Annotated in this window: 39 protein-coding genes; 28 read left to right on the top strand and 11 right to left on the bottom strand. The window is 69.7% G+C overall.

The window, feature by feature from the left end:
• Positions 1–143: sodium ion-translocating decarboxylase subunit beta (locus tag EKG36_RS19040; protein WP_148113485.1), on the top strand; the 143-nt coding region annotated here is incomplete at its 5' end.
• A 10-nt stretch (positions 144–153) separates the two neighbouring features.
• Here EKG36_RS19040 and EKG36_RS19035 read toward each other — a convergent pair.
• Positions 154–810: an IMPACT family protein gene (locus EKG36_RS19035; protein WP_126486856.1), complete on the bottom strand. Its 657-nt coding sequence runs from the start codon at positions 808–810 to the stop codon at positions 154–156.
• Positions 810–1,280 carry a transcriptional repressor LexA gene (gene lexA / locus EKG36_RS19030; RefSeq protein ID WP_126486855.1) on the bottom strand — a complete coding sequence of 157 codons (471 nt, stop codon included), beginning with the start codon at positions 1,278–1,280 and terminating at the stop codon, positions 810–812. Before lexA ends, EKG36_RS19035 begins: the two co-directional genes overlap by 1 nt.
• Positions 1,281–1,485: 205 nt before the next feature.
• On the opposite strand from lexA, the gene ccmA reads away from it, so the two are divergent.
• The 13 genes from ccmA to EKG36_RS18965 all read left to right on the top strand — a co-directional run bounded on the left by ccmA (position 1,486) and on the right by EKG36_RS18965 (position 16,205).
• Positions 1,486–2,130, top strand: a complete 645-nt coding sequence (ccmA, locus tag EKG36_RS19025) for a cytochrome c biogenesis heme-transporting ATPase CcmA (protein ID WP_126486854.1) — start codon at positions 1,486–1,488, stop codon at positions 2,128–2,130.
• Between the two features lie 61 nt (positions 2,131–2,191).
• Positions 2,192–2,860, top strand: coding sequence for a heme exporter protein CcmB (ccmB, locus tag EKG36_RS19020; RefSeq protein ID WP_425459613.1), 669 nt, complete (start codon positions 2,192–2,194; stop codon positions 2,858–2,860).
• Between the two features lie 14 nt (positions 2,861–2,874).
• Positions 2,875–3,615, top strand: coding sequence for a heme ABC transporter permease (locus EKG36_RS19015; protein ID WP_126486852.1), 741 nt, complete (start codon positions 2,875–2,877; stop codon positions 3,613–3,615).
• Positions 3,612–3,839, top strand: a complete 228-nt coding sequence (ccmD, locus tag EKG36_RS19010) for a heme exporter protein CcmD (protein WP_342774460.1) — start codon at positions 3,612–3,614, stop codon at positions 3,837–3,839. The genes EKG36_RS19015 and ccmD overlap by 4 nt, the downstream gene beginning before the upstream one ends.
• Positions 3,829–4,335: a cytochrome c maturation protein CcmE gene (ccmE, locus tag EKG36_RS19005; RefSeq protein ID WP_126486851.1), complete on the top strand. Its 507-nt coding sequence runs from the start codon at positions 3,829–3,831 to the stop codon at positions 4,333–4,335. Before ccmD ends, ccmE begins: the two co-directional genes overlap by 11 nt.
• Before the next feature lie 12 nt (positions 4,336–4,347).
• Positions 4,348–6,351: a heme lyase CcmF/NrfE family subunit gene (locus tag EKG36_RS19000; protein WP_126486850.1), complete on the top strand. Its 2,004-nt coding sequence runs from the start codon at positions 4,348–4,350 to the stop codon at positions 6,349–6,351.
• Positions 6,348–6,878, top strand: a complete 531-nt coding sequence (locus tag EKG36_RS18995; protein WP_126486849.1) for a DsbE family thiol:disulfide interchange protein — start codon at positions 6,348–6,350, stop codon at positions 6,876–6,878. The genes EKG36_RS19000 and EKG36_RS18995 overlap by 4 nt, the downstream gene beginning before the upstream one ends.
• Positions 6,866–7,336, top strand: a complete 471-nt coding sequence (locus EKG36_RS18990) for a cytochrome c-type biogenesis protein (RefSeq protein ID WP_126486848.1) — start codon at positions 6,866–6,868, stop codon at positions 7,334–7,336. Before EKG36_RS18995 ends, EKG36_RS18990 begins: the two co-directional genes overlap by 13 nt.
• Positions 7,333–8,580: a c-type cytochrome biogenesis protein CcmI gene (gene ccmI / locus EKG36_RS18985; protein WP_126486847.1), complete on the top strand. Its 1,248-nt coding sequence runs from the start codon at positions 7,333–7,335 to the stop codon at positions 8,578–8,580. The genes EKG36_RS18990 and ccmI overlap by 4 nt, the downstream gene beginning before the upstream one ends.
• A 3-nt stretch (positions 8,581–8,583) precedes the next feature.
• Positions 8,584–12,078: a chromosome segregation protein SMC gene (gene smc / locus EKG36_RS18980; protein ID WP_126486846.1), complete on the top strand. Its 3,495-nt coding sequence runs from the start codon at positions 8,584–8,586 to the stop codon at positions 12,076–12,078.
• Between the two features lie 224 nt (positions 12,079–12,302).
• Complete coding sequence (zipA, locus tag EKG36_RS18975) at positions 12,303–13,751, top strand: cell division protein ZipA (protein ID WP_126486845.1); 1,449 nt, start codon at positions 12,303–12,305, stop codon at positions 13,749–13,751.
• 143 nt (positions 13,752–13,894) lie between these two features.
• Positions 13,895–15,943, top strand: a complete 2,049-nt coding sequence (gene ligA / locus EKG36_RS18970; RefSeq protein WP_126486844.1) for an NAD-dependent DNA ligase LigA — start codon at positions 13,895–13,897, stop codon at positions 15,941–15,943.
• Positions 15,936–16,205, top strand: coding sequence for a YheU family protein (locus EKG36_RS18965; RefSeq protein ID WP_126486843.1), 270 nt, complete (start codon positions 15,936–15,938; stop codon positions 16,203–16,205). Before ligA ends, EKG36_RS18965 begins: the two co-directional genes overlap by 8 nt.
• On the opposite strand, the gene EKG36_RS18960 is transcribed toward EKG36_RS18965, so the two are convergent.
• Both EKG36_RS18960 and EKG36_RS18955 read right to left on the bottom strand, forming a co-directional pair.
• Positions 16,202–16,810 (bottom strand): HD domain-containing protein, encoded by a 609-nt coding sequence (locus EKG36_RS18960; RefSeq protein WP_246007572.1) that lies wholly within the window; start codon positions 16,808–16,810, stop codon positions 16,202–16,204. The two genes, EKG36_RS18965 and EKG36_RS18960, sit on opposite strands and share 4 nt — an antisense overlap.
• Positions 16,811–16,843: 33 nt before the next feature.
• Complete coding sequence (locus tag EKG36_RS18955; RefSeq protein WP_246007571.1) at positions 16,844–17,947, bottom strand: TauD/TfdA family dioxygenase; 1,104 nt, start codon at positions 17,945–17,947, stop codon at positions 16,844–16,846.
• Positions 17,948–18,045: 98 nt separating this feature from the next.
• On the opposite strand from EKG36_RS18955, the gene EKG36_RS18950 reads away from it, so the two are divergent.
• Positions 18,046–18,957 carry a LysR family transcriptional regulator gene (locus EKG36_RS18950; protein ID WP_126486842.1) on the top strand — a complete coding sequence of 304 codons (912 nt, stop codon included), beginning with the start codon at positions 18,046–18,048 and terminating at the stop codon, positions 18,955–18,957.
• A gap of 36 nt (positions 18,958–18,993) precedes the next feature.
• On the opposite strand, the gene mnmC is transcribed toward EKG36_RS18950, so the two are convergent.
• Entirely contained in the window at positions 18,994–21,012 is a 2,019-nt protein-coding gene (gene mnmC / locus EKG36_RS18945) for a bifunctional tRNA (5-methylaminomethyl-2-thiouridine)(34)-methyltransferase MnmC2/FAD-dependent 5-carboxymethylaminomethyl-2-thiouridine(34) oxidoreductase MnmC1 (protein WP_126486841.1), read from the bottom strand.
• A 370-nt stretch (positions 21,013–21,382) separates the two neighbouring features.
• Positions 21,383–21,682, bottom strand: a complete 300-nt coding sequence (locus EKG36_RS18940) for a YciI family protein (RefSeq protein ID WP_126486839.1) — start codon at positions 21,680–21,682, stop codon at positions 21,383–21,385.
• A 116-nt stretch (positions 21,683–21,798) separates the two neighbouring features.
• Here EKG36_RS18940 and EKG36_RS18935 point away from each other — a divergent pair, with 116 nt between their 5' ends.
• On the top strand, positions 21,799–22,707 hold the full coding sequence (locus tag EKG36_RS18935; protein ID WP_126486838.1) for a PHP domain-containing protein: 909 nt from the start codon (positions 21,799–21,801) through the stop codon (positions 22,705–22,707).
• Positions 22,708–22,751: 44 nt separating this feature from the next.
• Entirely contained in the window at positions 22,752–23,375 is a 624-nt protein-coding gene (locus tag EKG36_RS18930; protein ID WP_126486836.1) for an L-threonylcarbamoyladenylate synthase, read from the top strand.
• Positions 23,376–23,394: 19 nt separating this feature from the next.
• On the opposite strand, the gene EKG36_RS18925 is transcribed toward EKG36_RS18930, so the two are convergent.
• Positions 23,395–24,297, bottom strand: coding sequence for an ion transporter (locus EKG36_RS18925; protein ID WP_246007570.1), 903 nt, complete (start codon positions 24,295–24,297; stop codon positions 23,395–23,397).
• A 26-nt stretch (positions 24,298–24,323) separates the two neighbouring features.
• Positions 24,324–25,193: a CYTH domain-containing protein gene (locus EKG36_RS18920; protein WP_126486833.1), complete on the bottom strand. Its 870-nt coding sequence runs from the start codon at positions 25,191–25,193 to the stop codon at positions 24,324–24,326.
• Positions 25,194–25,302: 109 nt separating this feature from the next.
• Between EKG36_RS18920 and EKG36_RS18915 the strand changes: the two genes are divergently transcribed.
• The 6 genes from EKG36_RS18915 to glrR all read left to right on the top strand — a co-directional run bounded on the left by EKG36_RS18915 (position 25,303) and on the right by glrR (position 33,120).
• Positions 25,303–25,983 carry a TIGR00153 family protein gene (locus EKG36_RS18915; RefSeq protein ID WP_126486831.1) on the top strand — a complete coding sequence of 227 codons (681 nt, stop codon included), beginning with the start codon at positions 25,303–25,305 and terminating at the stop codon, positions 25,981–25,983.
• Positions 25,984–26,041: 58 nt separating this feature from the next.
• Positions 26,042–27,307, top strand: coding sequence for an inorganic phosphate transporter (locus tag EKG36_RS18910; RefSeq protein WP_126486829.1), 1,266 nt, complete (start codon positions 26,042–26,044; stop codon positions 27,305–27,307).
• Between the two features lie 229 nt (positions 27,308–27,536).
• Entirely contained in the window at positions 27,537–28,850 is a 1,314-nt protein-coding gene (gene argA / locus EKG36_RS18905; RefSeq protein WP_126486828.1) for an amino-acid N-acetyltransferase, read from the top strand.
• 825 nt (positions 28,851–29,675) lie between these two features.
• Entirely contained in the window at positions 29,676–31,163 is a 1,488-nt protein-coding gene (locus EKG36_RS18900; protein WP_126486826.1) for an ATP-binding protein, read from the top strand.
• Between the two features lies 1 nt (position 31,164).
• Positions 31,165–31,713, top strand: coding sequence for a hypothetical protein (locus EKG36_RS18895; protein WP_126486824.1), 549 nt, complete (start codon positions 31,165–31,167; stop codon positions 31,711–31,713).
• 15 nt (positions 31,714–31,728) lie between these two features.
• Positions 31,729–33,120, top strand: a complete 1,392-nt coding sequence (gene glrR, locus EKG36_RS18890) for a two-component system response regulator GlrR (protein ID WP_126486822.1) — start codon at positions 31,729–31,731, stop codon at positions 33,118–33,120.
• 15 nt (positions 33,121–33,135) lie between these two features.
• Here glrR and xseA read toward each other — a convergent pair whose 3' ends face one another.
• The 3 genes from xseA to EKG36_RS18875 form a co-directional block, all read right to left on the bottom strand.
• Positions 33,136–34,485 (bottom strand): exodeoxyribonuclease VII large subunit, encoded by a 1,350-nt coding sequence (gene xseA / locus EKG36_RS18885; protein ID WP_126486820.1) that lies wholly within the window; start codon positions 34,483–34,485, stop codon positions 33,136–33,138.
• Positions 34,486–34,560: 75 nt separating this feature from the next.
• Positions 34,561–35,628, bottom strand: coding sequence for an AbrB family transcriptional regulator (locus EKG36_RS18880; protein WP_126486819.1), 1,068 nt, complete (start codon positions 35,626–35,628; stop codon positions 34,561–34,563).
• A gap of 65 nt (positions 35,629–35,693) precedes the next feature.
• Positions 35,694–35,864 carry a hypothetical protein gene (locus tag EKG36_RS18875; RefSeq protein WP_246007569.1) on the bottom strand — a complete coding sequence of 57 codons (171 nt, stop codon included), beginning with the start codon at positions 35,862–35,864 and terminating at the stop codon, positions 35,694–35,696.
• Positions 35,865–35,874: 10 nt separating this feature from the next.
• Here EKG36_RS18875 and EKG36_RS18870 point away from each other — a divergent pair, with 10 nt between their 5' ends.
• The 5 genes from EKG36_RS18870 to EKG36_RS20640 form a co-directional block, all read left to right on the top strand.
• Positions 35,875–36,246 carry an ABC transporter substrate-binding protein gene (locus tag EKG36_RS18870; RefSeq protein WP_246007568.1) on the top strand — a complete coding sequence of 124 codons (372 nt, stop codon included), beginning with the start codon at positions 35,875–35,877 and terminating at the stop codon, positions 36,244–36,246.
• A 106-nt stretch (positions 36,247–36,352) separates the two neighbouring features.
• Positions 36,353–37,822, top strand: a complete 1,470-nt coding sequence (guaB, locus tag EKG36_RS18865) for an IMP dehydrogenase (protein ID WP_126486817.1) — start codon at positions 36,353–36,355, stop codon at positions 37,820–37,822.
• A 101-nt stretch (positions 37,823–37,923) separates the two neighbouring features.
• Positions 37,924–39,501, top strand: a complete 1,578-nt coding sequence (guaA, locus tag EKG36_RS18860; protein WP_126486815.1) for a glutamine-hydrolyzing GMP synthase — start codon at positions 37,924–37,926, stop codon at positions 39,499–39,501.
• Positions 39,502–39,629: 128 nt separating this feature from the next.
• Positions 39,630–40,487, top strand: coding sequence for a putative RNA methyltransferase (locus tag EKG36_RS18855; protein ID WP_126486814.1), 858 nt, complete (start codon positions 39,630–39,632; stop codon positions 40,485–40,487).
• A 124-nt stretch (positions 40,488–40,611) separates the two neighbouring features.
• Positions 40,612–40,850, top strand: a 239-nt coding sequence (locus EKG36_RS20640; protein ID WP_221766122.1) for a hypothetical protein, incomplete at its 3' end; no start/stop codon positions are given.

The raw sequence follows: 40,850 nt of genomic DNA, 5'->3' as shown, positions 1-40,850 counted from the left end.
CCATGGCGGCGCGGGTGTCGAACAAGGTGGGGCTGGAGTCCAACCCCCACAACTTCCTGCTGATGCACGCCATGGGGCCCAACGTGGCCGGCGTGATCGGCTCGGCGGTGGCCGCGGGCGTGATGATCAAGTACCTCGGCTGATCGTCCGGCCTCAGCGATCCGAGCACGGCGCCCCTGGGGGGCAGGCCGCGTCGGGGTCGAGTAGCTCGAGCCGGCCCTTGAGGCGGGCCTCGAGGGAGGTGAGGTCCCGGGGGGTATCGCGGGGCCAGCCGAGGGTGAGCACCACGCCGTCGGCCTGGTAGGCGGCGCCTTCCACGGGAATGTCGTGCTCGGCACACCAGGCCCGTGCCTGGGCCTCCCCGGCGAACTCGACCCTCAGCTGCAGGGCGTCGCGCTCGGTGACCTCGCGGCAGGGCAGCGTGTCGAGGGCATCGCTCACCGCCTGGCCATAGGCCCGGGCCAGGCCGCCGGTGCCGAGCTTGGTGCCGCCGAAGTAGCGGGTCACCACGCAGCCCACCTGGCCGAGGCCGGCGCCCTCCAGCACCTGGTACATCGGCCGCCCGGCGGTACCGCCGGGCTCGCCGTCGTCGGAGAAGCCGATGGCCTGCTGCTCGCCGGGCGGGCCGGCGATGAAGGCACTGCAATGGTGGCTGGCATTGGGATGGGCCTGCCGCGCCGCCGCCAGCAGGGCCTCGAAGGCCGCGACATCGGGGGCATGGCAGACCCAGGCCAGGAAGCGGCTCCTCTCCACCTCCAGCACGGTCTCGTGCCAGTCGCCGGGGGCGAGGTCGGGAGCGGGGTAGCGCATCAGGCCGCCAGGACCGGCTGTCGGACCACGCCCATCACCAGGCCCAGCACCTGGATGTCGCTGTTCTTCAGGTAGATGGGGGGCATGGCCTCGTTGGCCGGCTGCAGGCGCACACCGGACTTCTCGATATAGAGCTTCTTCAGGGTGACCTCCTGGTCGTTGATCATCACCACGGCGCTCTCGCCGTTCTCGGCGCTCTCGCGACGCTCGATGATGATCACATCCCCGTCGAAGATGTTGCAATCGATCATGGAGTTGCCACATACCTTGAGCGCATAGGTGTTGCGCCGGACCATGCGGGTCGGCACCTCGATGCTGCCGGCATCCAGGCAGGCCTCGATGGGCATGCCGGCCGAGACCCGGCCGAGCAGGGGGATCGCGACCAGGTCGTCGGCGTCGATGGGCGCCCAGGCCTCGGCCAGGGGCAGGTTGGGTTGGCGGGTCAGGTACTGTGGCGTGAGGCTGGGCATGGCGCGGCGTCCCCTTGTCGGCAATGACTGTCGATACATACAGTACATGGCCAGCATAGCAGGGCCCCGCCATCTGGCAAGTGGCGCCGCCTCACGCCGGCTTGATTCAGGGCAAGTGCAGCCGTCTGACACGTCCCCCCGACTGGCGACACCAGGCCTTTCCGTGTAGAGTTCCGAGCCAAATTACCCATGCCGGGAGTGTGCCTTGAGCCTGCGCCTGCAAGCCCGAAAGCTGGCCTGTGAGCGGGATGACCGTTGGCTGTTTCATGACCTCGATCTGGAGCTTCATGCCGGCGAGATCGTGCGTGTCGAGGGCCCCAACGGCAGTGGCAAGACCACCCTGCTGAAGATCCTGTCGGGCCAACTGGCGGACTATCGGGGCGAGCTTTTCTGGAAGGGGGCGCCGATGCGTCGCGTTCGCCGCGACTTCCTGGCCAACCTGCTCTACCTGGGCCATGCGCCGGGAGTCAAGGCGGCGCTGACCCCGCTGGAGAACCTCGCCTGGTACCAGGCGCTGGCCGGCGGTGCCGGTGACGAGGACGACCGCCTGGCGGCCCTCGCGGCGGTGGGCCTGGCCGGCTTCGAGGACCTGCCGACGGGCCAGCTGTCCGCAGGGCAGCAGCGCCGCGTCGCCCTGGCGCGCCTCGAGCTGATGCCGCGACCGCTGTGGGTGCTGGACGAGCCCTTTACCGCCATCGACCGGGATGGCGTGGCGGCCCTGGAGGCGCGGCTCGAGGCGCACACCCGGCGCGGCGGCTGCGTGCTGGTGACCACGCATCATGTGCTGCGCGCCTCGGCGGGGTTGCGCAGTGTGTGCCTGGGTGAAGGGGGTGGCGGTGTCGAGCGCTGAGTCAGGTCCCGCCCGGCACGACGGGACCATGCCGCTGGCCGGGGAACCCGAAGGGGGCATCATGGTCGCAATTCGGGCGACCCTGAAGCGCGACCTCGTGCTGCTGCTGCGCCGGCGCAGCGAGGTGCTCAACCCGCTGGTGTTCTTCGCCCTGGTGATCACCCTGTTTCCGATCGGCATCTCGCCGGACCCGGAACTGCTGGCGACCATCGCCCCGGGGCTGCTCTGGGTCGCGGCGCTGCTGGCGGCGCTGCTGTCGCTCGACGGCTTGTTCCGCAGCGACTACGAGGATGGCTCCCTGGAGCAGCTGCTGCTGTCGCCCCAGCCGCTGCCGGCCCTGGCGCTGGCCAAGGTGGCGGTGCACTGGCTGCTGACCGGCCTGCCGCTGGCGCTGATGGCCCCGGTGCTCGGCATCATGCTGTCGCTGCCGGCGGGCAGTTACCTGGTGCTGGCATTGTCGCTGGCGCTGGGCAGTGCCAGCCTGAGCCTGATCGGCGCGATCGGGGCGGCACTCACCGTGGGGCTGTCGCGGGGCGGGGTGCTGCTCTCGCTGCTGGTGCTGCCGCTCTACATTCCGGTACTGATCTTCGGTGCCGGGGCCGTCCAGGCGGCCATCATGGGCGCCGGGGTCTCGGCCCACCTGGCCATCCTCGGCGCGCTGCTGGCAGTGGCGCTGATCCTCGCGCCCTGGGCCATCGCGGCGTCATTGCGCATCAGTATCAACGGTTGAGGAATCGACACGTCATGTGGGCCTTTATACACAAGCTCGGCTCCCCCAAGTGGTTCTACGGCATCAGCGCGCGGCTCTCGCCCTGGTGCTGGGCGGCGGCAGTGGCGCTGATCCTGGTCGGTGGCGTCTGGGGGCTGGCCTTCGCCCCGGCCGACTACCAGCAGGGCAACAGCTTCCGCATCATCTATGTCCACGTGCCCGCGGCCTTCCTGGCGCAGTCGGTCTTCGTCGCCATGGCCGCGGCCGGCTTCATCTTCATGGTCTGGAAGATCAAGCTGGCCGACATGGCCGCGGCGGTCATGGCGCCGCTCGGCGCCGGCATGACCTTCGTGGCGCTGTTTTCCGGGGCCGTCTGGGGCGTGCCCACCTGGGGCACCTGGTGGCAGTGGGATGCCCGCCTGACCTCGATGCTGATCCTGTTCTTCCTGTATATCGGCGTGATCGCCCTGCGCGGGGCCTTTTCCAGCCGTGACAGTGCCTCCCGGGCGGCCTCGGTGCTGGCCATGGTGGGCGTGATCAACATCCCGATCATCAAGTACTCGGTGGAGTGGTGGTATACCCTCCACCAGCCGGCCACCTTCTCGGTCACCTCGCAGCCGGCGATGCCCACGGAGATGTGGGTACCGCTGCTGATCATGGTGCTGGGCTTCTACAGCTTCTTCATTGCCGTGACCCTGATGCGCACGCGCAGCGAGATCCTGCGCCGGGAGTCGTCCAAGCGCTGGGTGCGCGACCTGGTCGGGGAGGGGAGATGATGGCCTTCGAGTCGCTTACCGCCTTTCTCGCCATGGGCGGCCATGGTCCCTACGTGTGGGCGGCCTACGGCGCCACCGTCGTGCTGTTGCTGGGAGTGACCCTGCATGCCCGGGCCGAGCGCCGGCGGGTGCTGCGCGACCTGCGCCGGCGGGTGCGTCGCGAGCGGCGCCAGGCCGCACCGACCCCGGTTTCCCCTGACAAGAGGCATGCCCGTGAGAGCTAAACGCAAGCAGAAGCTGTTCGTAATCCTGGGGCTGGTTACCCTGGCCGCCATCGCCGTGGGCCTGACCCTCTACGCCTTGCGCAGCAACATCAACTTGTTCTTCAGCCCGGTGCAGATCGCCGACGGCGAGGCGCCCATCGAGCGCCAGATCCGTGCCGGCGGCATGGTCAAGGAGGGCTCGGTGGCCCGCGACACGGAGAGCCTCGATGTCGAGTTCACCGTCACCGACTACGTGGAAGACGTGCGAGTACGCTACAGCGGCATCCTCCCCGACCTGTTCCGCGAGGGACAGGGCGTGGTGGTGGTGGGCCAGCTGCAGCCCGAAGGCTGGCTGCGCGCCGACCAGGTGCTGGCCAAGCACGACGAGAACTACATGCCCCCCGAGGTGGCCCAGGCCCTGGAGGACGCCGGCTACTCGCCGGAAGACTACCAGGCCAAGGCCGCCGAGGTGGCGGAGCGGCTGGACGCCCAGGCGGCGCCCGCCCGCCAGGACTGACGCGGAGTCACCATGCTGATCCAGATGATCCCCGAGCTCGGCCACTTTGCCCTCATCCTCGCCCTGCTGATGGCGCTGGTGCAGGCGGTCATGCCACTGGCGGGGGCGGCGACCCGGCGCCCGCTGTGGATGGCCTATGCCCGGCCCATGGCCACCGGCCAGTTCCTGTTCCTGGTCATCGCCTACCTCTGCCTGACCGCCAGCTACATGCTGGACGACTTCAGCGTGGCCAACGTGGCCGACAACTCCAACTCGATGCTGCCCTGGTACTACAAGGCCAGCGCCGTGTGGGGCAACCATGAGGGGTCGGTGCTGCTGTGGAGCCTGATCCTCGCCGCCTGGACCTTCGCCGTCAGCCGCTTCTCCCGGGAGCTTCCCCGCGACATGCTGGCCCGGGTGCTGGGCGTGATGGGCCTGGTCAGCGTGGGCTTCTTGGCCTTCGTGCTGATCACCTCCAATCCCTTCGCACGGCTGCTGCCCAACGTGCCCGCCGACGGCGCCGACCTGAACCCGCTGCTCCAGGACTTCGGCCTGATCATCCACCCGCCGATGCTCTACATGGGCTATGTGGGCTTCTCGGTGGTCTTCGCCTTCGCTATCGCCGCGCTGCTGGGCGGGCGCCTGGATGCCGCCTGGACCCGTTGGGCGCGACCCTGGACCAATGTTGCCTGGGCCTTCCTCACGGTGGGCATCGCGCTGGGCAGCTGGTGGGCCTACTACGAGCTGGGCTGGGGCGGCTGGTGGTTCTGGGACCCGGTGGAGAACGCTTCCCTGCTGCCCTGGCTGGCCGGCACCGCCCTGATCCACTCCCTGGCGGTGACCGAGAAGCGCGGCTCCTTCAAGAGCTGGACCGTGCTGCTGGCGATCTCCACCTTCTCGCTGTCGCTGATGGGCACCTTCCTGGTGCGTTCCGGGGTGCTCACCTCGGTGCATGCCTTCGCCAACGACCCGGCCCGGGGGCTGTTCATCCTGGTGCTGCTGGGCATCACCGTGGGGCTGTCGTTGCTGCTGTTCGCCCTGCGTGCGCCCCGCGTCAGCCACCAGGTGGGCTTCAACTGGCTGTCCCGGGATGCCCTGCTGCTGGTCAACAACATCCTGCTGGTGATCATGACGGTCACGGTGCTGCTCGGCACCGTCTACCCGCTGCTGCTCGATGCCATGAACCTGGGCAAGATCAGCGTCGGCCCGCCCTACTTCAATGCGCTGTTCGTGCCGCTGACGGTGGTGCTCTGCCTGTTCATGGGGCTGGGGCCCCTGGCGCGCTGGAAGCGCATGGGCGGAGGCGAGCTGGCGCGCCGGGCCTGGCTGTCCGGCGCCGTGGCCCTGGTCATCGGAGCCGTCGCCCCGCTGCTGTACGGCGGCGAGTGGAACCTCAAGGTCTCGCTGGGACTGGTGGCGGCGCTGTGGGTCGTGCTGCCCCTGGGGCGTGACCTCTGGGACAAGAGCCGCAACGGCGGCTCGCGCCTGGCCGGCCTGAAGAAGCTGTCGCTCGCCCACTGGGGCATGGTCCTTGGCCACCTGGGCCTGGCGGTCACCATCGTCGGCGTCACCGTGGTCTCGAACTACGCCGTGGACCGCAACGTGCGCATGGCGGTGGGCGACAGCGCCTCGCTGGCCGGCTACACCTTCACCATGACCGAGCTCGGCAGCCGTCGCGGGCCCAATTACGTCGCCGATGCGGCGCACCTCGAGGTGCGTCGCGGTGACAGCCAGCGCAGCTTCGTGATGACCCCGGAGAAGCGCCTGTATATTGCCCGCGGCATGCCGATGACCGACGTCGCCCTGCGTCCCGGCCTGTTCCGCGACCTCTATGTCGCCATGGGCGAGGACCTCGAGGACGGCAGCTGGGCCATGCGCCTCCAGTACAAGCCCTTCGTGCGCTGGCTGTGGCTGGGCGCCCTGCTGATGGCGGCCGGCGGCATCCTGGCAGTGGTCGACCGTCGCTACCGGCGCGCGGCCACCGCCCGGGATCCCGAGCGGGCTGCCGCGGCCGGGCACAAGGAGGCCACGGCATGAAGCGTCGCCTCTTGCTGCTGCTGCCGCTGGTCGGCTTCCTGGTGCTGGGGGGCTTCCTCTACCAGGGGCTGTCGATGAACCCCTTCGAGCGGGACTCGGCGCTGATGGCCCGGGAGTTCCCGGCCTTTGAACTGAGCACCCTGGAAGATCCTCAGCGCACCGTCGATGCCTCGCTGCTCGAGGGGCAAGTCACCCTGGTCAATGTCTGGGGCGAGTGGTGCCCGACCTGCAAGCAGGAAATGCCCCAGCTGCTGGATCTCGCCGACCGCGGCGTGCGCCTGGTCGGCGTCGACTACAAGGACACCCGGGAGAAGGGGCTCGAGTTCCTGGCCGAGTTCGGCAACCCCTTCGAGGTCAATGTGTTCGACCCCGAAGGCACCCTGGGCTTTGACCTGGGCGTCTACGGGGCCCCGGAAACCTTCCTGGTCGATGCCAAGGGAGTGATCCGCTACCACCACACCGGCTACATCAAGCCGGAGGACGTTCGTGAGGTGATCCTGCCGGAGGTGGAAAAATGGCGCGAGTGATCCGCATGGTGCTGGCCGCCCTGATCCTGCTGCCGCTGCTGGCTCAGGCCGCCAGCATCGAGATCCGCCAGTTCAACGACCCCGTCACCGAGCGGCGCTACCAGGAGCTCACCGCGACCCTGCGCTGCCCGAAGTGCGAGAACCAGGCGATCGGCGACTCCGACTCGCCGATCGCCGGTGACATGCGAGACCGGGTCTACGAGCAGCTCCAGGACGGCCGCTCGGACAAGGAGATCCTCGATTTCATGGTGCGCCGCTTCGGCGACTACGTGCTCTACAACCCGCGCCTCGAGGGCCGTACCCTGCTGCTGTGGGGGCTGCCCGCGGCCCTGGTGCTGCTCGGCGCCCTGGTGGTGGTGCTGATGGTACGCTCCCGTCGACAGGCTTCGGCCAGTCGTCTCAGCGACGCCGAGCGGGCCCGGCTGGATGCCCTGATCAACCGTGAGAGGAACGAATGACCCTGCTTTGGCTCGCCTTCGCCGTCCTGCTGCTGCCGGCCCTGTGGCTGCTGGTGGCGCCATTGCGCCGGGCCGCCGCCCTGCGCGCCGCCCAGCGCGACTTCGAGGCCAACGATCGTACCGCCGAGCAGAACGTGGCCATCTATCGGCGTCGCCTGGCCTCCCTGGAAGCGGCCCGGGACCGCGGCGACATCGATGCGGCGCGCTTCGAGGAGGACCGCCTGGAGCTGGAGCGCAGCCTGCTCGATGACACCGCGGCGCTCGAGCGGCCGCCGCTCAAGGCGGCCGCCGCCGGCAAGCTGCTGGTGCCCGTCCTGATGGTGGCCCTGGTGGCAGCGAGCGTCGTCTGGTATCGCCTGGAGGGCGCCGAGGGCGACCTGGCGCTGTATGGGGTCCAGCAGGAGCTGGCCGCGGATCCCGAGGCCACGCTGCCGATGCTGGTGCAGCGCCTCGAGGAGCAGGCCGCGCGCCAGCCCGGCAATCCCAACGTCTGGCGCTCGCTGTTCCCGCTCTACCGCGACAGCGGCCGGGCCGCCGAGGCTGATGCCGCCCTCACCCGGCTGCTCGAGCTCGAGGGCCGCCAGCCCTGGCTGCTGGCCGAGCTGGCCCAGCTGCGCTATTTCGCCGCCGACCGCGAGCTGACCGCGGGGGTCCAGGCGCTGGTCGACGAGGCCCTGGCCGCCGATCCGGGCCAGCCCACGGTGCTCGGCATGCTGGGCATCGAGGCCTTCGAGAACGGCGACTACCAGGCCGCCATCGATAACTGGCGGCGGGCTATCGCCGGCATGAACGATCCCGCCTCCGCCGACGCCCTGCGCCAGGGCATCCAGGTCGCCCAGCAGCGCCTGGGCCAGGGCGGCCAGGCGGGCGACCCGGCCGCCGCCGGGGAGGGCCCCGGCATCCGCGTGCGGGTCAGCCTGGCGCCCGAGCTGGCCGCCGGCGTCGCCGACGACACCGCCGTCTTCGTGGTCGCCCGGGATCTCGCCGGGGAGTTGCCGCCGCTGGCCGTGGCGCGGACCACCGTCGGCGAGCTGCCGCAGGTCCTGACCCTCGACGACGGCGATGCCATGGCGCCCATGGCCCGGCTCTCCCAGGTCGAGCAGGCGCGGCTGGTGGTGCGGGTCTCCGAGAGCGGCCAGGCCGGTCCCCGGCCCGGCGACCTCTTCGGCCGGCATGACGCAGTGGCGGTCGGCGAGACAGACGGCGAGCCCGTCGAGGTGGTGGTCGACAAGGTCGTCGAATAAGCCATGCGCCTCAAGTCGATCCGCCTGGTGGGCTTCAAGTCCTTCGTCGATCCGATCAGCGTGCCCTTCGACGGCAACATGACCGCCATCGTCGGGCCCAACGGCTGCGGCAAGTCCAACATCATCGACGCCGTGCGCTGGGTCATGGGGGAGTCCTCCGCCAAGACCCTGCGCGGCGAGTCGATGACCGACGTCATCTTCAACGGCTCCACCGGGCGCAAGCCGGTGGGGCAGGCCTCCATCGAGCTGCTCTTCGACAACCGCGACGGCACCATGGGCGGGCCCTACGCCCAGTATGCCGAGATCTCGGTGAAGCGCCAGGTCACCCGCGAGGCCCAGTCGACCTACTTCTTCAACGGCCAGAAATGCCGGCGCCGTGATATCGCCGACCTCTTCCTGGGCACCGGCCTGGGCCCGCGTTCCTATGCCATCATCGGCCAGGGCATGATCTCGCGGCTGATCGAGTCGCGCCCCGAGGAGCTGCGCGCGACCCTCGAGGAGGCCGCTGGCATCTCCAAGTACAAGGAGCGACGCCGCGAGACCGAGAATCGCATGCGCCGTACCCAGGAGAACCTCGAGCGCCTGGAGGACATCCGCGAGGAGCTCGACAAGCAGCTCGAGCGCCTCAAGCGCCAGGCCGACGCGGCACGTCGCTACCAGACCCTCAAGCAGGAGGAGTACCGGCTCAAGGGCGAGCTGGCGCTGCTGCGGTCGCGGGCCCTGCGGGCCAGCCAGGCCGAGGAAGAGGGACGGGTCCGCGAGCTGGAGACCGCCGTGGAGCGCGAGCTGCTCGGCCTGCGCCAGTGCGAGAGCCGCCTCGAGGAGGCCCGCGCCGACCACGACCGGCTGGCCGGTGAGCTGGAGGGCTACCAGAACCGCTTCCACGAAACCACCACCGCCATCGCCCGCCTGGAGCAGGACCTCGAGCATACCCGCTCGCGGGACCAGCAGCTGGCCCGGGACCTGGAAGCGGCCCGCCAGGAGCTGGCCGACCTGGCGCGGCTCGGCGAGGATGACGGCGAGCGCCTGATGCGCCTCGACGAGCGCCTCGAGACCCTGGGGCCCGAGCAGGAGGAGGTCGCCGAGCGTCTCGCCGAGCTGGAGGCCGCCCTCGAGGAGGCCGAGCCCCTGGCCGAGGAGGCCGATGCCGACTGGGAAGCCTTCGGCGAGACCTGGCAGGCCGACAGCCGCGAGGCCGAACGTTCCCAGGATCGCCTGCGCGAGCAGGAGGCGCGCCTCGAGCGCATCGAGGCCGATGCCCGCAAGCGTCGCCAGCAGCGCGAGGAGTTGCCGGACATCGCCGGGCTCAGTGTCCAGCGCGATGAGGTGGTGGAGCGCCTGGCGGTCCTCGAGGAGCAGTTGGCGGCGAGCGAGACGCGCCGCGAGGCCTGGCAGGCCAGCCGTGACACTGCCCGGGAGGCGGTCCGCGAGGCGGAGGCGGCCCGCGAGGACGACCGTCAGCGGCGCAGCACCCTGCAGGGCGAGCTCGCCTCCCTGGAGGCGCTGATCCAGGCGGCGCTGGCCGACCATGACGAGACCCTCGATGACCACCTGGCCGCGCATGGCCTGGCCGAGGCCCCGCGCCTGGGTGAGTGCCTGGCGGTGACGCCGGGCTGGGAGGACGTCGTCTCCTGGGTGCTGGCGCCCTGGCTGCGGGCCCGCCTGGCGCCCCTGGCCCAGGCCGACCGCCTGCTGGCCCCGGCCCTGGCGCCGGAGCTGGGCCTGCTGGAAGCCGCCGAGCGAAGGACGCCGCCCGACACCCTGGCCGCCAAGGTCTCGGGCGCCGGGGCCGCCGCCCAGTGGCTGGCGGGGGTGCGTTGCGTGGCCAGTCGCGACCAGGCCTGGGCCGAGCGCGATGCCCTGGGCCCCGGCGAGAGCCTGATCACCGCCTGCGGCCTCTGGGTCGGCGACGGCTGGGCGCGCCACCGTGGCCAGGACGAAGGCCCCGATGCGCTACTGGTCAGTCGGCGTCGCGAGGCGGAGGTGCGTAAGGAGCTGGCCATGGTGGAGGCACGCCTCGAGGCCCAGGAGGCCCGGCTCGCCGAGGCCGCCGAGCGCGTCGAGCAGGCCGAGGCGGGCCTCGAGGCGGTGCGCCTCGAGGAACGCGACCTCGAGCAGCAGCGCCAGCAGCTGGCGGTACAGGACAGTGGCCTGGCCAGCCGCCTCGAGCATCTCCAGGGGCGGGCCGGGGAGCTCGCCGAGGAGCTCGAGGGCCTGGCCGAGTCCGCCGAGGAGACGCGCCTGGCCATCGAGGAGACCCGGGAGCACTGGCAGGCCGCCATGTCGCGGCTGGAGGAGGGCGCCGAGACCCGCGAGCGGCTGGAGCGCGCCCGACAGCAGGCCCGAGAACGACTGACCCAGCTCAGGGCCCAGCAGCGGCCGCTGGCCGAGCAGTCTCAGCGCCTGGCCCTCGAGCACCAGCGGCTGACCACCGAGCGGGCCGGCCTGGCCGAGCAGCAGGGACGCGCCGGTGAGGCCCGGGAACGGCTCGAGCAGCGCTGCGCCGAGCTGGAGGAGGCCCGCGAGGGCCTGCACGAGCCCGACGAGGAGCGTCGCGAGCGCCTCGAGGAGCTGCTCCATCGCCGCGAGCGGGAGGAGCGCGAGCTCAACGAAGCCCGCTCCCGGGCCGCCGGTCTGGTCGAGCGGCTGCGCGAGGACGAGCAGGCCCGTCAGGGCCACGAGCGCCAGCTCGAGGGCATCCGCGAACGCCTGCAGGAAGCGCGCATGCAGGTCCAGGCACTGACCCTCAAGGCCGAGACCCAGGACGAGCAGCTCAAGGAGCTTGGCCACGACAGCCAGGCCCTGGCCGAGGCGCTGGACCCCAATGCCACCGAGTCGGCCTGGCAGACCCGGCTCGAGGAGGTGGGCGAGCGTATCCGCCGGCTGGGCGCGATCAACCTGGCGGCCATCGAGGAGTACGACCAGCAGGCCGAGCGGCGTGACTACCTCGAGGCCCAGCATGCCGAGCTGAGCGAGGCCCTGGAGACCCTCGATCGGGCGATCCGGCGCATCGATCAGGAAACCCGCAGCCGATTCCGCGACACCTTCGAACGAGTCAACAGCGGCCTGCAGACACTTTTCCCCAAGGTCTTCGGCGGGGGAACCGCATGGCTGACCCTGACCGGCGAGGATTTGCTGGAGACGGGTGTCGCCATCATGGCACGCCCCCCCGGCAAGAAGAACAGCACCATTCATCTGCTCTCGGGCGGGGAAAAGGCCCTCACGGCGCTGTCGATGGTCTTCGCCATCTTCCAGCTCAATCCGGCCCCGTTCTGCATGCTCGACGAGGTCGATGCTCCGCTGGATGATGCCAACGTGGGGCGCTATGCCAAGCTGGTTAAGGAGATGTCGGACTCGGTTCAGTTCATTTATATCACCCACAACAAGATCGCCATGGAGGCATCGGAACGCCTCATGGGGGTGACCATGCAGGAACCTGGCGTGTCCCGGCTGGTCTCTGTAGGCGTCGAGGAGGCCGCGGCCCTTGCGGAGGCCTGAGGGCTTGAACGGAAACGGCAAAAGGGTTAACAAGGAAGGCAATGATGTTGCATTGCACGTACGCAAAGGGATTCACGAAGGGCGATTGCACAGGGCCTTGTCGAGAGCTGCAATGATTTATGCGGGCTTGACAATCAAAAAAGTGGTCCTTTTTCGGGCAATCGCGCTATGCTGTTCACGGACAACCATCAGGCATGGCGCCTTAGCAAAAGGCATGACGACCCATGGAACTAAGAGAGTGGCTGATCATTCTGGGGCTGGCGCTGGTGACCCTCATCGTCATTGACGGCGTGCGTCGCTTGCAGCGCCAGCGTCGTGTCCCCCGGCTGGATGAGGCCGGACACGACGCCGGAGACGAAACCTCGGACCCCATCGAGGATCCCGAAGCGGTGGCCCGTGAGGCCGAACTCAACTGGGAACTGCCCAATGGAGGGGCGCGTGTCGTCAGGCCTGCGGCAGACGGGGGCGTGCAACCCAAGCCCAAGCTGCAGCGGCAGGAGCATCCCGGCCCGTCCCGGGTGCTGTCGGAGTTTCGCCGCCAGCAGGGGGAGGAACGTCCCGACAGCTTCGCCGACGCCCCCCACCCGGCGTCCACCGCCGCGGCGGAGCGTCCCGCGCCCTCGCCCGAAGCGGCACCGGCCGCCAAGTCCCCGAGGCCTGAGTCGCCCGCTGGGCGCCCCGAGGCAGATCTTCAGGCTTCCGACGCCCAAGCGCGGCCGGCGGCCCGCCAGTCCGAAGCGTCCCGGGACGAGGCCGGACTCGCCGAGCCCCTGGTGGCCGATCCCGCCGATCATGACGGCTACGGCGACGAAGACGACTATCGCCTGGTCGACCTGGAAGGCATGGGCGATTCCCTGAAGAGCGGCTCGAAGCGGGTTGGCTCCTCCGTGCAACGCTTCGGCGCCTCCCTGCAGAAGACCCTCCACGAGCGTCGTGACCACAAGCGTCAGGAGCGTGCGCGCCGCGAGCAGGAGAAGGCCGAACAGGTCGCCCGTGAGGAGGCCCGGCGTCGCCAGCAGGCCGAGGAACAGGCCGCTCGCGAGGCCGAGCGCCGCGAACGGCAAGCCGCCGAGGGCGAGGACCCGCTGTTCGCCGCCCCTCGCGAGCCGGCCGAGCCCACCGCCGACGAGATGCCTCGCGAGGACGGTGTGGTGCGTGCCCATCCGGTGCTCGAGAAGGCGCTGCGCCACGATGTCGCCGCCGAGCATGCTCGGGAGACCCTCGGCCAGGCCGAGGAGATCATCGTCATCAGCGTGATGTCGCGGGACGAGGACGGCTTCTCCGGCACGGCCCTGCTCGACCTGATGCTGGCCTGCGGACTGCGCTACGGTCGCGACATGGGCATCTTCCATCGCTTCGAGACCGAGGACCCCGAGAGCCGCCTGCAGTTCTCCATGGTCAACGTGGTCAAGCCGGGCACCTTCCCCATCCAGTCCATGGACGACTTCCGCACCCCGGGGGTCACCCTGCTGATGCCGCTGCCCGGTGCCACCGATACTTCGGCGGCCTTCGAGGCCATGGTCGAGACCGCCATGGTCATCGTGCGCCACCTCGGCGGCGAGCTGAAGGACGAGCATCTCAGCGTAATGACCGCCCAGACCGTGGAATTCGCCCGCCAACGGGTGCAGGAGTTTGAGCGCCGCAATCGCCTCAACCGCTACCAAGTGAATTAGCCTTGCCGGGCTGCGCCCGGCGCTGTAAGCCTGAAGCTTGAAGCGGCAAGAAAACCACCTCCGTAGCCTTGCTATGGGGGTGGTTTGGTTTAAGCTGCCGTCGAGCTTCGAGGCCCGCGCTATAGATCGAGACACGGATTTCCATGACCCAGCCCGACCCATCCACTCAGGACGAGGCGGCGCGCCTGCGCGCCGAGCTCGAGGACGCCAACTACCGCTACTACGTGCTGGACGAGCCGCGCATGACCGATGCCGACTACGACCGTCGGCTGCGCCGCCTGCAGGAGCTGGAGGCCCAGCATCCCGAGCTCGTCACCCCCGACTCGCCGACCCAGCGGGTCGGCGCCGCCCCCGCCGAGGGCTTCCCCGAGGTCCAGCACGCGGTGCCCATGCTGTCGCTGGACAACGCCTTCGACGAGGACGAGTTGGAGGCCTTTGTGCGCCGGGTGGCCGAGCGCCTGGAGGCCGACCCCGAGGCCATTGCCTTCTGTTGCGAACCCAAGCTCGACGGTGCCGCCGTCTCGCTGGTCTATGAACGGGGCGAGCTCGTGGCCGGCGTCACCCGCGGCGACGGCCGCACCGGCGAGGGCATCACCTCCAACCTGCGGACGCTCAAGTCGATCCCGCTCAAGCTGCGCGGTGACGACTGGCCGGGCCTGCTGGAGGTGCGCGGCGAAGTGATCATGAGCCACGAGGGGTTCGAGACCCTCAATGCCCGGGCCCGGGAGGAGGGCAGCAAGGTCTTCGCCAACCCGCGCAACGCCGCCGCCGGCAGCCTGCGTCAACTCGACCCGCGTATCACCGCCACCCGCCCCCTGGAGTTCAGCGCCTACCAGGTGGCGCGCATCGAGCCCGACGAGGGCGACGCCAGCCACAGTGCGCTCATGGCGCGTCTCGGCGGGCTCGGCTTCCGGACCAGCAGTGAACTCCACGTGGTCGAGGGGGCTCGCGGCGTGATCGACTACTGCCGCGCCCTCGGCGACAAGCGTGACGCGCTCGGCTACGACATCGACGGGGTGGTGATCAAGGTCGACGAGCTGCGCCTGCAGCGCGAGCTCGGCTTCGTGGCGCGAGCGCCACGCTGGGCCATCGCCTTCAAGTTTCCCGCCCAGGAGCAGACCACGCAGCTCAACGATGTGGAGTTCCAGGTCGGGCGCACCGGCGCCATCACCCCGGTGGCCCGCCTCGAGCCGGTGACGGTGGCCGGGGTCACCGTCTCCAACGCTACCCTGCACAACGCCGACGAGATCGCCCGGCTCGGGGTGATGATCGGCGACACTGTGGCCATCCGCCGGGCCGGCGACGTGATTCCCCAGGTGGTCCGCGTCCAGGAGGAAGAACGGCCCGCCGATGCCCGAGCGATCGTCTTCCCTGAACGTTGCCCGGTATGCGATTCCCAGATCGAGCGCCTCGAGGGCGAGGCGGTCGCGCGCTGCTCGGGGGGGCTCTACTGTGCTGCCCAGCGCAAGGAGGCCCTGAAGCACTTCGCCGGCCGGCGGGCGCTGGATATCGACGGCCTGGGCGAGAAGCTGATCGATGCCCTGGTCGAGCGCGACTGGGTGAAGACCCCGGCGGACCTCTTCGACCTCCAGGCGGAGCGCCTCGCCGAGCTCCCCCGGATGGGCAAGAAGTCCTCGGAGAACCTGGTGGCCGCGCTGGACAAGGCCAAGGCGACGACGCTGGCGCGCTTCATCTTCGCGCTGGGCATCCGCGAGGTGGGCGAGGCCACCGCGGCCAACCTGGCCCGGCACTTCGGCACCCTGGGAGCGCTGATGGAGGCCGATCGGGAGGCCCTGGAGGCGGTGGAGGACGTGGGCCCCATCGTCGCCGCCCATGTGTACACCTTCTTCCGCCAGCCCCACAACCGCGAGACCCTCGAGGCGCTGATCGCGGCCGGCGTGCACTGGGAGGAGGCCGAGGTCGAGAGCGGGCCGACGCCGCTGGAGGGCCAGACCTGGGTGCTCACCGGGACCATGGAGAGCATGACCCGGGACGAGGGCAAGGCGCGCCTCCAGGCGCTGGGCGCCAAGGTGTCCGGCAGCGTCTCGAAGAAGACCGCCTGCCTGGTGGCCGGGGAAGCCGCCGGCAGCAAGCTGACCAAGGCCGAGCAGCTCGGCGTCGAGGTGATCGACGAGGCCACCTTTCTCGAGCGGCTGGCCGGCTGGGAAAAAGGAGACCGCGACCATGGGTGATCGCTTTATCGAGGTGCCGTATCGCATGCTGCCGGGGGAGACCCTGGACGGCCTGCTCGAGGCCTTCGTCACCCGCCAGGGCTATGACACCACCGATACCGGCACAGGCATGGCCGGCTGGGTCGCCGAGCTCAAGCGCCAGCTGGAGCGCAGCGAGCTGATCATCGCCCATGACCTCGAGACCGAGACCACCGAGGTGATGACCCTGGCCCAGTGGCGGGCCTTCGGCCGCGACCTGGCCGACGACGAGGAAGAGGGCTAGCTCCGGGCCTGCTCGTCGGGCGCCTCGCCGATGATCTCGGGATCGAAGGGCCGGCGCGAGAAGATCCGCTGCACCATGGGCGCGAAATGCTCCAGCGGCCGGGTGGGATAGTCGGGATCGAAGGAGGCCTGGTCCCAGCGTTCACAGAAGTCCACGCAGCGCTGGTAGCAGGGGTGATCCCGGTAGCGCTCGCGCTCCAGCGGATCGCCGCCGAAATGGTGGATGTAGTAGAAGTTCTGGAACAGGCCATGGTGCTCGATCACCCAGCTGACCTCGGCGCTGACATAGGGGCGGATGATCGAGGCGGCATACTGGGAATGGTTGTGCGGTGCCAGGTCGTCGCCGAGGTCGTGGATCAGGGCGGCGACGATCATCTCCTCATCCTCGCCGTCGTCCTCGGCGCGGCTGGCAGACTGCAGCACGTGCTCGAGGCGCGACACCCGATAGCCGCTCAAGGTGTTCGCCAGCCCGCGCAGGGCGGCGAGGATGCGCTCGGGCAGTTCCGCGACGTAGGCCTCCTCGAGGCGTCCGAGCAGCAGGTAGTCCTCGCGGGTGCCGTCCTTCATGCGGGTGAAGCTCACTTGCGGGGTGTCGTCGTTGGCCATGGGGGATGGTCTCCTGGGAAGCGGTGTCAGGGATCAGCGGCACAGGGCGCGGTAGCGCCCGGCGGGGCCGTCCCGGTCGATATAGCAGCCCTGCAGGTGGCGCCGGCCCTCGTTGGGGTCGTAGGCGGTGCGGCCGTGGAGTACGCGGTTGTTGTCGAACATCATCAGCTCGCCGGCCCGAAGAGGAAAGGCCAGGCGGTGACCGGGATGCGCGAGCAGCTCGCCGAGCCGGCGACGGGCGCGCTGGAAAGTGCGGGTCGCCGCCGTGTCCATCAGCGGCAGGCCGTCCAGGCGCGGACTGTAGTGCACCCCCGTCAGGCGACCCGCCGCATCCAAGTGGATCATGGGGCGGCGCTCGATGAGCTCCACGTCGTCATCGATGAAACGGAATCGCACCGGCACGCTGGCCAGCAGGCGGTAGCCCTCGGGATCCTCGGCGCGCAACTGCTCGGCAACGGTGAGGCTGTCGACCAGGGTGGAGAGGCCGCCGGACGTCTCGTTCACCAGGCAATGCAGTAGCTGGATGCCCGGCACCGGATTGCGGTAGGGGTTGTCGGTATGCGGGTCCAGGGGCACCGGCCGATAGGCCAGGTCGTTGGAGGCCGGGCGGGAGAAGACCTCGAAGTGCTGGCCGAAATTGGTCGAACGCACATGGCCATATTGCTCGCCGACCTCGACCAGGGCGCCGTGATCCGTCGGGACCTGCTCGAGGATGATCACGCCGTAGCGCAGAAACGCCTCGAGGGAGTCGCGAAACGCGGAGCGATCCGCCAGCTGCTGCCAGTCGAAGGTGATGGCCCCGCGGTCGATTCGGGCATCCCAGGGACGGGGTTCGGGCAGGCCGTCGTCGGCGTCGAACTCGGCGGCCAGGCGCGTCAGGTCGTAGACGCCGGCATGGCCGTCGCTGAACGACAGCCGAGCACGCTGCTCGCCCAGGAGCTCGGCGGCGAGCAGCCGCAGGTTCTCCTCGAGGTGGTGAGGGTTGAACAGGCGCTGCTGGGTCACCGCATCGAGGCTGTCGGCCTCCTGGGAGCGCTCGCGCAGCCACAGGGCGGGCAGCTCGGTTCGCTGCCCGCCGTCGACCACGAAGACGCCGGGCGGATGTGCCTGGACCTGAAACTGAGGGTTCGACATCATGCTGGTTCTCGCGCCGGGACAATGAATGATTCCTAGTCTAGGGACGCCGGCGGCAACGGGAAGGAGGCTGTACCTTATGCACGCTATCGGGTTGCCTTATGGCTGAACGCCCCAAGGATGGACTGCCGACCCTCAAGGCACTGGTGGCCTTCGAGGCGGCGCTGCGGCTCGGCTCGCTGTCGGCAGCCGCGAGGGCGCTGTCCACCACCCAGCCGGCGATCTCCCAGCGCATCCGCGGACTCGAGGAGGCGGTGGGGCAGGTGCTCTTCGAGCGCGGTGGCGGGGGGCTGCAGCCGACCCGGGAAGGGCTGCGCTTCTATGACGAGATCGCCCCGGCCCTGAAGACCATCGAGGGGTCCATCCAGGCCCTGCGCAGCCGTGCCGAGTCGACGCGACCGCGTGTGCTGGTGGCCGCTGACTTCGGCTTCGCGCATCTCTGGTTGCTGCCGCGGCTGGCACGCCTGGAGGAGCTGGTCGGGGGGGCCGAATTCGAGGTGATCGCGGCGGATCGTCGTGACGAGCCAACGACGCGGGTCGCCGATATCAGCATCCAGTTCGACGAGCGTGCCCAGGGCGTCGAGCGCTTCTATCCCGAGCGGGTCTTCCCCGTCTGCAGCCCGGCCTTCGCCCGGCGTCATGGCCTGAGCGCCGATGCCCCGGTGTCGGCCTGGTCGGCCCTGCCGCTGCTGCACATGGACCGGCGCAATCCGCGCTGGATGGACTGGCGACGCTGGAGCCGGCTGGCTGGTCATGCCTATGGCGATCCCGGCCGGCTGTTCTCCTATAACAACTACCCGCTGCTGATCGCTGCCGCCGAGGCCGGTGAAGGCATTGCCCTGGGCTGGTCGCCGCTGGTCGGGGACCTGCTGCGCGAGGGGCGGCTGATGGCGCTGGGCCCCACGGTGACGCGCGCCAGTCACGGCTATGCAGTCGAGACGCGGCATGCCGACAGCAGCCTGCTCCGGCGCATCGTTGACTGGGTGGATGCCGAGCTTGGCGGAGGCGACTGACGTCCGGCGTCCTGGCGATGGCGTGTCGCCTTCCTGTCAGGCGGGCATGCCGCGCATCAGGTCGCGGATCAGCCGGCGGCCCGGGTGCAGGTGGTCGGCCAGCGGCACTTCCAGGGGCAGTGGCTCGTCGCAGATCATGGAGGCGATCAGCTCGGCGGCCAGCGGCGCGCTGGCGAGTCCCCGAGAGCCGTGGGCCGCGCTGATCCAAAGTCCGCCGTGATGGCGGCCGGCCAGGGCCGGCACCCGAGTGGCGTCCTTGGCCAGCACCGCATAGTCCTCGCGCCAGGCCCCGGCGTCGGGGACCGGTCCGGCATAGGGAGTCTTGTCGGGGCTGGCGGCCCGCACCGCAGCGCGGCCCGCCAGGGTCTCCGGGGCGAGGGCCACGCCTGCCGCCGCCAGGGTGGCGGGATAGCCGGGCAGGGTCCGCGCGAGCTCCTCGAGGTTGGCGGCGTGATCCGCCTCGCGCACCTCGTCGCCGGCCTCGTTGGGCGCGAAGGTCGCGCCGAAGGTCAGCTCGCCGCCCAATGGCGGCATGACATAGCCGCCGGCGCACACCACCCGATGCGGCGTGGGGGCACCGTCCGGCAGGGCGAGGCGGGAGACCTGGCCGCGCACCGGCTGCAGCGGCAGGGCGGCGGTCTGGGTGAAGCGGTTGGCCAGGCCCGCCGTGGCGATCACCACCTGGTCGACCTCGAGCCCGGCGTCGCCGTCCAGCATCAGTCGCCAGCCGTCGGCGCCGGCAACAAGCGCCTGCACCTCGCCGCGGCGAAACGTCACGCTGGGCATGGCCGCCAGGCGCCGGCACAGGGCATCGGGACGCACCCAGCCGGCCCGAGGGTAGAAGAGACCGCTGCGATCGATCGTCACCCCGGCCAGCGCACTGGTCTGCGCCGCCGAGACCCCGTGCACCACGCTCGCCGGCAGGGGATGGTGGGCGAGGAAGCGTGCCTGGCGGCGTGCCTCGCGCTCGGTGGTGGCGAGCTGCAGCACGCCGCAGGGCGACCAGAGGCGACGGTCGGGATCCAGGAACGCGAACCAGCGCTGGCTGTGCAGCAGGCCGGCCAGGTAGCAGCGGCTCTGCAGGTTGGTCTCGGCGGCGAGCTTGACGTAGAGCGCGCCCTGGGCGTTGCCGGACGCCCCGGCGCCGGGGCCCTCGCGGTCGATCAGCGTCACCTCGACCCCGCGGCGCGCCAGGGCCGCCGCCGCGGCGGTGCCGGCGAGACCGGCACCGACCACCGCCACGTGGCGGGCCGGGCGGGGTGCCGGCGGCGTGTACCAGGGCGTCGACCGGCGGCGGGCATCCGCCGGGGGCTCGGCGATCTCGCCGGCCAGCATCTCCCGCTTGCGGCCGAAGCCGGGGACCTTGCGCCAGGCGAAGCCGGCGGCCTTGAGGCCCCGCTTGACCACCCCGGCGCAGGTAAAGGTGGCAAAGGTGGCGTTCGCCCGCGAGCGCGCGGCCATGGCCGTGAACAGCTCGGGTCGCCACATCTCGGGGTTCTTGGCCGGGGCGAAACCGTCGAGGAACCAGGCATCGACCCGGCCGTCGAGCAGGTGCAGCCGCTCGACGGTGTCGCCCAGGTGCAGGTCGAGGGTCACCCGCTCGTCGAGCCACAGGCGATGCACGCCGGCCACCGCCTCGGGCCACTGGTCGCAAAGCACGGCGGCCCGCTCGGCGAGGTCCGGCCAGGCGGCCAGTGCCCGGGCCAGGTCGTCCCGATCCAGCGGGTACTTCTCGGTGGACACCAGGTGCAGGCGTGCCCTTGCCGGGGCATGGGCGTCGAAGCACGCCCAGGTGCAGAGCATGTTGAGGCCGGTGCCGAAGCCGGTTTCGCCGACCACGAAGGGGCGTGCCTGCCGCCAGGCGGCAAAGCGCTCGGGCAGCCGGTTGGCGGCGAGAAACACCTGTTCGGTCTCCGCGCGGCCGTCGTGGCGCGAGAAGTAGACGTCATCGAAAGCGGTGGAATGCGGCGCCGTCTCGCCGCTGTCGTCTCGCCGCCAGTCGAGGCGGGCGGGCGTCAGGCCGGCGAGCGGTGGCAGGGCATCGGTGGCGGTCACGGCGGGGCTCCGGCGAACGGCAAGTGGTCAATCTTTGATCGATGGCGCCGCGGCGCCATCGCGACAGGGCTGGCGCAAGGCGTCCGCGGCGTTTCAACAGTGTTATCCACAGATGCTGTGGGAAACCTCCGGTGGATAACTCAGCGGGCACTACCTGATGCGGGTGGCACGGATTCAGGTCACGACCGAAGGTAGACCAGCCGCCGCCGCAACGGCGACACCGGATGTGACACGGCGGTCGATGAGGAGGCTGATCGGACTCGCGCACGAGTACCGCCGGTGGCCAAGCTCCCTAGGTTCGTTCCCTAGGAACCTACGCACTTCCCACCTCCATGTGGGTCGTCGAGCGCAGTAATGAATCGGTGTCGTCCTAGGGCAGGGCCTTCTTGAACGGCTTGACGATCACCTTGGCGTAGACCCCGGCGATGATATAGGGGTCGGCGTCGGCCCAGGCCTGGGCGCTGTCCTGGTCCTCGAACTCGGCGACCACCAGGCTGCCGGTGAAGCCGGCTTCGCCCGGGTCGTCGCTGTCCACGGCGGGGTGCGGACCGGCCAGCACCAGGCGGCCCTCGTCGCGCAGCTGCTCGAGGCGGGCCAGGTGATCGGGACGGGCGGCCAGGCGCCGCTCCAGGCTGTTGTTCACATCTTCACTGATGATGGCATAGAGCATCGCAGGAGTTCCTAGGTAGAGCGGCGCGCGCCGCGTGGGCGACGGGCTCGCCATTGACCGGGTGGGGTCGCGCGAGCACCATGGTCAGTATTCTGACAAAGTCATCTGCCGGCGTCATGCCAATGAATGCACTTCCCGTGCGCTTCGAGGGCGATCCCCTCGCCATCGACCTGCACATGCACTCCACCGCCTCGGATGGCGCCCTGGCCCCGGACGCCCTGGTGGCGCTGTGCCACGAGCGTGGCCTGAGCCACATGGCCCTCACCGACCACGACACCATGGACGGCGTCGCGGCGGCCCGGGCGGCCGCCGCCGGCGTGGGGCTCTGCGTGCTGCCGGCCACCGAGCTTTCCACCCAGTGGCGCGGCATCAACATCCACGTGGTGGGGCTGCTGCCCGACGGTGCCCGGGGCGACCTGGTGGCCGGTCTCGCCGCCCAGGCCCAGGCCCGGGAGCGCCGCTCGCTGAAGATCGCCGAGCGCATGGAGAAGGTTGGCCTCGAGGATGCCCTGGCCCGGGCCCGGGAGCAGGCCGGCTCGCAGCGTCCGCTGGGTCGACCGGACTTCGCCCGGGCCCTGGTGGCGGCAGGCCTGGTGCCCGACATGGGCACTGCCTTCGCCAAGTACCTCGGCAACGGCAAGGCCGGGGATATCAAGGCCCACTGGCCCTTCCTCTCCGAGGCGGTGGCCTGGATCCTCGATGCCGGCGGCGTGGCCGTGCTGGCCCATCCCTTGCGCCACGGCCTGACCCGGCGCAAGCGCGGCCTGTTGCTCGACGACTTCCGTGCCGCCGGCGGCCAGGCCGCCGAGCTGGTCAGCGGCTTCCAGAACCCCGACGTCACCCGCGACCTGGCCCGCCAGCTCCAGGAACGCGAGCTTCTCGCCTCGGTGGGCAGCGACTTCCACTTTCCCGGCGGCCATCTGGCTCCGGGCAGCATGAGTCAGGTGCCGCGCACCGCGGTGGCACCAGTCTGGACCCACCCGCGCCTGGCGGTCCGCCTGGGCCAGCCCGCGCCGGCCGCCTGAGGCCGTAATTGCGTCGACCCCACCTCAATGAACAGGGAGTGCCCATGAGCCAGTTCTTCCAGATCCACCCGGACAACCCACAGAAGCGTCTCATCGACCAGGCGGTCCAGATCATCCGCGACGGCGGGGTCATCGCCTATCCCACCGACTCCGGCTATGCCCTGGGCTGCCACTTGGGGGACAAGAAAGCGGTGGAGCGGATCAAGTGGCTGCGCTCCCTGGACGACAAGCACAACTTCACCCTGGTGTGTTCGGACCTGTCCGAGATCGGCACCTACGCCAAGGTGGACAACGCCGTCTTCCGCCTGCTCAAGGCGCACACCCCCGGCCCCTATACCTTCATTCTCCAGGCCACCAGTGAGGTGCCGCGGCTGCTGCTGCATCCCAAGCGGCGTTCCATCGGCGTGCGGGTACCGGATCACCGCATCACCCGGGCCCTGCTCGATACCCTTGGCGAGCCGCTGATGAGCGTCACCCTGATCCCGGTGGGCGAGGAGCTGCCGATGACCGATGCCGAGGAGATCCGCGGTCGCTTCGGCGCCCACCTCGATCTGGTCATCGATGGCGGCGCCTGCCATCTCGAGGCCACCAGCGTGGTCGACATGCGCGAACTGCCGCCCAAGGTGGTGCGCGAGGGCCGTGGCGACGTGACCCCCTTCCAGGAATGACCTCCGCGCGCTGCCGGCGTCAGCTCGCGCCCGGCGGCGTGTCGTCCCCGTCCTCCCGCTGCTCCTCCAGGCGCGGGTCGGGGGTCTCCTCGTCCAGCCAGGTCCCGCAGCGCAGGCAGTAGCGGGCATTCTTCTCGTGGCGATCGTAGCCGCAGCCGGGACAGGCCTCGTCGGAATAGCGATCGGCACGGATCGAGCGGATCACCTCGGCGGAGAAGACCCCGGTGGGCACCGCGATGATCGAGTAGCCGATCAGCATCACCATCACCGAGATGGCCTGGCCCAGCGGCGTCACCGGGGTGATGTCGCCATAGCCCACCGTGGTCAGGGTTACCACGGCCCAGTAGATGGCGGTGGGGATGCTGGTGAAGCCGGCCTCGGCAGGTTCGATGAGATAGACCAGCGAAGCGAAGATGGTCACCAGCATGAAGACGGTGAACAGGAACAGGAAGATCTGATGGCTGCTGCGCATCAGCGCCCCCAGCAGCAGGCGGCCCTCGCCGACGAACTCCATCAGCCGCAGCACCCGGAAGATGCGCAGCGTGCGCAGCAGCCGCACCACCACCAGGGAGTGCACGCCCGGGATGATCAGGGCCAGCCAGGTGGGCAGGATGGCGATCAGGTCGATGATGCCGTAGAAGCTCTTCAGGTACTGCCAGGGCCGCTCCAGGCAGTACAGGCGTACCGCCAGCTCGACGGTGAACAGCAGCGTGAAGCCCCACTCCAGGCGTATGAACCAGTCTCCATAGGCCTCGCGCAGCGGGGTGATGCTCTCCAGCATCACCACCAGCACGCTGCTCAGGATGACGCCGATCAGGGCGATGTCGAAGCCCTTGGCCAGCGGCGTGTCCGACTCGAAGATGATCTGGAAGACGCGAGTCCGCAGGCCTTCCGCGGCGGGCTTGAGGTCGTGGTGGTTCACGGGCGTCATCCTTGTGGTGGCCGGGCTCAGCCGAGCGATACCTCGCCGGGGAGACGCCTCGCCAGGGCCAGGGCGCACTGGCCGAAGGCCGGGGTCAGCCAGGTCGGCCTCGCCAGCGCCTCGGCGAGGCGGCGGGCGTCGGCGCTCACGGCATCATCGCCCAGGTTGGCCAGGCGTTGGAAGGCCTGGCGGGCCTGGTGGCGCCAGTCATCGTCGCCGGTGTCGACCAGGGCATCCAGGGCCACCACCGCGCGGTGCAGCCAGGCCCCGGGGGAGCCGCCCGGGGGCAGCGCCCAGCGGCCGGCGAGCAGGGCGCCCCCGCGGGCGGCCTTGCTGGTGTCCGAGGGGCGCAGCGGCACCCGCTCGGCCAGGCGCGCGGCGAGGTCGAGCACGGCGCTCGCGTCGCCCTCCTTGAGCTCGAGCTCCAGCTCGCGGATGTCGACGCGGCGCCCGGCGGCGCGGATCTCGCCGATGTCCAGTGCCACCTCTATGCTGGCGCCGTCGCCGGTCACCCACCAGGTCTCCCGGTTGAAGTCGGTCGAGAAGCGCGGCTCCAGCCGCGCCAGCGTGCCGGGCGCGAGGTCGGCCATCGGCGGCAGGGCGGCCAGTCCCGTGAGGTCGAGGCCCGGTCCCGGGACCTCCCACTCCCACTCGCCGCGGTTCGACAGGCCGCCGCTGCCGTGGCCGCGGGTCTTCAGCGTCTGCAACAGGCGGCCGTCGGACTGGCGCAGGCGCAGCGCCGCCCGGGCGGCCTCGAGGTCTCCCTCGGGGGTATCGAAATAGGTGTTGCCGAGACGGGTGGTCCGCGGGGCGAGGCCGGCCACGCAGGGGTGGTGTTGCAGGGCCTCGGGGCCGGTGGAGCCCAGGGCCAGCTTGAGTTCGATCTCGTTTGCCATGCGATGGCCGCCTTATGTCATTCTGCTGAACAATAGATGATTTTTTCATGACGGCGCTCGTCCCAGTCACTATACTGGCGCCGCCATTTCCAAGTGCTCAGATGCCCCCATGGTGACATCCAATCCCTTCTCCGCGATGTTCGGCCGCTCGCCATTCCAGCCGCTGCTGGCTCACATCGTCAAGGTCAATGACTGTGCCGACCAGCTGCTGCCGTTCTTCGAGGCCACTCTCAAGGGCGACTGGCAGGACGCCGGCGAGCACCGCGAGACCATCACCCGTCTCGAACACGAGGCCGACGAGCTCAAGACCGAGCTGCGTCTCAACCTCCCCAACACCATGTTCCTGCCGGTCTCGCGCTCCGACCTGCTGGACCTGATCAGCGTCCAGGACAAGATCGCCAACAAGGTTCGCGACATCACCGGCATCATGCTCGGCCGCAAGATGCAGGTGCCCGACGAGCTGGCCCAGCCCATGCGCGACTACATGCAGACCTCCGTGGCCTGCGTGGCCCAGGCCCGCGAGGCGCTGGAGGAGCTCAAGGATCTGCTCGAGTCCGGCTTCGGCCGCAACGTCACCGACGTCATGCAGAAGCTGATCCGCGAGCTGCACGTCCTGGAGCAGCAGGCCGACAATCAGCAGGTGGCGATCCGCCGCCAGCTGTTCGAACTCGAGGACCGTCTGCCGCCGGTGGACGTGATGTTCCTCTACAAGATCATCGACTGGGTCGGTGAACTGTCCGACCGCGCCGAGCGCGTGGGTAGCCGCCTTCAGATCATGACGGCCAACTGATCGGGCCCGCCCCGATCCACATCCGCCTCTTCTGACCGCTAGCAAGGGACACCGTCCTATGTCGATCATTGCGCAATACGGCGACATCTTCATCATTCTCGCCTGTGCCTTCGGCTTCTTCATGGCCTGGGGCGTGGGAGCCAACGATGTGGCCAATGCCATGGGCACCTCGGTGGGGTCCAAGGCCATCACCATCAAGCAGGCGATCCTCATCGCCGTGATCTTCGAATTCCTCGGCGCCTGGCTGGCCGGGGGCGAGGTTACCCAGACCATCCGCAAGGGCATCATCGACCCGGCCCTGCTGCAGGACGATCCGCAGCTATTGGTCTACGGCATGCTGGCCTCGCTGCTGGCCGCCGCGACCTGGCTGCTGATTGCCTCGATGCGCGGCTGGCCGGTCTCCACCACCCATTCCATCGTCGGGGCCATCGTCGGCTTCGCCATGGCGGGGCTGGGGCTCGAGGCCGTGGGCTGGACCAAGGTCGGCCAGATCGCCGCCAGCTGGGTGGTCTCGCCGCTGATGTCCGGTTCCATCGCCTTCATGCTGTTCAAGTCCGTCCAGCACCTGATCTTCGAGGACCGCGACCCCTTCGCCGCGGCCAAGCGCTACGTGCCGATGTACGTCTTCCTGGTCGGCTTCATCGTCGCCATGGTCACCCTGACCAAGGGCCTCAAGCACGTCGGCCTGCACCTGGGCTTCGGTGAGAGCCTGCTCTATGCGGTGCTGATCGGCCTGGGCGTGATGCTGCTGGGCGGCTTCCTGGAGCGCCGGGTCAGCCGCAACCGCAGCGAGGAGGACACCTTCGGCTTCGGCGGCGTCGAGCGGGTCTTCGGCGTGCTGATGCTGTTCACCGCCTGTGCCATGGCCTTCGCCCACGGCTCCAACGACGTGGCCAACGCCGTCGGCCCGCTGGCCGCGGTGATCAGCGTGGTCTACAGCAACGGCAGCGTTGGCGGCGAGGCCCTGGTGCCCTGGTGGGTGCTGGTGCTGGGCGGCGGCGGCATCGTCGTCGGCCTGGTCACCTACGGCCACAAGGTCATCGCCACCGTGGGCACCGGCATCACCGAGCTGACACCGAGCCGCGGTTTCGCCGCCACCCTGGCCGCCGCCACCACCGTGGTGCTGGCCTCGGGCACTGGCCTGCCGATCTCCACCACCCACACCCTGGTGGGCGCCGTGCTCGGCGTGGGCCTGGCCCGGGGCATGGCGGCGCTCAACCTGCGCGTGATCGGCACCATCGTGATGTCCTGGCTGATCACCCTGCCGGCCGGCGCCGGCCTGGCGATCATGTTCTTCTTCATGTTCAAGGGCATGTTCGGCTGATCGGCTACCGCCGGTAAAGCGTCAGGGGAGAGGGGTAAGGCGTTGCCTGGCCCCGCTCCCCGACATCTCCCGCGACTCCTTGCCCCCCCACGCTGCTTCTCACTCTTCACTCCTTGCGCTTTACCCCTCGCCCCTCGCCCCTCGCCCCTCGCCGATGGTGCCGCCGTTTTCGTCCGTCTGATATAGTCAACACTCATCTTCCCCTTTCACCTGCTGCCGGAGTGCGGCCTTGGACACTCGTTTCCCCTTCGTCGACTGGTTCCGCAATTCCTCGCCCTATATCAATGCGCACCGGGGACGCACCTTTGTGATCCTGATCGAGGGCGAGGCCGTGGCAGAAGGCCGCGGCGAGCAGCTGATCCAGGACCTGGCGCTGCTGCACACCCTGGGCGTGCGCCTGGTCGTGGTGCAGGGCATCCGCCCCCAGGTGCACGCGGCCCTCGAGGCGGCGGGCGTCACCCCGCGGCGCCATCAGGGCCGCTGGGTGGCCGACGAGGCGGTCATGGCCCGGGTCGAGCGGGTCGCCGCCGAGCAGCGGCTATGGCTGGAGGCCCGGCTGTCGCTCGGTCTGCCCAACACCCCGCTGCACGGGGTCGAGATGACTGTGGTCTCCGGCAATCTGGTCATGGCCAAGCCCCTCGGGGTGCGTGACGGCATTGACTTCGACCGCAGCGGCGAGGTGCGCCGGGTGCGTGACGCGGCGATTCGTGGCCTGCTGGGCCAGGGCTCGCTGGTGCTGCTGCCGCCGCTGGGCTTCTCGAGCACCGGCGAGGTCTTCGACCTGGACGCCGCCGACGTGGCACGACACACGGCCACGGCGCTCGGCGCCGACAAGCTGATCCTGCTGGGAGAGGCCAGTGGCCTGTTCGACGATGCCGGCCAGCTGCAGCGCCAGCTGACGCCCGCCGAGGCCGCCCCGCTGCTGGCCCGGACCTCCCCCGGCGACGAGCTGGCCCGTCACCTCGGGGCCGCCTGCGCCGCGGCCCGGCACGGCGTGGCCCGCACCCACCTGCTCTCCTGGCGGGACCATGATGCCCTGCTCGGCGAGCTGTTCACCCGGGACGGGGTGGGCACCATGATCACCCAGCATCGCTACGAGCAGCTGCGCGCCGCCGAGATCGACGACATCGGCGGCCTGCTGGAGCTGCTCGAGCCGCTGGAGCGGCGCGGCATGCTGGTGCCGCGTTCCCGGGAGCGCCTCGAGTACGAGATCGAGGACTACGTGGTCATCGAGCGGGACGGCATGGTCATCGGCTGCGCCGCGCTGCACCACTTCGGCGATGCCCGCATGGGCGAGCTGGCCTGCGTGGCCGTGCATGGCGACTACCGTGGCGGGGCCCGCGGCGACCGGCTGCTGGCCGAGGTGGAACGCCGGGCCCGCCGGCAGGGGCTGGAGGCGCTGTTCGCCCTCACCACCCACACGGCCCACTGGTTCTTCGAGCATGGGTTCCGCCAGGCCGACCTCGCCGACCTGCCGCCGCTGCGGCGGGATACCTACAACCATGCCCGCCAGTCCAAGGTTCTCGTCAAGCCCCTCGCCTGATCCTCTCCTGTCGCCGCCTGGCGGCACTGTCATCGACCGTGTCGCCAGGTGGAGACGTATAAAGCCATTGTTTAAAAAGACTTTTCTAGACATTGCGTGATCCGTGTCGCCAATCGGCGACGAAAATAGCCGCCAAACGACCGATCTACCCGTGCCATCTTGCCCTTCGCCTCATCTGGCCCGCTTCTTATGTTTATATGTTTCTGATTTTAAAGTGGTTGCGTGTTTATTGGCACGGTGTTGGCAATAGACAGGGTGAGCAAGCGGAAACGGTTCAAACGGCTCGAACCGTGTTCCGGTCGCCGAGGGGGCCGAGACAACACTGCCCTGTGCCTCCTGGCCTCCCGGCGATCAACGTCTGCTCCAGCGATGTGTGACTTTAGGTTGCGATGAGACGGTACCGACAGCGTCAGCGTCACGGAAGCGTACCGAAATGGGCAAGGATGCCCCGGCAAGGATGCCTCTCCCCTTCGGGGGACGAATTGCGCGACATCGCCCGGCCGAGGCCATAGCGGTGACGCCAGAGACGAAGCGGGGTGGCTCGCCACCCACACGAGGACGACTCGCTCCTGGTGGCAAAGGGAGTCCCCGTGGCTTCGCGGGCCTCGCGGCCCAGGGAAAGTCGGTCGATGGATGGACCAGGCCGGCGATCGAGCGGCTTTCTCGACCCTTCAGTTCCCTGCGTATTGGGCCGGCTCTGCCGGCCCTTTTTTTTTCTTCGATGCGCCACGGGCCTCGACATGTGCAAGGTGGGCGGCCGAATTCTGGTATTCTCGGGCTTGAATGATGGAAACTTCCTTCACCCTTCTCGGTAGAACGCTGGCCATGACCACAGCCGTATCCCGTCGCTGGCGCCCGCGCTCGCTGCTGCAGCTGGTGTTGCTCGCCTTTCTCATGGTGATGCTGCCGCTCGCCGTGCTGATGCTCCAGGCCGGCCAGGCCCTGTCCGAGCTCTCGCGGCTGGCCGACCAGAGTGCCCGTCAGGCAGTGGAGGAGACCCGGCGCGCCCGCACCCTCGGGGCCCTGGCCCTGGACATCGAGCGCGGCGCCCGCCAGTACGCCGTGGTCGAGCAGGAGAGCCTGCTGGACATCTACGACGAGCGTCTGGCGGAGTTTCGCCGCCTGCTCGCTCGGCAGCGCGAGCTGTTGCCCGACGACCCGAACGTGAAGGCGCTCTCCGCCGAACTGGACAAGCTTGCCGAGCTGCCCGGGTTGCCGCTGGAGGAGTTCAAGGACCGGCTGACCGACTTCCTGTCCTTCGCCGAGCACACCGAGGCCATGCGGCATGCCACCAACCGACGCATCGACGACCGCCTCGACGTCATTCGCGCCCGGGCCGAAGGCGTGCAGAGGCGGCTCTGGTGGCAGACCGCCGCGCTGGTCTCGGCCAGCCTGCTGTTGATGCTGCTGTTCACCCGGCTGATCATCCGTCCGGTCCGCCAGCTCGAGCGACGCATCCTGGGCATCGGCAGCGGTGGCCAGGAGGCCAAGCGGGCCCCGGTCCAGGGCCCCGCCGAGCTGGTCAGCCTCGACGAGCGCCTCGACTGGCTGGCGTCGCGGCTCGACGAGCTGGAGGAACAGAAGCAGCAGTTCCTGCGCCACATGTCGCACGAGCTCAAGACCCCGCTGGCCAGCGTGCGGGAAGGGTCGTCGCTGCTCGCCGACGGCGTGGCCGGCGAGCTCTCCGACCACCAGCGCGAGATCCTCGAGCTGATCGATGCCAGCGGCAGCGAACTCCAGCAGCTCATCGAGCAGCTGCTCGACTACAACCTGCTGCAGCACAACCGTCGCCTGGAAGCCGAGCGGCTGGATCTCGCCACCGTGGTCAAGGAAGTGCTGGCCAAGCATCGCCTGGCGCTGCAGCAGAAGGAGATGCGCGTGGCCTGCTTCGATGGTCCCCTGGCCTGGTGGGCCGACCGGACCGCCACGGCGCGGATTCTCGACAACCTGATCTCCAACGCCATTGCCTACGGCGAGGACGGCGGCCGACTGGAGATCCGTGCCCGCGCGGACCAGGAGCGACTGGTCGTGGAAGTCGCCAACAGCGGCGAGCCGATTCCCGAGGAGGACCGGCCGCGGCTGTTCGAGGCCTTCTACCAGGGGCGGATCCGGCGCAAGGGGGCCCTGAAGGGCTCCGGCATCGGTCTCTCGGTGGCCGCCGACTGTGCCCGGCTGCAGGACGGCACCCTGGAGCTGGTCGGCGATTCACGCCTGGCGGTGTGTTTCCGGCTGACCCTGCCGCGCCCGGCACCGGCCAACGAGCACGATGCATCGACACCCGCCCTGGCGGGTGTCCAGGAAAGGAACGACTGACATGATCCTACGCCCCCTGATCCTCGGCCTGGCCTCGACCTGGTTGGTGGGCTGCCAGTGGCTCCCGGAGAGTCTTCCGAGCCCCGGCCACAATCCCACTCCCCAGGTGCAGGTGAACGCCGGCGCCTGCTTTTCGGAGGTGCCCAGCTTCGCCGACAACGCCTGCCTGCTGCCTGACTGGGTGGCCTTCGGGCTGGCCTCCCAGCGCGGCGACCGGGCCTGGCGCAGCGGCATGCTGCTGACCCTCGAGGGCGAGGGCGCCGAGCAGCGCCTGGGACGCGCCGTGCTGCTGGCCTGGGGCGACGAGGCCCAGTGGGACCAGGCCTCCGAGCTGTTCAAGGCCGACCTGCATGCGGCCCCGGCGCGTCTGCAGCCGCTGCTGCGCTACTGGCTCAACGAGGTGGAAGGCCGGCGCCGCCTGAGCCGCCAGCTGGGCGAGGAGCAGAGCGAGCGGGAGGCCCTGGCCGAGGAGAACAAGGCCCTGACCGAAAAGCTGGATGCTCTCACCGCCATCGAGCGGAACATCAATTCGCGACAGCAGACCGAGTAACTCGGGAGAGACGACATGACCCCAACCGGACGCCCCCACGCCAACGGTGATCAAGGCGCTCACATCCTGCTGGTGGACGACGACCCCAGTCTGCTCAAGCTGCTGGGCATGCGGCTGCAGAGCCGCGGCTTTCGCGTGACCACCGCGGAGAGCGGGCGCGAGGCCCTCAAGCGCCTCGAGGCCGCTCGGCCGGACCTGGTGCTTTCCGACATGCGCATGGACGAGATGGACGGCCTGGCGCTGTTCCAGGAGATCCAGCGCCGCTCGCCGGGCCTGCCGGTGATCATCCTCACCGCCCATGGCTCGATTCCCGATGCCGTCAGCGCCACCCGGCAGGGCGTGTTCGGCTTTCTGACCAAGCCGGTCGACCGTGACGAGCTGTTCGTCACCATCGACGAGGCCCTGGCCCAGACCACCACCGGCGGCGAGGGCGACGACGCCTGGCGCTCGGCCATCATCACGCGCAGCCCCGAGATGGAGCGCATCCTCGAGCAGGCCCGCATGGTGGCGAGCTCGGATGTCAGCGTGCTGGTCACCGGCCCCTCGGGGTCCGGCAAGGAGCTGCTGGCCGGCGCCATCCACAAGGCCAGCAGTCGCGCCGACAAGCCCTTCGTCGCCATCAACTGCGGCGCGCTGCCGGAGCAGCTGCTCGAGAGCGAGCTGTTCGGCCATGCCAAGGGCGCCTTCACCGGGGCGGTGAGCGAGCACCAGGGGCTCTTCCAGGCCGCCGATGGCGGCACCCTGTTCCTCGACGAGATCGGCGACATGCCGCTGCCGCTGCAGGTCAAGCTGCTGCGGGCCCTGCAGGAGCGCCAGATCCGCCCGCTGGGGTCGACCACCTCGGTGCCCATCGACGTGCGGCTGATCTCGGCCACCCATCGCGACCTGAGCCAGGCCATGCACGACGGCGAGTTCCGCGAGGACCTCTTCTACCGGCTCAACGTGGTCAACCTGAAGCTGCCGCCGCTCAAGGACCGCGCCGAGGACGTGCCGCTGCTGGCCAAGCACCTGGTGGCTCAGGCGGCGGCCCGTCACAAGCCCTTCGTCAAGGGCTTCTCCCGGGAGGCGCTGAACCTGCTGGCGTCGAGCGCCTGGCCGGGCAACGTGCGCCAGCTGGTCAACGTGGTGGAGCAGTGCGTGGCGCTGACCAGCTCGGCGATGATTCCCGAGGCGCTGGTGGCCCAGGCCCTGGTGGCCGAGGAGAATGCCCTGCCGACCTTCAACGACGCTCGGGCCGGCTTCGAGCGCAGCTACCTGGTCAAGGTGCTCAAGATCACCGAGGGCAACGTGACCCAGGCGGCGCGCATCGCCGGCCGCAACCGCACCGACTTCTACAAGCTGCTGGCCCGCCACGAGCTCGAGCCCTCGGCCTTCAAGCCCGGTTCGGCCCACAGCGAGGCGTCGTGAGGTGAGCGGGCGCCGTCAGTCGGCGGCGTCCCCTTCGGGTAGCACCTCCAGGGCCAGCCGGCCCTCGCCGAGGCGCGCCGCCAGGCGCTCCCCGGGCGCGGTGTCCGCTGCCCGGCGGATCACCCGCCCCGCATCATTCTCGAGAATTGCATAGCCCCGTCCGAGTACCGCGAGGGGGCTGACCGCTTGCAGCTCCCGGGCCAGGGCGGTGAGCCGCTTGCGGTGGCGGGCCAGCTCCCGGGGCATGGCCTGGTGCAGGCGCTGGCGGGCCCGCGCCAGGCGCCGCTCGGCCTGGGCCACCAGGGCCGTCGGCGAGCGCAGCGCGAGCCGCTGGCCCAGCTGGCCCTGGTGCTGTCGGGCCGTCTGGAGTCGGGCGTGCATGGCCCGCGCCAGGCGGCCCTCCAGCTGCGCCAGCTGGCGTCGCCGATAGCCGAGCACCTCACCGGGATGGCGCAGCCGCGCCCGCAGGTGATCCAGGCGCTGGGCCTCGGTGTCGAGCCGCGCCCGCTCGGCGCGCGCGAGGCGGGCCACCAGCACGCGCAGCCGGGCGAGCAGCTCGGTGCGGTCCGGCACCAGCTGCTCCGCCGCCGCCGAGGGCGTGGGGGCCCGCCGGTCGGCGGCGAAGTCCGCCAGGGTGACATCCACCTCGTGGCCCACCGCCGACATTACCGGCAGCCGCGAATGGAAGATGGCCCGCGCCAGGTGCTCGTCGTTGAAGGCCCACAGGTCCTCCAGGCTGCCGCCACCCCGGGTGACCAGGATGGCGTCCCGTTCGGGGTCCAGGGCCGACTGGCGGTTGAGCAGTCCCAGGGCGGCGATCAACGCCGGGGCGGCCTCGCGGCCCTGCACCGGCACCGGGATCAGGGTGACCTGGGCCAGCGGCCAGCGCGTTGCCAGCACCGCCAGCACGTCGCGGATCGCCGCGCCGCTGGGCGATGTGAGCACCAGCAGGTGGCGCGGGGGGTAGGGCAGGGACCGGGCGTTGGCGAACACGCCCTCGGCGTCGAGCTTGGCCTTGAGCCGCTCGAAGGCAGCCAGCAGCTCGCCTTCGCCCACCGCCTGCACCGCCTCGGCGATCAGCTGGTAGTCGCCCCGCGGCTCGAACAGCGAGGCCCGCCCGCGCACCTTGACGTGGTCGCCGTCGCGCATCGGCGCGGCGACGAAGCGGGCCCGATTGCGGAACAGCGCGCAGCGCAGCTGGGCCCGCTCGTCCTTGAGGGTGAAGTAGACATGCCCCGACGCCGGCCGCGAGACGCCGGACAGCTCGCCCTCCACCCAGACGTCGCCGACGTCCTGCTCGAGGGCCTGGCGGGCCCGGCGGTTGAGCTCGCTGACGGTCAGGGCGGGGCTGTCGTTGGGGGGCATGCTGGCCTCATCTCCGGGCGGAACGCCGCCCAGCCTAGCATGGATGGCGCCGTCAGCCGGGGAGGGCGTGTCGAACTAGGCGCTCAGGCGCCGGCAGGCGCCCAGCAGCACCGGCATCAGCAGGATCAGCACGGTGATGCGCAGCAGGTGGTGCGAGGTGACGAAGGCCGGATCGATGCCCAGCGACAGCGCGACCAGGCTCAGCTCCGGGGCGCCGCCGGGCATGTAGGCGAGCAGCGCCGCCGGCAACGACACCCCCGTCGCGGCGTGGATGCCCCAGGCGGCGAGGATGGCGATCGCCAGCAGGCCCAGCGCCTGCAGCACGGCCATCACCAGGGTATGGCCGACCTTGGCCAGCGAGGTGCCCGTGAAGCGCACCCCCACCGAGACGCCGATGATCACCTGGGCCAGGGCGATCAGCGTCGGCGGGATGGCGGCATGGGTCAGTCCGGTCAGGTGAAGCGCCGCCGAAACCAGCGCCGGGCCGAACAGCAGGGCGTTGGGCAGGTGCAGGCGGTGGCCCAGCCAGGCGCCCACCAGCCCGGCACCGGCCAGCCAGGCCGCATCCCCCGGAGCAGGCAGCCATAGCCACTGGGCCAGGCCCATGCCGGTGGGCTGCAGGCTGACGTGGCCGATGCCGTCGAGCACCGGCGGAATGGCGACCAGCAGCACCAGGATGCGCACCGCATGGGTCATGCCGACCACCCGCAGGTCGGCATGGGAGTCCAGCGCCATGCCGGTGACCGCCGACACGCCGCCGGGCACCCCGGCATAGAGGGCGGTGTCCAGCGAATGGCCGGCGACCCGCCGCGAGAACCACACCGAGAAGGCCATCATCACCGCCGTGGCCAGCAGCATCGCGCTCAGGCTGGCGCCCCACAGCGGCAGGTCGCCGGACATCTCCGGGGTGAAGGCCGCGCCCAGCATCACGCCGATCACCACCAGCACGCCCTTGCGGCCCCGCCCCGGCGAGCGCAGCCGGGCGCCGGCGAGGCTCGCCAGGGTGGTGGCGAACATGGCGCCGAGCAGCCAGGGCAGGGGCACGTCGAGCCAGTAGGCGAGCCCTCCGCCGGCCAGCCCCAGGGCCAGGGTCGGCAGGAAGCGGCCCAGGGCGGCCAGCCATGTGGTGCGGGTATCGTCCACGTCGTGACCTCCTGTCGGGTGGCCGGGCCGGCGCGGGGCGGCAGGCCCGGGGAAGGGGGCGGGGTTCAGTGGTGCCCGGTATTCTCGCGCGGCGTCCGCCGCGATAACAGCCTCGACAGCAGCCAGGGCAGCACCAGCAGCACGGCGGCGGCGAGCCACAGCGAGATGCCGGACTGCCAGAGGATGCCGACGTCGCCACCGCTGAGCGACAGCGCCCGGCGCCGGTTCTGCTCCATCAGCCCGCCGATGCTGGGCTCCTACGCCATGGTCTGGGCCCAGGACCACCCCGAGGTGATCGTGCAGGTGCCCCGGGACTACTCGCTGGTGATGATGCGCATGGCGTTCATCCACCGCGACGCGCCGCATCCCCGGGCCGCCGAGGCCTTCGTCGACTTCCTGCTCGGCCGCGAGGGCCAGCGGGTGCTGGCCGGCCAGACTCCGCTGTTCAGCGTGCGCCCGGATATCGTCGGCCCCTACACCGCGGCGCGGCTGCGCGACCAGGTGGGCGAGCGGCTCTACCCGATCCCCCTCAACGCCTCGCTGCTGGCCTTCGTCGATCCCCAGCGCCGCGACGCCTTCCTGGCCCGCTGGCGCCGCGAGTTCCGGCACGACGACTGAGGGCCGCCAAGGCACACCCCACATTGCCCGACCCCGGCCCTGACCGTTATAATGGTGGATTAACTTCACTCCCCCCCTCCCACCAGCGCACTGGGTGTTGCCGATTATGCTACGTATGGCCCAAGAAGCTCTTACGTTCGATGACGTATTACTCGTACCCGGCTATTCCGAGGTCCTGCCCAAGGACGTCAGCCTCCGGACACGCCTGACCCGCGACCTCTACCTCAACATCCCCCTCGCCTCCGCCGCCATGGATACCGTCACCGAAGCCCGCCTGGCCATCGCCATGGCCCAGGAAGGGGGCATCGGCATCATCCACAAGAACATGACCATCGCGCAGCAGGCCGCCGAGGTGCGCAAGGTCAAGAAGCACGAGAGCGTGATCGTCAAGGACCCGGTCACCGTCGGCCCCAAGGCCAAGCTGGCCGACCTGCTGGCGATGGCCAAGGAATACGGCTTCTCGGGCTTCCCGGTGGTGGAAGGGGAGGCCCTGGTGGGCCTGGTGACCGAGCGCGACATGCGCTTCCAGCCGAACCACGGCGACAGCGTCGCCGACATCATGACGCCCCGCGAGAAGCTGGTCACCGTGCCGGTGGGCACCGGGCTCGACGTCATCAAGGGCAAGATGCAGGAGCACCGCATCGAGAAGATGCTGGTGGTGGATGACGAGTTCCACCTGCGCGGCCTGGTCACCTTCCAGGACATCGAGAAGGCCCGCACCTTCCCCCACGCCGCCAAGGACGCCGACGGCCGCCTGCTGGCCGGCGCCGCCGTGGGCACCGGGCCGGAGACCCCGGACCGGATCGCCGCCCTGGCCGAGGCCGGCGTCGACGCCATCATCGTCGACACCGCCCATGGCCACTCCAAGGGCGTGATCGACCGCGTGGCCTGGGTGAAGGAGCACTTCCCGCAGATCCAGGTGATCGGCGGCAACATCGCCACGGCGGAAGCGGCAAAAGCCCTTGCGGAGGCGGGTGCCGACGGCGTCAAGGTCGGCATCGGCCCCGGCTCCATCTGCACCACCCGCGTGGTGGCCGGCGTCGGCCTGCCGCAGATCACCGCCGTTTCCAATGTCGCCGAGGCACTCAAGCCCTATGACATCCCGCTGATCGCCGACGGCGGCATCCGCTACTCCGGCGACCTGGCCAAGGCCGTGGCGGCCGGTGCCAGCGCGGTGATGGTCGGCGGCCTGCTGGCCGGCACCGAGGAGGCGCCGGGCGAGATCGAGCTCTACCAGGGCCGCACCTACAAGGCCTACCGCGGCATGGGCTCGATGGGCGCCATGGCCCAGAACCAGGGCTCCAGCGACCGCTACTTCCAGGACAAGAATGCCGGCGTCGAGAAGCTGGTGCCGGAAGGCATCGAAGGCCGCGTGCCCTACAAGGGCGTGATGGGCGCCATCGTCCACCAGTTGATGGGCGGGCTGCGCGCCTCCATGGGCTACACCGGCTGCACCAACATCGAGGAGATGCGCACCAAGCCGGAGTTCGTGAAGATCACCGGGGCTGGTTTCAACGAGTCCCACGTCCACGACGTGCAGATCACGAAAGAAGCCCCCAACTATCGCGCCGGCTAACGACCCAGCTTGAAGCCGGACGCTTGAGGCTGGAAGTGGACCCGTAGGCCACTTCCAGCTTTCGCGTTTTCGGCCCTGTTGCTTCCCAAAGGAAAGGCCAGATGACCGACATTCACGCCCACAAGATCCTGATCCTCGACTTCGGTTCCCAGTACACCCAGCTCATCGCCCGCCGGGTTCGCGAGATAGGTGTCTACTCCGAGATCCGCGCCTTCGACATCACCGAGGACGAGATCCGCGCCTACGCCCCCAACGGCATCATCCTCGCCGGCGGCCCGGAATCCGTCACCGAGCTGGGCTCGCCCCGCGCCCCGCAGTGCGTGTTCGAGCTGGGCCTGCCGGTGCTGGGCATCTGCTACGGCATGCAGACCATGGCCGAGCAGCTCGGCGGCGCCGTGGAGGGCTCCCACAAGCGCGAGTTCGGCTACGCCCAGATCCGCCTGGACGCCGAGACCGCACTGTTCAAGGACATCTCCGACCACATCGACCACGACACCGGCCGCAGCCTGCTCGACGTGTGGATGAGCCACGGCGACAAGGTGGCCAAGGTGCCCGATACCTTCACCGTGACCGCTTCCACCTCGAGCTGCCCGATCGCCGCCATGAGTTGGGAGGAGAAGCGCTTCTTCGGCGTGCAGTTCCACCCCGAGGTGACCCACACCCTGCAGGGCCAGCGCATCCTCGAGCACTTCGTGCTGGATATCTGCGGCAGCGAGCGCAACTGGACCCCGGCCCAGATCATCGAGGACCAGATCAGTCGGGTGCGCGAGCAGGTGGGCGACCGCCACGTGCTGCTCGGCCTCTCCGGCGGCGTGGATTCCTCGGTGGTGGCCGCACTCCTGCACAAGGCCATCGGCGACCAGCTGACCTGCGTGTTCGTCGACAACGGCCTGCTGCGCAAGCAGGAGGGCGACCAGGTGATGGAGACCTTCGCCAAGCACATGGGCGTGCGGGTGATCCGCGTGGACGCCGAGGACCTGTTCCTCGACAAGCTCGAGGGCGAGGCCGACCCCGAGGTCAAGCGCAAGATCATCGGCAACACCTTCATCGACGTCTTCGACAGCGAGGCCGCCAAGATCGAGGGCGTGGACTTCCTGGCCCAGGGCACCATCTACCCGGACGTGATCGAGTCCGCCGCCGCCAAGACCGGCAAGGCCCACGTCATCAAGTCCCACCACAACGTGGGCGGGCTGCCCGAGACCATGAAGCTCAAGCTGGTCGAGCCGCTGCGCGAGCTTTTCAAGGACGAGGTGCGCAAGCTCGGCGTCGAACTCGGCCTGCCCTACGACATGGTCTACCGCCACCCCTTCCCGGGGCCGGGCCTGGGCGTGCGCATCCTCGGCGAGGTGAAGAAGGAATACGCCGACATCCTGCGCGAGGCCGATGCCATCTTCATCGAGGAGCTGCACAACGCCGGCTGGTACCACAAGACCAGCCAGGCCTTCGCCGTCTTCCTGCCGGTGAGGTCGGTGGGCGTGGTCGGCGACGGCCGCCGCTATGAGTGGGTGATCGCCCTGCGCGCCGTGGAGACCATCGACTTCATGACCGCCCGCTGGGCGCACCTGCCCTACGAGCTGCTGGAGAAAGTCTCCAACCGCATCATCAACGAGCTGGAGGGCGTCTCCCGCGTCACCTACGACGTCTCCTCCAAGCCGCCGGCGACCATCGAGTGGGAGTGACGCGCCCCGTCGCATGACGCGAGAGAAGGCCGACAGGAACCCGCCAACCGGCGGGTTCCTTTTTGCCGGGCAGGGCGGGTGCCGGCCGCCGGCTCTGGTCCGCAAAGATCGAGAGGAGAGGGTGGGGGATGACAACGACACCGTTCGAGGCACTGGCCTGCCCGCTGGACGGGAACCCGCTGCAGCGGCGCGACGGCGCCTGGCGCTGCGCTGCCGGCCACAGCTTCGATATCGCCCGCCAGGGCTACGTGCACCTGCTGCCTGTGCAGCACAAGCGCTCCCGGGACCCGGGCGACAGCAAGGCGATGGTGGCGGCGCGGCGGCGTTTCCTCGAGGCCGGTCACTACCGGCCCATCGCCGAGGCCGTCGGCCGGGCCGTGCTGGCACAGGCGCCCGCCGGCGCCACGCTGCGCTGCCTCGATGCCGGCTGCGGCGAGGGCTACTACCTGCGCGAGCTGGCCAGGGCCTGCGAGGGGGCGGTTGGCGACGACCGGGCACTGGCCCTGGTGGGCGTGGATATCTCCAAGTGGGCGGTGCTCGCCGCCGCCAGGCGCCAGCAGGCCGCCACTTGGGTAGTGGGCACCAATGCCCACCTGCCGGTGCAGGCGGGCAGCCTCGACCGCGTGCTGTGCCTGTTCGGCTTTCCCGTCTACCCCGAGTTCGCCCGCGTGCTGAGGCCCGGCGGCGAGCTGCTGATGGTCGAGGCCGGCCCCGATCATCTCCGCGAGCTGCGCGAGATCATCTACCCCAGCCTCAAGGCGCCGCGCGCCGTCGACGACACCGTGCCGGAGAGCTTCACACTCCTATCCTGCGAGACGCTGCGCTACGCCATCGAGCTCGACGGCGCCGAGCCCATCGCCGACCTGCTGGCCATGACGCCGCATCTGCACCGTGCCAGCGCCGAGGGCCGGGAGAGGGCGGCAGCACTGGAATCGCTGAGCGTGACCGTGGAGGTACGGCTAAAGCGCTTCGCTCGAGATACCTGATCGCAATGGGCCGTGTGTTGTAGAAGCAGGCCAGGTGTCTGCCCGATCATGATGTGGGGCTGTGTCCGAGCCAAACAGCACGGTTTCCCCTAGGATGGGCAAAGCCTCGGGACAAGGATTGCCGATGACCGCCCCACAACGCCTCACCCTGACGCGCGCCGACGCCCGCCGGCTGCTGGTGCGCTACCATTTCCGGCCGGCACCGCTGGCAACCGTCATCCGCCGCCTGGGCACCATCCAGTTCCCTATCTGTCAGCGTAGTTGTCACCTAAACGGATTGAGAGGTGATCAACATGCGTTACCCCGCAGAGCGGAAGGAAGCCATCCTTCAGAAGATGGCACCTCCGATGAGCCTGACCATCC

Source organism: Halomonas nitroreducens, from assembly GCF_003966155.1.
GTDB classification, from domain to species: Bacteria; Pseudomonadota; Gammaproteobacteria; order Pseudomonadales; family Halomonadaceae; genus Halomonas; species Halomonas nitroreducens.
The sequence above is the reverse complement of the archived record's forward strand: the minus strand, read 5'-3'. Positions and strand labels throughout refer to the sequence as shown.

Coding starts and splice junctions, on each gene's coding strand:
- EKG36_RS18965 (WP_126486843.1), top strand. CDS start 15,936: ATGGGTGATCGCTTTATCGAGGTGCCGTATCGCATGCTGCCGGGGGAG.
- EKG36_RS18940 (WP_126486839.1), bottom strand. CDS start 21,682: ATGCTCTATGCCATCATCAGTGAAGATGTGAACAACAGCCTGGAGCGG.
- glrR (WP_126486822.1), top strand. CDS start 31,729: ATGACCCCAACCGGACGCCCCCACGCCAACGGTGATCAAGGCGCTCAC.
- ccmD (WP_342774460.1), top strand. CDS start 3,612: ATGATGGCCTTCGAGTCGCTTACCGCCTTTCTCGCCATGGGCGGCCAT.
- EKG36_RS18920 (WP_126486833.1), bottom strand. CDS start 25,193: ATGGCAAACGAGATCGAACTCAAGCTGGCCCTGGGCTCCACCGGCCCC.
- EKG36_RS18960 (WP_246007572.1), bottom strand. CDS start 16,810: ATGGCCAACGACGACACCCCGCAAGTGAGCTTCACCCGCATGAAGGAC.
- EKG36_RS18910 (WP_126486829.1), top strand. CDS start 26,042: ATGTCGATCATTGCGCAATACGGCGACATCTTCATCATTCTCGCCTGT.
- EKG36_RS18915 (WP_126486831.1), top strand. CDS start 25,303: ATGGTGACATCCAATCCCTTCTCCGCGATGTTCGGCCGCTCGCCATTC.
- ccmI (WP_126486847.1), top strand. CDS start 7,333: ATGACCCTGCTTTGGCTCGCCTTCGCCGTCCTGCTGCTGCCGGCCCTG.
- EKG36_RS18935 (WP_126486838.1), top strand. CDS start 21,799: ATGCCAATGAATGCACTTCCCGTGCGCTTCGAGGGCGATCCCCTCGCC.
- smc (WP_126486846.1), top strand. CDS start 8,584: ATGCGCCTCAAGTCGATCCGCCTGGTGGGCTTCAAGTCCTTCGTCGAT.
- EKG36_RS18875 (WP_246007569.1), bottom strand. CDS start 35,864: ATGGAGCAGAACCGGCGCCGGGCGCTGTCGCTCAGCGGTGGCGACGTC.
- EKG36_RS18995 (WP_126486849.1), top strand. CDS start 6,348: ATGAAGCGTCGCCTCTTGCTGCTGCTGCCGCTGGTCGGCTTCCTGGTG.
- EKG36_RS18855 (WP_126486814.1), top strand. CDS start 39,630: ATGACAACGACACCGTTCGAGGCACTGGCCTGCCCGCTGGACGGGAAC.
- ligA (WP_126486844.1), top strand. CDS start 13,895: ATGACCCAGCCCGACCCATCCACTCAGGACGAGGCGGCGCGCCTGCGC.
- guaA (WP_126486815.1), top strand. CDS start 37,924: ATGACCGACATTCACGCCCACAAGATCCTGATCCTCGACTTCGGTTCC.
- EKG36_RS18870 (WP_246007568.1), top strand. CDS start 35,875: ATGCTGGGCTCCTACGCCATGGTCTGGGCCCAGGACCACCCCGAGGTG.
- EKG36_RS18990 (WP_126486848.1), top strand. CDS start 6,866: ATGGCGCGAGTGATCCGCATGGTGCTGGCCGCCCTGATCCTGCTGCCG.
- EKG36_RS18895 (WP_126486824.1), top strand. CDS start 31,165: ATGATCCTACGCCCCCTGATCCTCGGCCTGGCCTCGACCTGGTTGGTG.
- lexA (WP_126486855.1), bottom strand. CDS start 1,280: ATGCCCAGCCTCACGCCACAGTACCTGACCCGCCAACCCAACCTGCCC.
- xseA (WP_126486820.1), bottom strand. CDS start 34,485: ATGCCCCCCAACGACAGCCCCGCCCTGACCGTCAGCGAGCTCAACCGC.
- ccmB (WP_425459613.1), top strand. CDS start 2,192: ATGGTCGCAATTCGGGCGACCCTGAAGCGCGACCTCGTGCTGCTGCTG.
- EKG36_RS19035 (WP_126486856.1), bottom strand. CDS start 810: ATGCGCTACCCCGCTCCCGACCTCGCCCCCGGCGACTGGCACGAGACC.
- EKG36_RS18930 (WP_126486836.1), top strand. CDS start 22,752: ATGAGCCAGTTCTTCCAGATCCACCCGGACAACCCACAGAAGCGTCTC.
- EKG36_RS18955 (WP_246007571.1), bottom strand. CDS start 17,947: ATGATGTCGAACCCTCAGTTTCAGGTCCAGGCACATCCGCCCGGCGTC.
- guaB (WP_126486817.1), top strand. CDS start 36,353: ATGCTACGTATGGCCCAAGAAGCTCTTACGTTCGATGACGTATTACTC.
- EKG36_RS19000 (WP_126486850.1), top strand. CDS start 4,348: ATGCTGATCCAGATGATCCCCGAGCTCGGCCACTTTGCCCTCATCCTC.
- EKG36_RS18950 (WP_126486842.1), top strand. CDS start 18,046: ATGGCTGAACGCCCCAAGGATGGACTGCCGACCCTCAAGGCACTGGTG.
- EKG36_RS18900 (WP_126486826.1), top strand. CDS start 29,676: ATGACCACAGCCGTATCCCGTCGCTGGCGCCCGCGCTCGCTGCTGCAG.
- EKG36_RS19015 (WP_126486852.1), top strand. CDS start 2,875: ATGTGGGCCTTTATACACAAGCTCGGCTCCCCCAAGTGGTTCTACGGC.
- zipA (WP_126486845.1), top strand. CDS start 12,303: ATGGAACTAAGAGAGTGGCTGATCATTCTGGGGCTGGCGCTGGTGACC.